The sequence below is a fragment of the Paenibacillus sp. LHD-117 genome (assembly GCF_030929555.1).
Lineage (GTDB): Bacteria > Bacillota > Bacilli > Paenibacillales > Paenibacillaceae > Pristimantibacillus.
In genome coordinates, this window is record NZ_JAVFVT010000036.1 from 1 (window position 1) to 57,671 (window position 57,671).

Genomic DNA, 57,671 nt, shown 5'->3' on the forward strand with positions numbered 1-57,671 from the left:
TACATCGATTTTTACAACACTCGGCGGATGCACAGGAATCTCGGAAAACGCTCTCCCGCCGCATTCATGGCCTGGGCCAAAACGAAGCTGCCCGCAGAATTGGAACCATACAACCGAGTCGTGTAGCCAAGAAAATGGACGAAAACTTGCGATATTTAAAGTAATACTGCAAGAAACCTTCTCTACATGGGCAAGTCTCCGGATTTAGGGGGTCTAACCGGTATTTGCAATTTCAAACACGCAGGGACTGTCCCCAAGTACGAAAAAGCCGTCGAGATGCACTCGGCAGCTTTACGTTCGCTTTGCACGACCGTACTTATTTTTTGAAAATACGAAGCGGTTTCCCGATCGGCAGAAACTCGCGTTCGAAATGCGTGTTGAGTACCGCCGCCGCCGAACCGTAGAAGCTGAGCAGCGCGATGCCGAGTTCCGCCACCGCCGCGACTTGATGCATGAAATCGGCCGCAATGCCGAACGAATCGAACGTCAGGCCGAGGAAAAGAAAATCGATCAGCACGAAGATCATGAACAATACTTTGTTCGTCTCCACCGCTCCGATGGTCATAAACAACGTAAAGATGAGGTAGCCTAGGAAAGCCATTCCAAGCTGATGTTTATCGACGCCTGCCGCCAGCGCTTCGCCGAACACGCCCTGCTGGATCATCCACGACATGGCGACCGCGAACCAGAAGAACGCATATCCGCCGAATGCCGTCGTGCCGAAAGTGTTGCCTTTCTTCGCGTCGTGGATGCAGGCGAATAATTGCGCGAACGCTCCGAGGAAGATCGCCCACGGGATAATAAACGAGGTGCCGTCCGTCCAGCCTAACTTCTGCGACGAGGCGACGAGGGTGACCATGGCGAGGCCGAACAATCCGAGCGCGCTCGGGTCAGCCGTCGCGATACTGACTTGCTGATGTTCCTGTTTCACTTGCAATCTTGTTCTCCTTCGATGTCGATCTAAGATGTATGAAAACACAACAGACTTCATAGTAGCACGCCGGAAGCCTCGAAGGAGAGGTCAATCGTGAAGGAATTGTGGCAACTTTGGCACTGCCGTTGTCCCTCCCTACCAGCGGATCCCCGAGATCGAGGCGAGCAGGTCGTCGCGGTCCGCTTCCGGCAGCGGCCATGAAGCGATCTCGGTCTTGAGTCGTTCAAGATTCGTGTACCCCTTGGCCAGCCCGTTCAGCCTTGCCGCGATCGTCGTGTCGGCCCACCCTTCGGGCCGCGACGGGAACAGGGACTCCAGCGTGGCCACGGCGTTCGGATACCGTTTTACATAATATTTTTGATGCCGCTCCTCCGCCGAATAAAACCCGGCATACGGTATAATTTCCGTATCCGGACGGCCAAGACCCATGTCACTGCGACGCCGCAATTCCGCATCGATCGCTACTTTCTGGCTATCGTCATGGTAGAAGAGCAGCGACTGGTATTGCCTGCCCTTATAGCCGTTCGTGTTGTAGGGATTATGGTTGTCCCAGAATGTTCGAAGGATATGCTCGTAGGTGAGAATCGTTTCATCGAACTCGACCTGCAGCGTCTCCGTATGATTTCCGAGCTCCCGGTAGGTCGGGTTCAAGCTGCTGCCGCCCGCATAACCTACACGCGTGCGAACGACACCCGGCAACGCCCCGAACCTCGCCTCCGGTCCCCAGAAGCAGCCCATCCCGAAGGTGGCGCTGCAGAATTGGGAATCCGACTGGAACGGCATTAACCCATCCACGCCTTCAGCTCCGGCAGCGTGCGTTTCGCGTCTTCGTATCCTTGCTCGTACAACGCGCCAAGCTTCTTCGGATCCCGCTCCATCCGGCCGACCGATAGCGTCTCTGTCGGACGAATGATGAAAGCCGCTCCTCTGCGCTCCTGTTCCGCTATGTAGGCGAGCGTTTCGTTGTAGACTTCATGCCTGCGCAGCATTGTCTCCACGAGCTTCGGATAGTTGCCGTACGCGCGGCGGACCATCCAGGCCATCCGGTTCGGCGATTTACGGTATGATTCGTTCCGCGTCAGGATGAGGATGTTGCGCGCGTTGCCGTCCTTCTCCGCTTTCCTAAGCGGGATCGGATCGGACAAGCCGCCGTCCAGCAGCTTCCGTCCCCCGAATTCAACGATCCGCGCGATAAATGGAAGCGAGCTCGATGCCCGTAGGAGCGTTAGCAGGTCGAAGCCGGGCTCCCCTCTTTCGTAATAGACGCTTTCCCCCGTCTCGCAGTCGGTCGTCCCGACCACGTACCGTTCCGCGCTCGCTTCGAATGCCCCATAATCGAACGGAACAAGCCGGTTCGGAATCTCGTCGAAAATAAAATCCATCCCGAACATCTCTCTCTTCTTCCAGAGGTTGCTCCAAGAGATATAGCGGGGATCGCTGACATAATCTACGTTTACGGTCAGGTTGCGGCCGGCCTGCCTGGACAAGTAGCTCGCCCCCATGCATGCGCCGGCCGACACGCCGATATTGTAAGGGAAATAAAGGTCGTGCTCCATCAAACATTCGAGCACGCCTGCCGTATAAACCGCCCGCATGCCCCCGCCTTCCAAAACTAATCCGATTGTTTCCGCCACCTTGCAACTCCTCCCGCCATCATCGATCTGATCCCTAGTATACACCTACGGCGCGCAAACGGAGAAACGCCAATCGGACTAAAAAGAGGAAGAACATCCCAAATCAGCGCGACAATTGTTCGATACATGAACTCTTTCGGCCGAATGGACACTTTTGAGTAATTTAGGTACGTTTCGCGGATCTGCAGCGCCCGGCGAGCGCATCAAAAAACCAGCCCCCCGATCAAAGGAGGCTGGTTTCAGCTGGTTACCGGCTGGTTTTCCGCTGGTTTTCGATTTGCGAGGAGCGAGCTATAGCTTGAGGCACCTTAAGCCGGATCGGCGTCCAGCGCCCGAAGCGCGGCGCGCACAGGGCTGCCGTCAGCTTCGACGAGCGGCAGCGGAAGCGCCGCCAGCTCGTAATCGCCGGGAGCGATGTGGTCCAGGACAAGCCCTTCCAGGATGTGAACCCCGTACTTCGCGAGCGCGTGATGCGCCGGCAGCTCCTTGCTGTCCAGCGGATCGACCGAAGGCAGATCCAGACCGATCAGCCGGATGCCAAGCTGCGATAAATATGCCGCAAGCCCGGGCTCCAAATGAGGAATGGCCGCCGGGAACGCGCTACGATCTTGCCAAGCATCCGTCCGGATCAAGAGTCGTCGGACTCCCGACAGGTTCATTCCAGCGATGTCGTCGATTCCGATCCGAGTCCGCCCCGGCAGATGCACGACGCGCGCATGGCCGATATACAAATCGAGGTCGAGGTCGATGACCCGTTTCCCCCGATCGTCAAAATGATACGGCGCGTCGATATGGGTGCCGGTGTGCGTACTCATGACGACTTGGCCGACGTTGACGGACCCGCTGTCCTCCATCTTCCAAGACAAGCTGAAGGCGAACGGCGTGTCGCCCGGCCAGACCGCAATGTTCTGATCCAGCGGCTGCGAGATATCGATCCATTTGCCCATAACGATTCACCTCCTCTCAAAAAAATAAATTGTATTACAGCTTCGTACGAAGACTCCACAGCTCCGGGAAGAAATGCTGATCCAGCGCCCGCTTCAAATACGTGACGCCCGACGAACCGCCCGTCCCCGTCTTGTGGCCGATGATCCGCTCGACGGTCGACATATGGTTGAAGCGCCAAAATTGCTGCTGGCTTCCGATATCGACCAGCTTCTCCGCCAGCTCGTATAGATCCCAATGCTCGTCGACGTTGCGATAGACGGTCACCCAAGCTTCTTCCACGCTGGCATTCGGTTGATAAGGCTGCGACCAATCGCGGTCCAGCGCTTCCGGGTCGACCTTGAGGCCTCGCGCCGACAGCGCGAGAATCGCCGAATCGTAGAGGCTCGGCTGATGCAGCGCTCCCAGCATGCGCCCATGCAGCTCTTGCTCGTGCTGGAACACGGAGAGCATTTGGGCGTTTTTGTTGCCCAGCATAAATTCGATCAGCCGGTTCTGATGCGACTGGAAGCCGGACGACTGGCCGAGCGACTCCCGGAAGCCCATATATTCGGCCGGCGTCAGCGTGGAGAGGACGCTCCAGGACTGAATTAATTGCTGCTGGATGCGCGACACGCGCGCGAGCATTTTGAACGACGGCTCCAGCTCGCCCTTCCGGATCGAGGCGTTCGCGGCCTCCAGCTCGTGCAGGATCAGCTTCATCCACAGCTCGCTGGCTTGATGAATAATGATAAACAACATTTCGTCGTGGTGTTCAGAGCAGCGATGCTGGCTGGACAACACCTTATCCAGATGAAGATAATCGCCGTACGACATCGCTTTGGAGAAATCGGTGCGAATCCCCTTTTCGAGCGTTTCGCTTTTGTTTGCTTCCTGTTCGTTCATGCTGCTTCGCCCCTCTCGCGGTTTCTTTCGTTCCTTAAGCTACGACCTCGCGTTCGTTCGAAAACCGCTCGTACTGCTTCTCGGCCATGATATCCTTCAAAATCCGCACGACTTCCCATACCTCCGCGTAGGTCGAATACAGAGCGACCGGCGCCAGCCGGATGATATTGGGCGCACGGAAGTCCGGGATGACCCCGTTTTGCTTCAACGCCTTGCAAATCCGCGCCGCCTCCGGATGCTCGAGGCTGACATGGCCTCCGCGACGGACATCGTCCCGGGGACTTCCGATGAAGAAGCCGAAGCCGTCCAGCTCGCTGTCGATTAACGCCATCAAATATTCGGTCAGGCCGAGCGACTTGCGGCGGATCGATTCGATGCCGGCTTCCGCGAACATCTCGAGCGAGCCGAGCAGCGGCGCCAGGCTGAGCACATGTGGCGTGCCGATCTGGAACGCGCCCGCCGACTCCGCCGGCTCCAGCGTATGCGCCATGTCGAACTGCTTCTCCTTCTTGGAGCCGAACCAGCCCGCGAGCCCCGGAAGCGTACCGAAATGGCTGCGGTTCACGTACAAACCGCCGACGCTGCCCGGCCCGCCGTTCAAATGTTTATAATTGCACCAATACGCGAAGTCTACGCCCCATTCACTGAAAGCATGAGGAACGGCGCCGACGGAATGGCAGCCGTCGAAGCCGATCGGGATGCCCTTGCGGCGCGCTTCCTCCGTCAGCCGCTTCATGTCGAGAATTTGCCCGCTCCGGTATAGCACGGTTGGCAAAACAATAAGCGCGACATCTTCGGTCATCGCTTCAATAATGTCGTCTTCCTCCAAGAAGCGGCCGTCACGGCTCTTCACGCGGATCAAATGCGTGTCGGGATCGCACCCGCGCGCGCGAAGCTGGCTTTGCAGCGCATATATATCCGAAGGAAACGTTAATTCGTCCGCCAATATTTTGGTACGAATGCCCTCGGGTTTATAAAAGCTCGATACAAGCTGATGCAGATTCACCGTCGTGGACCCCGTCGCGATCACTTCCTCCGGCGATGCCCCGACAAGCGGCGCAAGCATCTCTCCCACTTGCTCCGACATCGTAAACCATGGGTGGTTGCCCTGCATCCAGCCGTCGATGCCGTGTTCTCTCCAATCGGACAGCGTCTCCATGAGAGCGTGCTCTGCCCGCTTCGAGAGAAGCCCAAGCGAATTGCCGTCCATGTAGATCGAATCGGATTTGAGGTAAAACTCTGCCCGAAACCGGGAGAGCGAATCGGCTTGATCCATACGCTCGGCGTATTCTCGCGTCGATCGAAACGAACTTGCCTCCATATGCGAACCCCCGTTTTCTCGTCAGTAGTGTTGATGAGGAGATCATATCAATGAATATGACATGACGTCAATATTATTCGCCGCGGACAAAAGTGTAGATTTTTCATTGCCCGGTCGTGCCGATAATCGGTTAAAATGTAGGAAGCAGGAGGGGAAACGGAATGAGCAACGTCAAAACCGAAGACAAGCGGCACTTGCGCTCTGCCGCGACGCGGCGGAAGGTGCTGGAAGCGGCCAAGGCCGTCTTCCTCGAGGAAGGCTTCCAGAAGGCGACGATCGCCCAAATGATCAAAAAAGCGGAGGTCGGCTACGGTACCGCCTACGTTCATTTTCAGGGGAAAGAAGACTTGCTTCGCGTGTTAATGGAAGATGTCATGGAGCAATTCTACCAAATCGCGGCCATCTCCTTCACTCCGAAGACGAGAGAGGAGGCGGAGCGAACCATCCACTATCAAACCCTCTCCTTCCTAACTATGGCGGAAGCCGAGCGGAACATGATGCAAATCTTCGAGCAAGCCATCGGCGTTTCGCCCGTCATCTCGGACAAGTGGAAAACGATCCGCGAGAAGTTTATCGAGCGGATTTCGCTCGACATCGGTTATTCGCAGCGGCACGGCCTCGCCAGGACGGATGTCGACTGCGACATCATCGCGCGCAGCTGGTTTTTTACGAATGAAATGTATCTATGGGAAATCGTGAGGGACGAGCATAAGCGCCCTGTGGAAGAAATCGCGGCAACCATTACGGCGCTCTACACGAGAGGGCTGTATCTGTAGCACGGCAAGGCATTCTCTCCAGGAAGAAAGCGACGTGTTGGCATTGAACGAAGACGAACAATTGACCGTCCAAGACATTATGGACAGGCCCGCCTTCCGGCATGCTTATCTGGCGGCGGGCGCGCAGGGGCTGCGGCGTCAGGTGCGATGGGTCCATATCATCGAAGTGATCCAGTTCGAGGAGCTGCTGCAGGGCGGCGAGATGATCTTGACGACCGGAGCCGCGTTCAAGACGGATTCGGGGCTGTTCACCGCCTATATCGATCAGCTGGTCAAGCGGGGCGTCGCCTGCCTCTGCATCGAAATGGGTCATTACATTACCTCGGTCCCGGAAGCTTGGATCGACTTGGCGGAATCACATGGCCTGCCCTTGATCATCTTCCCGCAGGCGGTCCGGTTCATCGACATTACGCAGGACGTCCATGCGCAAATCATTAATCAGCATCATCATGCCCTTCAGCAATTAGAGCGGATCTCGCGCGAGTTCCACCGCATGACGTTAACGTCGCAAGGCGTAGGGCAGGTGCTTCAGCTGCTTCAGAACAGCACCGGCGCGCAAGTCGTCTATCTCCCGTCGGATAACGGGCAGCCCCACTTCGTTCCGCATGCCGCCGGCCCGAAGGCCGCGAGGTGGCTGGAGCTGCTGGAGGGACGGCCGCTTGACAGCTTGCAGGCCGGTCCCTCCCTCTTGGAGGCGGACGGCCAAACGGTCATCATTCAGCCCGTCGGAGCAATGGGCAAAACATGGGCGCATCTCGTGCTCGCCTTTCGGCGAAAGCCTCGGCAGCAGGACTATTTGATCCTCGACTCGGCCTCCCTGTCCATCGCTCAAGATCTGCTCCGCAGACGGTATATCGAGGAACGGAAGCTGTATTCCCAGACGCTGTGGGTCGACGACCTGCTCCATCTTCGGCTTCGGGACGAGGAACAGATTAAGGCGCTCGTCGGAACGGATTTCAAACGGTTTAACGAGCTGACCTACCGCGTCTGCCTGATCGAATTCGAGCATGAGCGCGGGAACGGCGGCGGGAATCGCGAAAGCTCCGAGACCGGCTTCGCCTCGGGCTTCGGCGAAGGCGACGAATCGTTCGGCATTCATCTGTCGCTGACGGTCCGCTCGGTGTTCGAGCAGCACGCGTTCCTCCCGCTCATCACTCTCCAGAATAACCGGCTGGTCGTGATCGCCTTCGACCAAAGCCCGTCCAAGCCGGCCAAGGAAAGGCTGCGGCGCGTGTTCGGGTCGCTGCGGGAGCTGAAGTCCGGCGAAGGCGGCAAGCCGCCCGTCATCGGCGTCGGACAACCGAATCGCGGCTTCAGGCAAGCGTACGCCAGCTATCAGGAAGCGATTCACGCGATTTCGCTCTCCTCGACACTGCGCGAAAGCTGCCTCTTCTTCGAAGAGCTCGGCGTGTTCCGGCTTCTGTTCCATATCGCGGACAAACAAATGCTGGAGTCGTTCGTCCGAAGCTGCCTCGGGCCGCTGATCGACCACGACCGGGCGAGGGGCAGCGAGCTGCTTCGCACGCTTAAGGTGTACCTCGACCATGATGGCTCCAAACAAATCGCGGCGCAGCGGCTGTTCATCGTCCGGCAATCGCTCTATTACCGGCTCGACCAGATCGAGGAGCTGCTGGGCGCCGACTATATGGAACCGGAGAAGAGACTCTCGCTTCAGGTGGCGATCCGAGCCTACCAGCTTTTGAACCCGGATCAGAAGCTGGTGTGAAAAAACATCGTCAACTTCCCTTACATTTTGTCTAGTGGATCGAAAAACGATTTATTTTACACTTGGAGACAAGAAAAATAAATCCTTTTTATGGGATTCAGAAGAGAGGGCGATTGGCATGATCATCGGCGTACCCAAAGAAATTAAAAACAACGAGTACCGCGTGGGCATGACACCGGGCTCCGTGCTTTCCTACGCGAAGGCCGGCCATGAGGTGCTGGTGGAAAGCGGCGCGGGCGCCGGCATCGGCTTCCCGGATGAGGCGTACGAGCAAGCGGGGGCCAGAATCGTGGCTTCGGCGGACGAAGCTTGGGCTGCGGAGATGGTCGTCAAGGTGAAGGAGCCGCTGCCGCGGGAATACGGCTATTTTCGCGAGGGGCTGATCTTGTACACTTACCTCCATCTGGCTCCCGAACCGGAATTGACGAAAGCGCTTGTTGATCGCAAAGTGACGGCCATCGCCTATGAGACGATCCAGCTCGACAACGGCAGCTTGCCGCTGCTGACGCCGATGAGCGAGGTAGCCGGCCGCATGTCCGTCCAGATCGGCGCGCATTTCCTGGAGAAGGCTCATGGCGGCAAAGGTATTCTGCTCAGCGGCGTGCCGGGCGTCGAGCCGGCCAAGGTTACGATTATCGGCGGCGGAATCGTAGGCACGAACGCGGCCAAGATGGCGCTCGGGCTAGGCGCGGAGGTCAGCATCGTCGACGTTAACCCGGATCGGCTTCGCCAGCTGGACGACATGTTCGGCGGACGCGTGAAGACGCTTATGTCCAGCCCGTACGCCATCGCCGAAGCCGTACGCCGGGCCGATCTCGTCGTCGGCGCTGTACTAATCCCTGGCGCACGCGCGCCTCGTCTCGTGACCGAGGAGATGGTGAAGACGATGAGCCCCGGCTCGGTCATCGTCGACGTCGCGATCGATCAGGGCGGCTCGATCGAGACGATCGACCGGATCACGACGCACGACGAGCCGACTTACGTGAAGCACGGCGTCGTTCACTATGCCGTCGCGAACATGCCTGGCGCCGTGGCTCGCACGTCCACGATCGCGCTTACGAATGTGACGACGCCTTACGGGCTGCAAATCGCCACTAAAGGCTACGTCCGCGCCGCGCTCGACAGCAAGGCGATCGCGCGCGGCGTCAACGTCGTCGCGGGCCGCGTCGCGTACAAAGCAGTCGCGGAATCGCATGGATACGAGTCGGCGAATATCGATACGCTGCTGCTTGGCGGAGCGCCCGCGCTTGAGGCCGCTCGCGGGTAAGCCGCTAGAAATTCAGCCCCTCCTCACTTCTTCAAATCGCTGGGAGCTGCGCCCCAATATTTGCGGAACACTTTGGCGAAATAACTGATGTCGTGATAACCTACGGCAGCAGCCGCATCGTATACCTTGGTGTCTCCGAGCAGCAGCTCCTTAGCCCGTTCCATCCTCCTTGTAAGCACATAACTCGAATACGATTCTCCCGTTTCTTTCTTGAACAGACGGCTCAAGTAAGAGGAATTCACGTACATCTGCTCCGCAAGGGTATGGAGGCTCAGGTCGCCCTCCAACATCCGGTCCACGGTCTCGACGATTTGTTTCACCAACTGATGGCTGGAGCTTTTTCTTTCGTTTTCCAGATAGGCGGCAATATGCACGATGACCCTTTTGGCCCACTCCACGATCTGATCTTTGGACACCAAAGTTCCGAGCGATAGAAAAAAAGCATAGTCATTTGACAATACCTTCTGCACGGGCCATCCCTGAGACTGGATAATGCGGGTGAACACGCCGCTCAAATAAAGCAGATGCTCATACACAAGCTCGGAAGAATCGGCATGCGCGTACGCCTTCTCCACATAACGATCGATCAAAGCGTTCGCTTTCGCCGCTTCTCCGGTATAAACGGCAATCTCCAGCTGCCTCTCGAAATCCGAATCGAGCAGGATGGACCGTTCGCTCTTCCTGACTTCCGGATAGGGAATCGCGATGCCGTTCCCGTAGATCGCCCGTTGCCGGAGCGCCTGGCAAGCCTGCTGATAGGATTGCGGCACTCCGGCGAGATCCCCCGCAGTTCCCATGCCGGCGCTTGCCGTAAGCTTCAAGCACTCCTTAACCACGTTAAGCAAACGCGTCAACCTTGCATTGATCCGCTTGGCCATGTCGCTGTCCGTCTCGTCTAGCCGACTCACGAACAACAAGACGGTCGAACCGTTCGCGTCGTTAAATACCCATCCATCCGCGGGCGGCATTACTTCCTTGGCTATACGCTCGAGCGAAAACTGCAGAAGCGGCATATCCCTCGCCGAGAACCGGGTTTCCGCCTCAGGCAGCGGATCGATCTCGCATACGGATACCGCGTAATTTAAACCATCCCGCAGCTCCAGCTCCAATTCGGCGGAATGCTTACGCAGCTCCCAATCCGCGTAACGGTTCGAAACCCAGCCGCGCAGGAAATCCTCCTGCAGCTGCGGCAGTCTAACGCGCCACATCCGCTGAAGCTCGATCAGATTATGTTTCTCCGACAGCTCCTTCCGGATTTCATCCGCAACCTCCAGAACGGTGCTTAGTACCTCCTCCTCCCCTGCAGGCTTAAGCAAATATCTCGTAACGCCCAGCCCGATCGCCCGCTGCGCATACCCGAAATCGTCATGCCCGCTCAAAATAATGATCCGAGTCCCAGGCTCGCGCTCCAGGACGGCTTCGGCCAAGGTGAGGCCGTCCATCTCCGGCATCTCGATATCGAGCAGCAGAATCTCAGGCATCCGCCGCTCCAGGATGGCCAGCGCGTCTTTGCCGTTCTCGGCGATCGCCACGACCTCGATCCCGTGCATCTCCCACGGAATATTGTTCGCGAGACTGTTCAATATGCGGATTTCATCTTCGACGATCATCAGATTCATGCGACACTTCCCCTTCCCATTCGCTCCGGCAACGATCGGCCGGCAGATCGATGCACGCGGTCGTGCCCGCGCCTTCTTCGCTGTCGATGGTGAACTCGGCGGTATCGCCGTAATACAGCCCGATTCTCGACTTCACGTTGCGCAATCCGAAAAATTCGCCGTTCCGCTCTGCGTCGGCGTGCGTCTCCCCGCCGCCGTAGCCAGCCAGCGCGGTACGAATGCGCTCCATTCTGTCCTCGCCGATCCCCTTGCCATTGTCCGATACGGTCAGGATCAGCCTATCCCCTTGAAGTTCCGCCGATATCCGCAGCTCGCCGTCCCGCTTCTTCTTCTCCAGCCCATGTAGAATGGCGTTCTCGACCAGCGGCTGCAGGATCAGCTTGAGAATATACAGCCCGCCGCTGTCCGGGTCGGCATCGTACCGAACGGTGAACTGCCCGACGAACCGAAGCTGCTGCACGCGGATATAGTAGCCGAGATGGGAGAACGTTTCCTCGACCGTGAACGCTTCCCGTCCTTTGCTCAAGCTGAGCCGGAAAAACTTCGAGAGGTTCAGCACCATCTCGCTTATTTCTTCGGCATCGTAATTTTTGGCCGACCAATAGATGGAATCGAGCGTGTTGTACAGGAAGTGGGGATTGATCTGCGACTGCAGAAACTTCAGCTCCGTCTTCGTCAGCCGAAGCTGCTGCTCGTAGATGTCCCGAATCAAGTGCCGCTGCTGCTCCACCGTCTGGTTGAACGCGTCGGTCAAATAACCGAGCTCGTCCTGCCGGTTGTTGGCGAGCTTCGTATCCAATTTCCCCAGGCGCAGCTGCCTCATCCCGGACACCAGCGAAGAGATCGGCGACGCAATGCCGCTGTAGACGAGCCAGGAAATCCATACCGCAAGAAGACAGCTGATTAAAATGATCCAATACGAAAATATTTCGAGCGGCTTCGATTTCTTATAGATTTCGCGTTCCGGCTGCTCGAGGATCAGCGTCCAGCCAGTGGAAGGCGAATCGACGCGCACCACCATGTTCCTTTGCTCCGATCCCGGCGCCTCCCTTACCGTCAGGCTCTGTTCGGACAAATTTGTCATATCCATCCTCCGGTCGGCCGGCGCGTTTGTCACGATCAATCTTCCGGCATTGTCGAGCAGGTAAACATGCGAACCGGCGCTGGGCACAAGGCTCATCAAATAACCGAGCAGCTTGCTCTTCGGCACGGACAGCATCAGGACGTTATTCCCCTTCTCCCGGCTGTACAGATCCATCCGTTGCATGAGCACGATCTGGGATTCGTTGTAGACGGGATCGGCCCAGCCCATTAGCGATTCTTCATGGCGGTCCGGGAGATACAGGATATACGAGCCGCTTGCCCGCACAACGTCGCGGTACCACTGCTCCTCGGCCGCCTGGGGCCTATGGAGCGAGCCGATGCTGCTCGACAGCAGCCTCCCTGTGTTGCCGTGATAGATGGCCACGGAAGACAAGCTCGGATTCACCGCTGCGATATTCGAAATTTCCTCCATTACTTGGGAGAAATCGATCAATGTTTCCGTCGACAGGGTTTCCCCATCGTCATGATTCAGCAGTGAAGTCAGACTGCGATCCGTCGAAAGCAGCGTCGACAAGCTTTTGACCCCGCCTATCGTCAGGTCCACATATTCAAGCGCCGAGCCCATCGCGCTCATCGTCCGTTCGCCGAGCTCCTGCTCAAGAATCCGCTGCGAGCGGTCGTTGGCGAACAGGCTGAAAGAGATGAGCGGCAGCAGAATCATGATGAAATAACAGGTCAACCTGAACTGGATGGACTGCTTGAACAAGTCCCGAAAATCGCCGAGCCGCTTCATCTCCATACCTCCACAAGTTGCCGAATAATGCGATTATAACCCGCTGTGCGCATGGCGGATAGCGGAAATGGCGCTCACTTGGGGAGCGCCATCTTTTTGGTCCTATTGCTAGTTACTTGTTCTCCGCGTACCAGGCGTTGACTTCCTCGGTAATTACGTCTCCGCCCTTCTTCTTCCATTCTTCCACGAACTTGTCGAACGCTTCGATCGGCTGCTTGCCTACGATGATCTCCGTAAAATATTCCGTCTCGAGCTTGTTCAGATCCGCGGAGTGCTTGCCCATGCCCGTCGTCGGCACGCCGAAGTATTGGTCGCGGATAGCCACTTCGGCAATGCGGTCGATATTGTCGTTCAGCTTGAACTCCACGCCCAGCGAATCCAGGCGGGCACGTTCTTCCTCCGCGCCGTATGGACGGATCGACTCGCCCAGCGTCTGGCGGTAGATGTGCTCGTTATGCTTTTCGAAGTCCGTCACGATTTTGCCGTTCTCCGTCTTCCATACCTCGTTCTCGAAGCCGAGCAGCAGCGTCTTGTAGCCTTCTCCGTTCATGAAGTTCAGCATGCGGACGACGGCGTCGGCGTTCTTGCTCGTCACCGGCACGACGTTGTAGCCGGCGATGTAGCCGTAGCCCGTAGTGCCTTGCTTGCCTTGCGGTCCCGTCGGGAAGTCCAGCGCGATCCATTCCGCCTTCGGATCGTTCTTCTGGCTCGTCAGGATCGGTCCGCGGGTATCGTACCAGAAGGCCGAGAACAGACCGACTTGGCCGCTGGCGATCTTCTCGCTGAAGTTCGCTTCTTTATTAAGCATCCACTCCGGATCGATCAAGCCGTCCTTGTGCAATCCAGCGATGAACGCAAGCGCGTCCTTCATTTCCGGCAGCGTGCTCGAGTTGACGAGCTTGCCGTCGCGCTCCGTCCACATGCCCTTCTGGATGCCGTGCGCTCCGAGGAGCGGAGCCATTCTTGCGAGATTTTCCGCCAGAATGAAGCCGTACGTGTCGTCCTTGTTATCGCCGTCCGGATCGTCTTCCTTGAACGCTCGCATCACTTCGCGGTACTCCTCGAGCGTCTTCGGCGGCTGCAGGCCGAGATTGTCCAGCCAATCCTTGCGCACGTACATCAGCTCGTTGCCCGGGACCGCGTTCATGGACGGAATCGCGTAGATTTTGCCGTCGATCGTAACCGTCTTCCAAGCGTCCTCCGGAATGTTCTTCAGCAGGTCCTGACCGTATTTCTCGAGCGCCTCGTTGAGCGGCTGAAGCGCTTTCTGTTTCACGTAGCTTTCGAACCAGCTGGCGTCCCACGTGTAGAGGGAATCCGGCAGTTCGCCCGATGCCATGATCACGTTGAGCGCATCCTGATAGCCGTCCGCGGGCGGTATTTGCAGCGTAATATCCAGGTTCGTGTTCTCCCGGATGTAATCGATATACGGATTGTTGTTTTCGTCCATGCCGTCCGGGAACTTGCGTCCGCCGTTGTTGAAGACGACCTTGATCGATTTTTTCTCCAGCTCTGCGGTTGCATTGTTGCCGGAAGCTTCGTTCGACGCCTTAGGCGAAGCGGCAGGATCCGCCTCGCTCCCCCCTCCGTTGCCGTTCGAAGAACAAGCTGTCAATCCCGCCATTGCAGCAATAAGCGCGAGCGATACGGTTTGTTTCCATTTTGCCATTCTGATTGATCCCCTCTCGATATCGTAGATAGAGTCGATAAAGTCGATTTACCCTTTGACCGAACCAAGCATAATGCCTTTGACAAAATATTTCTGAAGAAACGGATACACGATCAGAATCGGAATCGTGCTGGCGATCAGCGCGGCAGCCTTCAGCGATTCCAGCGCGAGCAGCGTACTGTCCATGTTCGCCGAATAACCCGAATTGTTGTCGATACCCGACTGGTTGAACATGATCAGCTCCCGCAGGTACACCTGCAGCGGGAACAGCTTGCGGTCCGTCACGTACAGCACCGTGTCGAAGAACGAGTTCCAGTGGCCGACCGCGTGGAACAGCGTGATCGTTGCGATCGCCGGCATCGAGAGCGGAATGACGATCCGGAACAGGATGCCGAGATTGGAGCCTCCGTCGATTTTGGCCGATTCCTCCAGCTCCGCCGGAACGCTCTGGAAGAAGTTGCGGATGATGATGACGTTAAACGCGCTGATGGCTCCCGGGATAATGTACGCCCAGAACGTGTTAAGCAGCCCAGTCTCCTTGACGATCAGGAAGGTTGGAATCATGCCGCCGCCGAACATCATGCTGAATACGATCAGGAACATGATGACGGACCTGCCTTTAATATAAGGTTTGGCAATCGGATAAGCGAGCAAGCAGGTCAACACGACGTTGACGGCTGTGCCGGCAACCGTGCGCAGGAAGCTGATCTGGAACGATCGCAGAAATTCCTGCTCGCTGAGGACGCGGGTGTAGGCTTCAATCGAGAAGTCGACCGGCCACAGGGATACCTTCCCGGACGTGATGGCTTGGTGACTGCTGAACGACTGCGCCAGGACATGGACGAACGGCGCCAGCGCCAGCAGGGCGAATGCCCCCAGGAACACATAGTTGATGGCCGATCCGATTTGTTCTCCTCTGGTTAATTTCATGGCTTCGCCTCCTTGTCTACCAAATTCCCTCTTGACCGAGCTTCTTGGCCCCTCTGTTGGCCAGCACGACGAGGATCAGGCCGATCACCGCCTTAAACAATCCGACCGCCGTCGTAAAGCTGAATTTCGCCTGCTGGATGCCTTCCCGGTACACGTACGTCTCGATGACGTCGGCGACGTCGTACACCAGCGAATTGTACAGGACGAAAATTTGTTCGAAACCGACGTCCAGCACATGTCCCAGCCGCAGCAGGAACAGAATGACGATGACGCCCATCATCGAAGGCAGCGTAATGTGCAGGATCTGCTTCCATTTGCCCGCCCCGTCCATAATTGCCGCCTCGTAGAGCTGCGGATCGATGCCCGCGATGGCCGCGAGGTAGATGATGGCGCCCCAGCCGACTTCCTTCCAGATGTCGCTGGCTACGATCACGGTCCGGAACCAATCCTCGCTGGTGAGGAAGAAGATCGGCTCGATGCCGAACAGGACGAGCACCTTGTTTACGATGCCCGAGGACGGCGACAGTACGTTGATCAGAATGCCGCCCACGATGATCCACGACAGGAAGTGAGGCAAATACACCAGCGTCTGGATCGACCGTTTGTACATCATGTGCCGGATTTCGTTCAGCATGATTGCGAGAATGATAGGCCCCGGGAAACCCCAGATCAGCTTGTAGATGCTGATGAGCAGCGTGTTGCGGAAGATCGTGTAGAAATCGTCGTCCGCGAACATGTCCCGGAAGTGCTGGAATCCGACCCACTCGCTCTCCCAGATGCCCGCGAACATGCTGTAATCTTGGAATGCGATGACGACCCCCCACATGGGCAAATACTTGTAGACGAGAAAATACAAAATTCCGGGCAGCATGATTAAATACAAATCCCAATACGAACGAATGGAGCGAAACCGTTTGTTCGTCGGCTTCGCGGTCGATCCATTCAGCTCCTTTATGTCGGCAACGTCGATCGCAGCCATGTCTACCAATCCTCCCTTGCTTTTTCGCGCGATTCTCATGCCTGTTCCGGATAAATTAATTGTAAGAGAATCGACCTGTTTCGGTTAGACGATAGCGATGACCATTATCCGTAAATTGATGACTCTTGAGGGAATCGAATGGGTAGAGCGTTTCCGGAAAATAAGGTACGATGGTACTATCCATCATTGAGGGGAGCAAGTGGCTTGAAAAAAATCATAGCCAAAATTATTCTATTAGCGCTTTTGGTTACAACGCTAGGGGGCGGCGGGGCGGCCTATGCCGATACCGATCACGAACCTCCGGTTCTGGCGTGGGAGGAGGAAAATACGCAATGGTCGGGCCGGGCCGTTACATACACGGGGGGCAAATACTTCATGCTTCCGGGGGAATGGTCCCCGGAAATCTTTGCCGTCTCCGATGACGGGAAGAGCTGGACGCAGCTATATTCCACCTTTTCCTTGCTGGCGGGCGGACATTCCCTCGAAATGAAGGATGTCGTATGGACAGGCGAGTCTTTCCTTGCCGTAGGCCTAAGCAGGCAGCATCAGTTTCAGTACAAATTATTTGAATCACCGGACGGGATCTATTGGTCGGTCCGTGATCTGAACATCCCGGAGCTGGCAGGCAAGGGCTATATCGTTGACAAAATAAAACGGATCCACGACAAGCTTGCTCTTATGATCCGATACACGACGCGCGAAAACAATCAAGCTGTAGAGTTGAACAGCGCCGTCGCGATTTCGGACGCCACCGACGGAAGCAACTGGACGACTGGATCGAACCATTTCGTCAATCGGCAGTTGTTCGATATCGCTTACGGCAACGGCATGTATGTGATCGGCGGCTACGCAACGGCTAATAATGATCAGGGCTTCGCACAGGAAGGCGCCGTCATCTATACGTCCAAGGATCTCCAGACATGGACGCTCTCCTATCGCAATCCCGCCGCGGATACATCCATCCGTTATTTGAACTGGAACGGCCGGCAATTTCTTACCGCTGTCGCGCTTAATGAACGGGAGGGGCGAATCCTGCTGTCCGAAGACGCAACGGGTTGGGAGGAACATGCCATAACGAAATATTCGTTGCCCGCCCCAAAGCTGATGGCGTGGAACGGCGACTATTATTTGGGCTACGCCGATGGAGGCATTGTGGTCACTTCTAGGGATGGAGCAGAATGGGATTGGCTGGAGGATTCTTTGCCTTTGACTACTCCGTCCTATTTGATTCGGGACGAGAAGCAGTTTATTATCGGTTCCGGCAATGTCTTCTACCGGGCTACGGAACAATCCGGGTATATCGACAAGACGGAGCCAGCTTACGCAAGCAAAGCGGAGGCGCTGCACACCCTTCGGCTATTCAATGGCAGCGACAAGGGCTTGGAGCTCGATCGCGCTCCATCAAGAGCAGAGGCGGCCGCCATGTTGGTTCGCCTGCTGGGCCAGGAATCCGAAGCTTATGATCAGATCTTCAGTCACCCTTTCAATGATGTTCCTTTCTGGGCCGATGTTTATGTCGGATATTTATATCACCACGGATTGACAAAAGGCATGGGAGGGGATAAATTCGGCTCCGATCAGTTGATGAATGCCGAAGCGTATGCGACGTTTATTTTAAGGGCGCTCGGCTATAGCGATACCAGCGGCGACTTCGACTGGAAGCATGCCATTGGGTTCGCGACCGAACAGTCCATCTTTGCGCCGGGCGATTACGCCGAACTTTCGGCAAAGCCGTTTCTGAGAGAGCACATGGCTAATATGTCTTTTGATTCGCTGGGCGCAACCTTGAAAGGAGAACAAAGGACGCTGCTGGAAAAGCTGATTGCAGAAAATGCGGTGGAACGCGAAGCGGCCGAAGCGCTCGAATTGCTTTAAAAGCCTAACGGCCACCGCCATTTAAATAAATGCATGGCCCTGTTAGCTGCACTTGCCGGATTACAATAAAAGCTGCCGATGATTTCATCGGCAGCCCCCACACCTCGTCTCGCCGTCGTCTCCCAAACGGTTCCATCCCCGTATTGAATTTCGAAGTCGGCAACCTGCTTCCCCAAGCAATAATTTGCGCACCTGACTTTATGAACACGCACTTTAAGGCATCAAAGTAAGGATCGTTTTGCCTTGATAAAATGAACCTCTAAGCCGCACATGCTCGAACGGAAGCAGCGGATTTGCGATTCTCCGCAGCATCAGCTCCGCAGCCCGCTCCCCCGCTTCCCGGACGAGCAGCCGAGGCCGCGACATCCCGGGATAACGGGGATGCTCTTCATGCTCCAAGCCGACCAGCGAGAAGCTTCTGGGAATGTCCAGCTTCAGGAAGCCGGCGGCGACATACACCCATTCGGACATGTCCGGAATCGCGCTGACCACGGCGGTATAATGCTCGGAGCTCAGCTTCCCGCTCAGCTTCTCCATCCATGCGGCCCGATCGGCCGAACCGCTTGTCACGTGCTCCTCGGGATCGGCCAATCCGTGCAGCCCAAGTCTCTCCGATGCGGCGGAGAACGCTTTCCATCTCAAACGGAATCCCCTGAGCGGCTCGATATCGCCGACGTACAAGATTCGCCGGTGGCCGGCGCGATACAGCTCCTCCATCGACTGGTGAATCGCGTATTCCACGTCCCAAATGACGCTGTCCACCTCGGCCAAATCAGGCGGATAATTGACGAGCACTTTGGGAATCGGCAGCTCCAGCAGCACGGTCTCCATCCACTCCGGGATGGCCGCGGTCAGAAATAAACCATCGGCAAAAAACAATCCGTTTTTGTCCAGCCAATCTTCAAGTCCCGCCCGTCCGGAAATCACGGAAGGAACGAGCAGCGGATAGAGCGAATGCCCGAGCTCGTTCAAGCGAATCTGCACGCCCTCCAGCTGCATCCGGTGAAACGCGGAATCGCCAACGATCAGCATCGCGAACCGCCGGGGTTTCGCGTTCGCCCAAGGAATTCGTTCCGCCATAATTCCGGCTTCCTGATCCTTGGTCCGGTATCCGAGCTCGCGCGCACGGTCGACCACCGTCTTGCGCGTCGCCTCCGACATGCCGGGCAATCCCCTCAGCGCCTTGGATACCGTATGGATTGTCAAGCCCAGCCCGTCGGCTATCGTTTGCAGCGTAACCTGTTTCTTCCTAGGCATTGCCTGCCGCCCCTCCTCACAAATGAACTCGCGTTATAATTGTAACAAAAATGAAACTATAAAGAAGGTTTCAATTTCCCTACAATTGGAGCAAGTATCATTAAGCTCAAGGATGGGAGATGACAAACTTGTCAAACCGCGAAATTACGCTTAATCGAACCGTTCCCGTATACGATACGGCCGACGTAGTCGTGATCGGAGGAGGACCCGCCGGTACGGCGGCGGCCATCTGCTCCGCGCGCTGCGGACGAAAGACGATATTGCTGGAGCATTCCGGTCAACTCGGGGGGATGGGCACGCTCGGCAATGTGAGCGTCTTCATGGGGATAGGCAACGTAACGGGCATTTATAGGGAGATTATATCGGAGTTTCTTCCCGCGGCTCTGCCGGATTCGCATCACGAGTCGATTTGGCCGCAATATTCGCCTTTCGAGCTTCGGCATTATTTGAACGGCAAGCTGGAGAAGGAAGGCGTCGAGGTGTATTACCACGTCAGCTTCGTTTCTTCCATCGTGGAGGATAACCGGGTTGTCGGCGTCGTGGCCAACACGCGGGAAGGGCTCCGCGCATTCGCGGGCCGCGTCGTGATCGACTGCACGGGAGACGCGAGAGTCGCCCAGGATGCCGGCGTGCCTACCAAGGCCGGCCGCGACGAAGACGGGCTGACGCAGCCTATGACGCTTATGTTCATGATGCAGGATACAGGTAAGCCGGTCCGCCAAAAGCTGCCTGACGATTGCTATAAATACGAATCGATCCCCGATCTTCCGCAAGGCCGCCATCTGTTCTGGGGAGGCATGGGCGACGGCACGTTGCTCGTCAACATGACTCGCGTCAAGGGTAACGGGGCCAAGATTAGGGATATTAACTACGCCGAGAAGGAATCACTCCGGCAAGCGTTATCAGTCGCCAATTACTTGCAGCGGACGAACCATCCGAACCATATCCTGTCCCACGTCCCCGGCCAGGTCGGCGTTAGGGAAACGAACCAGATCGAGGGACGGTATACGCTGACGGAAGACGACTTGACGAGCAGCCGGCGGTTCGAGGATGTCGTAGCGCAAACCAACTACGAAATCGACATCCATAATCCCACCGGCGGAGCGAATACGGACGAACGCAAGCTGGACGGCTACGACATTCCATACCGTTGCATGTTACCCGTAAACATCGAGGGATTGATCGTCGCTGGACGCAGCATATCCGCCACCCACGTCGCGATGTCCTCGATGCGCGTGCAAGCGACCTGTTACGCGCTCGGCCAGGCAGCCGGCGTCGCGGCCGCCATTGCCATCGAGACGGGCGCTTCCGTCGCAGATGTATCCATTCCTACGTTGCATCAGCGGCTTTCCGAGCAAGGCGTCGTATTCGCCAAGCAGCATGCCCGCTGAAGAACTTGCATTTTTTTCGGAGCCAGCGTAAATAGCAGAAAAAAGACATTCACCCCGTATTTGCGGTGGATGTCTTCTTTTTTGTTCGATTTGCGATTCGAATAGAATCCGGCAATTAGGAAAGGAATGAATGGAACACACCATTTATAAGGAGCGAGCGTATCCATGACGAACATTCCACCCTTGCCAACGTATCCGGAGTCACTTTGGATGCAAGCGATCGAAGGACTTCCTTCCTATTCTAAACTGCAGCATGATATTGAGGCAGACGTCGCCATTGTAGGCGGTGGCATCTCCGGCATTACAACAGCGTACAAACTAACGCAAGCAGGAGTTAAAGTCGCGCTGCTTGAAGCCGGTAAGCTGCTGCATGGAACGACGGGCCATACAACCGCCAAAATAACCGCCCAGCACCATCTAATCTACGATGAGCTGATCAAGCAGGAAGGCAAAGAGAAAGCGGCGCTTTATTTTAAAGCGAATCAAGATGCTCGCAAGTTTATGGAGTCATTGATCGAACAGCAGGCCATCGAATGCGGCTTGCAAGCACAGGACGCGTACGTATTTACAAATTCGGACGAGTATGTGCAGAAGCTGCAGAACGAAATGTCCGCATACGAGTCATTAGGCATTCACGGCGCATATCTGGACCGAATTCCGCTTAACGTCCCGGCGAAAGCCGCGGTCCGAATGGATGGGCAAGCCCAGTTCCATCCGCTTCAGTACATGGCCGCTCTAGTGAAGATGACGGCCGAAGCCGGCTGCCATCTGTATGAGCAGACGACCGCCGTCGACATTCAAGAGGGTCCACAACCCAAAGTCGTGACAGCTGACGGCCATTCCGTTACATGTAAACACATCGTCGTCTGCTCACATTTTCCATTCTATGACGGCCATGGCTTCTTCTTCGCCCGCATGCACGCGGAGCGCTCTTACGCGCTTGGCATCAAGACCGATCAGACGTATCCCGGCGGCATGTATATTAGCGCGGAAGAGCCGACACGCTCCATCCGCAGCGCAGCGTCCTCGGACAGAACGCCACTGCTGATCGTCGGCGGGCAAAACCACAAAACCGGACAAGGCATCTGTACGATTAATCATTACGAAGCGCTGCAAGCGTATGCCTCACAGCATTTCAATGCATCGGATATCGCTTACCGTTGGTCGGCGCAAGATTTGGTCACCGGGGACAAGATCCCGTATATCGGCCGCATTACCGCCTCCTCCCCCAATATCTATATCGCGACCGGCTTCAAAAAGTGGGGAATGACAAGCGGAACGGCGGCCGCTATGCTGATTAGCGATCTCATTCAAGAGAAAAACAATGAATACGAGGAATTGTTTGCGCCTTCCCGTTCGTTATCGTTAAAGACGCTCAAAAATTTGGTCGTCGACAACTTCGACGTAGCCAAACATCTTGTCGGCGGCAAGCTGGAGATGGTTCGCCGGAAACCCGAAGATTTGGCTCCGGACGAAGGCTCGGCCGTCACCGTGCATGGCCGCCGAGCCGGAGCGTACAGGGACAAGGAAGGCAAGCTGTACGTCGTCGATACGACATGCACCCATATGGGCTGCGAGGTGGAATGGAACGACGGCGAACGGACATGGGATTGCCCTTGCCACGGCTCCCGATTCTCGATGACAGGCGAGGTGATGGAAGGTCCGGCGGAGAAGCCTTTAAAATCGATTTCGTTACCCTAATCGCTTGATGCGAATGAGCGCCCGCAGCTCCCTCCGATGCGCATACGCGAGCAGCAAGAAATTGACGAGTCCGAACGCCGCCAGCGGAAGAGCGTCCGAGCCCCCGAAGACGAGGACGCACACCGTCAGCAGCAGCATGCCGAGCACGACCTGGAAGCCATCCGCCCTTGGAGTAGACGGTTTGCCGCTACGAATAAGCCGGCCTCCGAGCAGCAGCAACGCCAAGATGACGGCGTAGGCAAGCGTCGCGGCGAACCCCGTCAGCGCGCTCCAAACCCCGAACGTGACGGCGATCGCCTTGCCTCCCTTCCCGCGCAGGAACGGCGAGAACATATGGCCGAGCAGCGCGGCGGCGGACGGCAGCACAAGCCCGTACCCGGCCGCTTGGCCCGAATGGACGAGCAGCAGCACCGGTACGTATCCTTTAAGGGAGTCGAACGCGATGCCGGCGAGCCCGTAACCGAAACCGGCCGCCTTCCACAAGTTGAGCGCGCCGGGATTGCCGTCTCCGTGCTCCCTTACGTTTTTGTTGGCGAACAAGCCGATCCAGTACGAGAACATGAGAGAACCGCATAGGAAGCAGAAGGCCGTCCACGCGGCGTAGGTCAGGATCGTCACGGCTCCTTCCCTCCTACTTTCACCTTCCTGCCCTTCCAGGCAACCCGCCCGAAAAAGACGACTTGGAAGATCGAATAAAGCATGATGAACAGGAAGAACGCGGTGCTGAGCGGATGCAGGGCGGGAAGCCATCGACCGAACCGTCCCGCATAGCGACCGTAATAATAGATTTGAACCGTGTAGATTAGATACGCGATCGCGAGCGGCAGTGCCCAGTCCGTCCCGATGAAGAAGGGCGCCGACTCCGACGCGATTAACCCAATTAACCATACCGCGACGGGCAACGTCGTCTTCGTGCTAAGCTTGCCTGTGCTTAGCACGGCTCCTTTGCTGAAGCCCTCCACCTCGCTCCGGATGCCTCCGGGGTACATGCGGAACGATACCATGCCAAAGCCGATGTAGTTGCGGACGGGAATGCCGGCTTCCCTGAACCTCGCGCCGAGATTGAGGTCGTCCAGCAGCTCTCCTTTCACGCTCTCGTGTCCGCCCGCCTTTTCGTAATCCTCCCGAGTCGCCACGATGCATGCACCGTACAAGCCCTGAGCCGGATTCGTCCGTTCCATGGGCGAGGTGAACGCGTATAATCCCAGCAAATTCGGAATGAGCGCCAGTTTCTCGTAAAATCGTTCCGCATGATGGTAGGGTACGACGGAGATAACGCCCTCCGACCTCTCCCTTGCCGCGAGCAGCGAGGGCAGCGCATCCGGGGCGAGCCGGACATCCGCGTCGAGGAAGACGAGCAAGTCTCCAGTGGCCGCCGCATACCCGTTCGCCACGGCCCAATTTTTGCCTGTCCAGCCCAGCGGAAGCGGCGGGCTCGCGATGACACGGACGCCGAAGCTCTCGGCGATCGCCCGCGTACGGTCTTCGGAATGGTCGTCCACGACGATGATGTCCATCCCGTCGATGGACTGGACTTGCAGGGAGCCGAGCAGGTACGGCAGGTTGCTCTCCTCGTTCCTGGCCGGGATGATGACGGATAGCCTCCCGGCCGTGGAGAAGCGTTCGCGGCTGACGGCCACCGTATTTCTGCGGAACAACAGAAACCCCGCTGCGCAAGCGACTGCGAGCGGCACAAGGATCAGCATCTCCATGGCCATTGCCCCCTACGAACATCGGATTAGCGGCTATAACCCATTTATATGGCGTTTCCCTACCTTTATATGAATGCCTGAGAGAAAACCTCGCCACACACTTTTATCGCACACCTCGCAACCTTTCCGGTTGGCACGCCGCACATTGCTGCATTTGTGCACTCTGATCGCACACTACATTTTCTTTCCGCGGTGGGCACGACGGAAATTGCTGCATTTGCGCATGAATATGTGTTAACAAATGTGCGTCCTGGAGACAAACCTGCTAATCTGCATCATTTCTCCGTTACCCAGAGCCAGGCGGGCTCAAATCCCCCTAAAATGATGCACTCAATGCATTATTTCGACCAAGCAGCCCTCAAAAAGAAAAAATTGATGCACGAAATGCATCAATTTTTGTATTCGATATTGGTTCATCTTCAGCTCCTCGTTCATGCCGTTTGCATTGCGCATTTCGCTATCGCTTGTGCTATGCTAGACTCGAACCGTTTAAGAGAAGGAGTGGGCTTATGACAACCCTCGGAACCAAAGAAAATCCATGGAAGCTGAAAACGCCGCCGCAAACCTCCGAATACGAAATGTACAAAGACGAGAAGGACGGCAACCCCATTATCGTTTGCACGGTCGGCAAAACGGTGCTTCATTACGACTATCGCTGCGTCGAAGATCTGCATGCCATGCTGAAGCGGCATGGCGATTGGATGGAGCTCGGCAGCGCCGACGAACAGAAGCCAGCCAAGGAGGGCACCGTTGAAGCCTGGGGGCGCTCGCCCGAGAACCCGGTCGGCGGCTGGTACGGACTCAAGAAAGGTTTCCGCGGCCGCTTCGGCATGTATGTCCCCCCGCTGCTTGAGGCACTGGGACTTGCAGAGGTCGAGCACAACCCGAGAAACAACCGAATGCGGGCGCTATAATAATAAGAAATACAGAGGCATTTGAACCCGGAGACGGGCATGCTCCAAAAAAATCGAAGGCCGGCAACGCTCGTTAGCGTCGCCGGCCTTCTTAAATGCCGCGAACTTTATATGGCGTTAATGAACGCCAATAGCCGGTACAGGAAAATCGCGGTTTCGGCTCTTGTGGCCTGGCCGCTTGGCTTGATCGAACCGCCGTTGCCTCGGATCAGCCCTGCCTCCACCATGCCCGCGACCGTTTCCGCCGCATAGCCGGACACGCTGCCAGCATCCTTGAATGCTTCGAGCGACGCGGGATCGCCCCCAATCTCACCAGCATCCACCGCCGCGATCGCCCTGGCCGCCATAACCATCATCTCTTGCCTGCTCACCTTGTCTTCGGGCGCGAAACGCTCTTCGTCCTTGCCGGTCACGATGCCCAATTGCTTCGCGATCGCGACCGCCTCGGCGTAATAACGATGCGGGTCGACATCCGGGAACATGTCTTCGGATTCGGACGTCCCCCGCAAGTCCAGCGCGCGAACGAGCATCAGGATGAAGTCCGCCCGGCTTACGCTCTCGGACGGGCTAAACGCCGTCGTCGAGGTTCCGTTCACGATCCCAAGCTCCGCCAGCTTCGCTACCGCTTCCTGCGCCCAAACATGCTGGTTCAAGTCGGCGAAATCGGGTGCCGGGATGTTGCGATATACCGCGAATAAGCCCGTTTGGTTCGTCTGGAACCGGATATGTTTGCCCGATTCGAAGTAGGCAGCGGACGGAACATCCGTCGCTTCACCGTCCGCGATGGACAAAACGCCGATTTCCTCGGGCAACTCTTGGCTTGCGAGCGAGTATGGAACGGTCACGACGATTGCCGCCTTCTCGTTTTTCCACTCGTACGTTTTGCCGTCCGTCTCCATGGATAGCTCCAGCACCGGCCTGCCGGCTACGCGGCCTCTTACGTCCGGCTTCAGCGAGCGGCCGTCCCGTTCCCGGACGTTCACGCGCAGCTGCTTGCCGGTCTGGGACGTCTTCGGCAGCATGTCACCGGCGAGCAAGACCGTCGCCGAAGGGAGCTGCGCTTCGATCGTTAGGTTCGGATAATCGGAGAGGAATGCGGACGGAAAATCCAACGCGTAAAGCTCGGCATCGCCCGTGCCTTTCAGCACGATCGTGGCCCGCAGCTTGCCGTCCTTATCCGGCTTCGCCGCCGCGATCGCCTTCCGCAAGTCCTGCTCGCCGACCGTACCGACGGCCGTTTTGCCGCCTTGCTCCGGCTTCGCGCTGATCTCCGCTTTGACCGAGCCGTCCGCTTGCGGCTTGAACAGGTCGACGCTCGGCGTGACGGGATCGCCTCCACCGCCGCCGGGAGCAGGCTTTTTGTATTCGAACGTTACCTTCATCGGTTCATTCATGTCGTCCGTCGACACATACGCTTCGTAGATGCCTTCGGTATTGCCGGTCAGCGTGAATTCGAACCGGAAGCTCCCCGCTTCCGTACTAGCCGTATCGGCTTCATGGTGCAGCTTCCCTTTCGGATCCATCACCTTCAAACTCACGTTCGCAAGGTCGCCGTTCATGATCAATCCGTCCACGGTTACTTTCTTGGATGCCGCGTCGATCGACGCTCTCACCCCGTCTATGCGTTTTTCTTCCGGCTCGCCTTCCAATTGAAAGACGCCGAATTCATAGAAGGAATAACCGTAAAACGTCTCCCTCTTCACGCCTTCGAACTTGACGTATCTGGCGCTGATCGGCTCGAACCGAACCGTCTCCTTGCCGTCCTTCGCCGTAATGAGCGCGTCCTGCCCCATCACGTTCGTCCACGTTTGTTTATCGCCCGAGACGAGCAGCTTGTAGGTTTTGGCGCGCGCGTACTCCCAATCGATCCGGACCGTGTCCAGCTCTTTCGATTCCCCAAGATCGACCTGGAACCACGTGTTGTCGTACAGCTCGCTTGCCCATCTCGTGGACGGGAAGCCGTCGACCGCTTTCGCCGGCATCAGGTTCGGGCTGCCCGCTTCCACCGTCGAAGCTTCCGCTGTTTTATCCGTCGCCAAGTTGCCAATTAAATAGTAGACGCTTTCCTTCAGCGCGTTATAAGCGCCGTCCGTTAGGACGCCTTGCTGCTTGAATAAGTCCAGCTTGGCATTAAATCCTTTCGTGTATGCCTCGGCTTTCGTCTCATCGATCCCCTTGTAACGCTTCATCAGCTCCAAATAGTTGTTCAGGGAGCGAACCGCGGCGGCATCCGTGATCGCACCGTCGGCTCCGAATCGGTCGACGGCCGCTTTCATGGTCGACGCGTTTGCTTCGGCCTCGATGACGTATGTCGTTTTGCGGGACTTGCCCGCCGCTACCGTAACGACCAACTCGTGTTTGCCCGGCTTCCCCGCCAGATCGATCTCGGTGCCCTCCGTGTACGGCTTTCCGTTAAAGGCGGCCGTTACTTTGGTGAGCCCGCTGCCGTCGTCGTTAGGAATGTCCCAAGTGAACTGAACCTTCTCCGTTTCCGGGATGGACGCGCCCCCTTGAAGGAGCTCTCCGTTCATTCTCACTTCGGCTTCCGGCGGCAAAGCGTTGTTTACGACGTACGTGCCTTTCGCGAACTGATACAGCCAATCGTACAGAACCCTTGTCGCGGGATCCGCGCTCACCGCCGTATCGTACACGGCATTATTGCCTTGATAGTACGCCTTGAAGCCCGATTGCATCAATCCGGTCTGAGCGCCGCTGTTCAAGTAATCGATGTACCGCTCCCGGAATACGGCGTCGGTCATCATCCGGTCGTCGAATTCGAGCTCGAGGCTCATCCCATACCGCTTCGCGATGTTGGCGGCGTCTTCGAGGCGGTCAACATCCATCGGCTCGAAAAAGTAATTCGGCTGGAACGAGACGGCATCGATGCCGACATCTTTCCACATATGGGCCTTATACGCCAAGAAATGCGGGATCCAGAAAAACTTGAGCCCTTCGTTATGCACTTTCACGCTCGTCGACTTCAGTAGATCCGGCCCTTTTGGTCCCGTGCTGATCTGTTCCTCCAGCCAGTACAAGCCGACCAGCTCGAGGTGGGAGTAGCCCGCTGCCGTCCAACGCTGCTGTACCAGATCCAGCCACCACTGGACGACCTTTTCCCTATTTGACAGCGCTTGCAATTCACCGACAGAGGATGCGCTGAAGTTTTCCGATACGCCGTCGCCGTCCACGTCGCCGAAGTCGGTCATATATTCGCCCGGATCCGGGATCATGAGCACGACCTTCAGCTTCTCGTCAGGCTTGGCGAGCTTGGCCCCGACCTCCTTGTTCGCTTCGTTCAGCTGGTACATGTCGCCCGTCGCGGCGAACGTTTTGTTGAGATACCATTCCCAATCGCTCTTATTGGCGCCGCCATTGTAGCCGCGTCCTGCCGACGAGGTCAGTCCGAGGTACAGAATACCATCGAACAGCCGGTCGACCGGCACGCCATCCTTATTCACGTAACTGATATTGGGAATGATCCGCTCCTTCGTCCAATCCCCCTTGCCGTTCGGGTAATGGCCGTTATACAGAAGGCCGAGGTTATGGATGCCCGCCGTCGCTTCGCCCGGCGCCAATAGAGCCGGCTGCTCGGCTGGAACCGCCACGGCGCCCGCGACCTGACCGTCCGCGCCGATGATTTCGATCTCGTCGATGAACGTCCACGCTCTCGTATGCATGGAGAACGTCACTTTCACGTATCGCGCATAAGCCATGTCCGCGTCCAGGTTGCCGCTTTTGATGCCGTCCGCGCTGCCGTTCCATTCGTATACCTCTTCTCTCGGAGGCCCGTCCCCCCATAGCAGCTGAGTCGACTTGTGGGTTAGCGTTCCCCAGTTCACCTTGTCGTCGGAGGCGTACATCGATACCGTAAGCGGCACGAGCATCGAATTCGTCGGCCAATCCTGCATGAACCGCGCCTTGATGGCGGAGATCGACTTGCGCTCGCCCAGGTCGAAAACGACCTCGCGCGTCATCTTCTTCACATGCCCGACCCACGCCGGATCGGACATATTCAGCGCCCCATGCACGCCGTCCGTCAGCTTCCGCGCGCCGTCGGGATAAGCGGCCTCCGGCGCCTCCGACCATTCGTAGTCCAGTCCGAGCGCAAGGTTCCGGAGCTGCGGGCCATCCGCTTCCGCTTGGATTTCCGGCTGCGCCGCCTCCTGACCCTGCGTCTCCGCATAGGCGGACGGCGCAAGCGCCAGCAGCATGGCCGCCGAGACGGCGAGCGCCATCCATTTTTTCGTACGTTTCATCATGTTCTGCTCCCTTTCCATGTTAGAGTCGTAGAACGAGAACAATCGCGTCGTCCATACAGTAACAATAAGAAACTTGCCCCGCCGATCAAAGAGATAAGTTCCGACTTTGCATATACATTTGTTTACTTGGCTTAGCCGAGGCGGCGAAAGGGCGCAGCGCCGGGCCCGCTTCGCGGTTCGGCAGTTGCCGGTGATAGGTATGCGGTTCCGGCGCAGGCGTTTCTCGCAATCCTGCCAAAAAAACCTCACGGGGAGCATCGGCTCGCCTCGTGAGGCTTAAGTATGGCAAAAAGTCTAGCGAACCTCCGCTCCCTGCTCCCGCAGATCGGCAATGCGGACGGCAAGGCCGTCGTTCAAGCGGGAATGTTCGGCCGCGAAGGCAATCAAGTGGCTTTGCAGCGAAGCCGTGGCGGACGTGAGTCCCTGAGCCGGGTTGCGGTCAAAGCCGCGGACGCCCTGCAGGAACGCGCTCACCATCCGTTCGTCGCCGCCTCCATGCCCGTCGCCTTCGACGTTGCAGCGGATCTCGACGCGCTCGCCAGTCGCATGGCGGAACAGCGTGAACGAGCCCTTGTCCATGTCTCCTAAAATTTCGCCGCCCGTGCCCATGATCTGCACGCGGCGCGTCCCGCTCTCGGTATGCCCCGTCATGATGAACGACGCGCTCGCACCGTTCGCGAACGCCATGTTAACCACTTGATGGTCCACGACGTTGTTGTCGCAGCGATAGACGCAGCGCCCGAACGGACCTTCCTTCAGCGCCTTGAGGATACCCTCCTGGCTTAGGTCGTCCGTCATGTACCGCGCCCACTCGCGGCTCGGCTGCTGCAGGTACTGCTTCAGCGCCGAGAACGCGCAGTCCCGCTCCACCGCGCAGCCGTCGATGCATCGCTCGGCCGAACCGTCCGGCGCGTTCTCCGCCCGGAAGTGCAGCAAAGAGCCAAACGAGCTGACGCCGGTGCAAGGCTGCTGCATGAGCCAAGAAATCAAGTCCAAGTCGTGGCAGGACTTCGCCAGAATCATCGGGCTCGTCTCCTCCGACTTGCGCCAATTGCCCCGCACGTAGCTATGCGTCATATGGCGGTAGCCGACGTTTTCGGTGAGCTGGATCGTCCCCACGGTGCCGAGCTCGCCGTCGTCGATGCACTTCTTGATGCCGGACCAGAACGGCGAATACCGCAGCACATGCGTCACGGCGAGCAGGCGCCCGAATTGGTGCGAAGCCTCCTCCAATCGGATGCATTCCTCCATGGAAGGGGACATCGGCTTCTCCAGCATAACGTGGTAGCCAAGCTCCATCGCCTTCATGGCCGGCTCGTAATGCATCCGGTCGAGCGTGCAAATGATCATGACGTCGGCGATGAGGCCTTGGTCGAACGCGCGCTCCCAGCTATCGTAAGCATGCTCCGGCCCGATTCCGTGAAGATCGGCGAACCTGCTTCTTCGTTCGTCGTCCGGCTCGGCTACCGCAACGATCTTTAGTTCATTCGGAAATTTCTCCGCGTAGGGTCCGTAAATATATCTTCCTCTGCTGCCTGCGCCCAACATGACGGCTGTTAATGGTTTCAACGTTTCTCCTCCTCGTAGCGCCTTCTATCGCCCTTTCATTGTAGAAGCGAAAGCAAGCCGGGAGAAAGAGACCGTTCCTTACATTTCGTATACATTTATTGACCTTTCGCTTGCGGCTGGCTGCGCGCCGAACGGAATTCGAGCGGCGTCGAATCGTTCTGCTTCTTGAAGAACCGAATGAACGCCAGCGCCGAGTTGTAACCTAGCGCAGCCGCGATCTCGTTTACTTTCATCGACGTGTTCAGCAGCATGTCCTGAGCCGTCACGTTGCGGAAGTCATTGACGTATTTGGACAAGCCGATGCCCGTGCTCTGCTTGTAGAGCCGCGACAGATACGACGGGTTCAGCCCTACGTAATCGGCCAGCGCGTTCAAGGAAATATCGGTCGCGATATGCTCCTCGATGTAGCGATGCACCTTATTGACGACCTCCGTCGGAAGCAGCGTGCCGTTCAGCGTATTCCATTCGAAAAAACAATCGGCCAACTGGCGGTAATAATGAACCAGCTCCGGCCATGGCAGCGCGTCGCCCCGCCCGAACAGCGGTTCGAGGTCCATCTGCGTATTGGCATGCTCGCAAGCATCCCGGTTGCGATGGAGGTGGAACAGGAATACCGCGGAGATCGAATGGTACAATTCGATTTTCCTCTCGTTCGGCATCCCCGGCTCGTTCCAGATCGCCGTCAGTTCGGCATACAGCTTGTAAAAGGGCTCCCGATGGTTGTTCTCCAGGCAGCCCGCCAGCAGCTGAACCCGGGCGTGGTAGAAGCCGTCCCGGTGTCCGGCAGTCTTGGCGGCTTCCTCCACCTCCGCGGATTGGTCCCGATCGATCAGGATCACCTCGTGAAACAAACCGTGCCCCTGTGCCAAATCGTATTTGACGGAATGGAACCGGTCCGATAAGTTCTCCCACTCCGCGGGCTGGCTCCCAAACGCAAAAGAAACCGAAAGGCCAAGCAGCTGCTTGCAGGTAGCCTGCACCGTTTCCAATATGCCGCCTGTATATCGGACAGCTCTTACAGCATCCATGATGCCGGCTTCGGCCGAGCCGTCGTCGTCCCGGGCTTGCGGCTGAACGAGCCAGACGATCTTCGACAGCTCGAACACGACGGAGTGGCAGCGCACCCCCATGGACAAATATTCGTCGCCGACATTCTGAAGCGCGTAGGCCAGCAGCGCCTTGTCCGGCGCGGAGAACATCTCCTTCCAGGCGTCGATCCGCCCGATGAGCACGTGAACCGGCAAGCGCGGATCGAGCGGAATATCCATCTCGCGGAACAATCGTTCCAGCTCGCTTCGCGATGCCGTTTTGCCTTGCAGCAGCCCTAACATATACTCCTTCTGAAGCGAGGGCAGCGCGCGTCTCATGCTGGTCTGCGCTTTCCTGACGATCTGAGCTTGGTCCCGCTCTTCGTCTAGTTTCCCGATGGCCCGTTCCACGGCCTCGATGATCTTGTCGTCGCTCTCGACCTTCAGGATATAGTCGAATCCGCCATGCGTCACCGCGTCCCTCGCATACTGGAAGTCGTTATACCCCGTCAGGAAAATCACCTTGCAGGACGGCCATTGCGCCTTGATCTCGCGCAGCAGCCCGATGCCTTCGATACCGGGCATCTTAATGTCGGAGAGCACGATATCGACGCGGTGCCGGGACAAAAGCTCGAGCGCCTCTTCCCCCGAATAGGCCTTCATGGCCTCAAGCTCCAAACGCTCCGTTCCCTGGAACAGCTCCAGCAGACCGTCCACGATTATCGGCAGGTCATCGACGATGAGCAGTCTATACATGCGGATTCCCCCTCAGCTCGCGCTCAATTTTATTCTCACTTGCAAGCCGCCCAGCTCGGAACGGTCTACCGAGATCCCGTAGTCCTCCCCGCAGCGCAGCTGGATTCGACGGTGTACGTTCAGAAGGCCCGTCGTTTCCTCGATCCTGTTCGCGGAGTAGCGCAGCTTCTTCCGGATGAGCTCGATCTCCTCGTCCGTGATGCGGTCGCCGTTATCCTCGACGTAGAAGGAAAACGCGCCGTCCTTCAGATCGCTATGCACCCATAGCTCGCCTGAGCCTAACATTTGGCCGAAGGCGTGTTTGTACGCGTTCTCGATGACGGGCTGAAGGATCAGCCTCGGAACGGGCATGTCGTGGTTATCGCAGTCGAAGGCTACCTGTATCCGCTCCCCGTAACAAATCGACTGCATCTCGACGTACGTGCGGGAATGCTCCGTCTCCAGCGCGAGCGGGATATCGTCTTCGTCGTTGCGCGTAATGAACTGGAAGTACTGACCGATATGGAGGCAGAACCGGTAGGCTTTCTCCTGTTGATTCCCCGACTTGATCAGTCTGCACAATACGAAAAAGCAATTATAGAGAAAATGGGGATTGATCTGCGACTGCAGCCGTTTCAGCTCCGAACGCTGGTTGCGGATTTGTCCCTCGTAATTTTCTTCGATCAACGTTTTCAAATGTCGCACCGTATCGTTGAAGGCTTCGTACAAGTAGCCGAATTCGTCGGCCCCGCGGTCGATCGCGATCGTCTCCAGCCGGTTCTGCTGAACCCTTCGGAAGGAATGAACAAGCTTCATGAGCGGACGGTAAATGAACATCCGCAGGAAATATGTGAAGTACAACACGATGACGACCGCGAGCGCGCATGCCCACCAGAACAAGGTCTGGTACACCTGCAGCGAGCCTAGAACCGACCCTTCGGGCACGTAGGTAATCGCATATGCGTTCCAAATGTCGGAATGCGTATAGACGGCCATATAGGATTCGCCTTTAAAGGTGACGGTTTCGCTGCCTTCCTTGGCACCCGAGCCTCTCTTCGACGCTGCGAGTGCTTTCATATGCCGCAGCAATTCGGCGTCCGCGCCGCTCTCGATGCTCCAATTCCGCTCCAGATTGAGCAGTACGCTGCTCCCGCCCCGCGTGCCTCCGATCTGCGATAGCGTTTTCCTGATTTCGGAAATCGACAGCTCCACCGACACGATATATAACGGATGTTTGGTCGTGCTGTTCGGGTACTGCATGGATATGAACAGCCGGTCACGCCAAGCGATGAACGGCTCCGCGTACAGCTTCTCGCTTTGTCTCATCGCCGCGTATTCATCCTCTTCGAGGAAGGTTTCGAAGCTATTGCTCAGCACCGTCCGCTCGATGACCGGAATAAAAGCTTTTGTCTCCCGGATGAACGGACTCGAATTCCTCATGAGGTCTAGCCTTTTTTGAATATCCAAAATTTTGCTGGATTTCTCATAGGAGCTCATGTCATTGCCCGTCGTCGCGATCTCCATCAAATCCTGATCCATGACGTAGTTGGGCAAATAGCGGCCGATGCGGTCCGCTTCCTTGTCGAGCGAATCCATGTAATACTCCGTCGTACCCAGCACCGAACCCGAAATTTCGCCGCGAATGCGCCCGGAGCCCTGCTCGATAATCATCCACGTAATCGCCAAGAGCGGCAATAAGGCCGCCAGAAAGGCGACCATTATTTTCGGAAATATGGAGGAGTTGGTAAGGAATAGTCCACTCTTCATCGTTCGTCCCCCCATGCGCCGGCTTCTATTCCTTCACGCTTCCCATAACGATGCCTTTGATGAAAAACCGCTGCAGGAACGGGTACACGATCAGGATCGGGAAGGCCGCCACGAAAATTTGGGCCGCCCTGCTCGTGCGGTCGGACAGCTTCATCATCAGCTCGACGTTTTCCGCTTTAATAAACCGGAAATCCAGCTTAATAATAACGGTCTGCAAGAAGGTTTGCAGCGGATAATTTTCAGTATGATTCATGTACAGCATCCCGTCAAACCAGCTGTTCCAGTGTCCGACCATCGTGAAGAGTCCCGTCGTCGCCAGCGCCGGAAGCGAAAGCGGCACGTAAATTTTCCACAGGGTAAGGAAATGCCCCGCGCCGTCGATCCGCGCCGACTCCTCCAGCTCCTTCGGCAGGCTCCGGTAGAAGTTCAGCAGCAGGATAACGTTGAACACCGGAATCGCGGTAGGAAGAATAAGCGCGCCCATCGTATCGATCAAGCCGAGCGACTTTACGGTCAAGTAGGAAGGGATCAGCCCTCCGCTGAACAGGATCGTGAATACGAACAACCAGGCGTAGAACGTCCGAAGACGCAGCTGGCGCGGATCCTTGGACAAGGGATAAGCCGTGATGATCATCAGCAGCATGCTGAGGGATGTGCCGAACACGACGCGCTGGACCGACACCCAGAATGCGCGCAAATATTCCGGCTTCCCGAAAACATTCTCGTAAGCGGCAGTCGTGAATTCGACGGGCCATAGCGCCACCTTGCCCGCGGCCGCCGCGGCGCCGGAGCTGAACGAGATGGCCAGGATGTGAATAATCGGCATAAGGCATAACAAAGAAATGAGCAGCAGGAATGCATAGTTGCAGCCTTCGAACAGCTTTCTGCCCCATGATCTGTTTATGGTCATGGTAGTTCTCCCTTCTGCATCGCTTAGAAGATGCGGTAATTCGCCAGCCTGTAGGCCAAGACATAAGATAACGATATGAAAATAAACGATACGACCGATTTCAACAGGCCTACGGCCGTGGCAAACCCGAACTGTGCTTGCTGCACGCCCATGCGATACACGAACGTATCGATAATATCCGCGCTTTCATAAACCGGGGGACTATAAAGATTAAAAATTTGCTCGAAGCCGGCGTTCAGCACGTTGCCGATATTCAGCGTCAGCATGAGCACGATAATGGGCATCATTCCGGGCAGCGTAACATGGAAAGTCTGCTTCAGCCTGCCCGCTCCGTCGATCTCCGCAGCCTCGTACAGCGAAGGGTTAATGCCGGTCAGCGCCGCCAAGTAGACGATCGTTCCGAAACCGAACTCCTTCCAGACATCGGAGATGACCATCGCGTAAGGAAACCATTCATTGCTTCCCAAGAAGAAAATCGGCTTCACGCCAAAAAATCCAAGCAGTTGGTTGAATACGCCGGATGTCGGCGACAGAATGTCCACCAATATCCCGCTAAGCAGCACCCAAGACATAAAATGCGGCAAATAGACAAGCGTCTGGAACGTTCGTTTGACCCATTCCCTCCGCAGCTCGTTCAGCAAGATCGCGATCGAGATCGGGACGAAGAGGCCCGCTACGATTTTCATCAAGGCAATGAATACCGTATTGTAGAAGATGCGCCCGATATCGGGATAGTCCAGCAGCAGCCGGAAATTTTTCCAGCCGATGAATGGCGAACCGAACAAACCTTTGTTCGGCACGTACTTCTGAAACGCCATGATGATGCCGGCCATCGGAACGTAGCTGAAAATCAATACTAATAGGATGGCCGGAATCAGCATCATATGCAGGGGCCACTCTCTCTTCCATAGTCTTGCAAGTCCGTTCAAGCCGTTCACCTCGCTGTTTCTATCCTAGAAAAAATAGGGGGGAGGGAATCACCCCATCCCCCGATATCGTTAGCTGCTCGCTTATTTATGGGTTGCGTACCATTCATTGACTTCCTTCGTGATTTCGTCGCCGCCCAGCTTCTTCCATTCTTCTACGAAGGCATCGAATTCATCTACCGAAACTTGGTTCATGATGATCTTGAAGTAGACCTCGTCGCGTTTCTTAAGCAGGATTTCCTGGCGTTCCGCCATGGTCGCCGTCGGCGCGCCGTAAAATTTATTTTGCAGGTATTGTTTGTTTTCCTGAATAGTCGGAACGAGCGAAAACGCGCCTTTCGGACCGGAGATCAGGTACTCCCACCACATGCTGGTATCGCCGTCGACGTATTTCATCGCGCGCTCGTACCGCGTTTTGTGGTCTTTGGTTTGCAGGATGCTCGGATCCTTGGCTTCAATCGCCTTAGGCAGGATTTCGCCGTTGTTGTCCTTTTGTTTGCCTACGCGGAGCGGGCTAAGCAGCCAGTAGTTGTTGCCCTTCTCTTTGCGGTCTTTGCCGTATTCATAGACTTTCTGCTCTTCGGTCGGATGATTGTCGACCGCGATCCATTGGTTAACCAATTTGATGACGCCTTCCGGATGCTCTGCTTTTTTGGAGATTACGTAATATTCGTCCACGCCAAGCCCGATTTGGTTTAATGTCGGATTGCTGTCCACGGACGGAATCGGGAATACGCCCCACTCCTGAACGACTTTACCGTCTTTCACGGCGCCTTTGACGAGTTGAGCAGGCACCCAAGATGCGCCGAATACGATACCCGTGCTGTTGTCGTAAAGCATTTCGGCAGCTTTCTCCGTATCTTTAACGGCGAACTCCGGGTCGATCAATCCTTTTTTGAACATCTCTTGAAGGGCGGCAAGCGCAACCTTCACCTGCGGCTGAATGTCGCTGTTGACGAGGCCGCCGTTGCCATCCTCGATCCACATGTTCTCGTAGGCATGGTAGCCGTTCAGGAACGCGCGAAGACCGGTTACGCCCGTTTCGATGCTGAACGGGTTTTTGCTAACGGAAAGTCCGGATGGCGTCGCGGAGCCGCCGGGATTTTTGGTATTGAACGCCTCGGCGATCGTCATGAGATCCGCCATCGTTTTCGGTTCCGGCAAGTTCAGCTCCTTGAGCCAGTCTGTGCGCACGTACATATACTGATATTGGTACGGATTGTACGAGCTCGGAATGCCCATCAGCTTACCGTCGAACGTGGCCGTCTTGAGCTGCATGCCGCCGTCCATCGTCAGGAACTGCTTCGTTTCGTCGGTTGCGTTTTGGTCGTACACTTCCGTAATATCCATAATCATATCCGCTTCGGTCAGCTCTTTGAGCTGCGTCGCGTTAACCAGCATGAAGTCGGGAAGATCGTTGGACGCGATCGTAATTTTTACCTTTTCTTTAAACTGGGCGACATCCGCCGCGATCCACTTATTCGTAATTTTCACGCCGATGTCTTTCTCGTACGCATCGTAAACGGAGTTTTTCTCGAAGCTTTCGCCCTCGTCGAACTTCAAGTACTGGTCGCTGATCGAGACCGTCGACACTTCGACGACTTCGTTCCCGCTTTCCGGCGCGGCGGTGGCGGCCGCTTTCGCGGATTCGCTCGGCTTAGCTTCGGGATCATTCGTCGACTGTTTGCTGCACGCGCTCAGTGCCAGGCAGAAAATTACGGCGATGATCATAAACATCTTCTTTTTCTTCGTCATACTACCCCTCCATTTGGACTCGATATGGATGATCCGCCGCTTGATTCGCGGCTTTTTCGTTCCTAGTTCTAGTATAGGAATGCGGGATAAGGCCAGCCATATACTAGTCTTTACTTTCGTATACACCTCTTGACAACGGGAGGCGCGACGCGGTGTAAGCCCTTACATTTACTTGACGCCCCCACGAATTCGTCGCTAACATGTTGAACAAAACCTATCATATTTATCGGAGGGATTCCATGTCTCGCTATAGTAACTTGTTCCCCAAAAGAGGATTGATCGTCTCCTGCCAAGCGCTGGAGCACGAGCCGCTGCACGGCGGTGACGCCATGGACAAGATGGCCCGGGCAGCGGTTGAAGCCGGCGCGATCGCCATCCGCACGAACGGCGTCGAGGATATTAAGGCCATAAAAGAAGCGGTCGGCGTCCCCATCATCGGACTGGTGAAACGGGAAATCCCCGGCTCGGACGTCTTTATTACGCCGACTTTAGATGAAGTGAAGGCAATCATAGCGGCCGGAGCAGACGTCGTCGCGCTGGACGTCACGGACCGGGAAGGCCGGCTGGAGATGGCGCAGCCGCTCATCGACTACGCGCATCGCCACGGCGTCGCCGTCATGGCCGACGTCTCCACGTACGAGGAAGGGCTGGCCGCGGAACGGCTCGGCGCCGATTTCGTCGGGACGACGTTATCCGGTTATACGCCGTACAGCAAGCGGCAGGAAGAACCCGATCTGGAACTCGTCCGCCGGCTGAGCGAGTCGCTTCGGATTCCGGTCGTCGCGGAAGGCCGCATCTGGACGCCGGAACAAGCCGCGTCGGCCATGCGTGCGGGCGCTACCTGCGTCGTCGTCGGCGGCGCGATTACGCGGCCGCAGCTTATCGCGGCCCGTTACGTGCGAGCGCTGGACGCGTTCGAAGCCGAATCGCCTTATGCGATCGGCGTCGATATCGGCGGGACGAAGATCAACGCGGGAATCGTATCTTTGGCGGGCGAAGTGGTGTTGACGCACAGCCTGAGTACGTCGGGGGGCAAGACGGACACGGCCGGCCGCGTGATGGAGGCGATCGATGGTTTATTGTCGGTGGCGAAAGCCCGTTATCCGGACATTCGCTGCAAGGGCATCGGCGTCGGCACGGCGGGCCAGGTCGATTGGCGCGAAGGCAGCATTCGCCACGCCTCTGAGCTCATTGCCGGCTACACCGGGACGAAGCTGAAGGCGCTGCTCGAGGAGCGGTATCGCCTGCCGGTGCGGGTGGACAACGACGTCAACGCGCTCGCGCTGACCGAGCTCAGGCTCGGTGCCGGCATAGGCGTCGGCCATTTCGTCTGCATCGCGCTCGGCACCGGCGTAGGCGGCGCGGTCGTAACGGACGGCCGATTGCTTCGCGGCGCTTGGGGCGGGGCCGGAGAGCTCGGCCATCTATCGGTCGACTTCCGGGGCGAGCCCTGCGTCTGCGGAGCCAGAGGATGCCTGGAGCAATACGCCTCCGGCACGGGAATCGCGCGGCGGATGCGGGAGCGGCTAGCCGCGGCTGGCCGGTCTTCCGAGCAGCCGGATTCGCGCGAGGTCATCGCGTTATGGCAGGCGGGCGAACCGCTGGCATCGGCAATCATGGACGAAGCGATTTCCGCGCTGGGGGCGGCAATCGCTTCGCTCATCCATACGTTTAACCCCGAGTTGATCGTGGTCGGAGGCGGCGTGGCGGATGCCGGACCGCCCCTGCTGGGCAGGCTGCGCGAAGAAGCGCTCCGCCGCGCGATGCCTTCGCTCTCGAACGGCGTCCGGATCGAGGCCGCCTACCGGGGCAGCTGGAGCGGCATGATCGGCGCGGCGCTGCAGCTGTGGGAGTAAGCCGGGCGGACGTGCCCGTTGATATCCCCCATCGTTCCAGGATAACGGCCGGGCGCGTGGGCGAGTGAACCGACGGGGCCAAGCGTGCGGGGCAGGACGGCGGAAGGCGCCAAGCGCGCTGTTTAAGGACAGTGGATCGCAGATTAGCATTCGCGGATCACGAATGCTGTATCGCGTACAGCAATTCCGCTTCGATACCCTGCAATTTCAAGTAATTCCTGTATAGCATACAGGATTTCGAACGGCTTTCTAAGCTTAGGTTGAGCATGTGAAGCAAATTGCTGTACCCAATGCAGGATTCATAGATGTCCGGTCGTCTTGCGTCAGAATTCCTGTACGAACTACAGGAATTTATCCATCGTTTTCGCAGCTGCTGTCGCATCGACAAGTAAGTTGATTGGTTAGCAAAAAAAGAACGGTCTCCAAGATCGGATTCGACCTTGGAGACCGTTTTTTCGCGCAGCCATCTTCATTCGGCATGTCTCGCGCGGCAATATTGTTTTCCGCAATCGGATGATTAGATAAACCTCAAGCCCCGCCGTCGTCCGACTCGATGCCAAAATAAGTCTTAAGCGCTTCCGCATCCTCCGCCTTGGATGCCGGCGTGAACGCGTGGACGCCATCGGGGCGGAACAGGCGGAATTCCTCGTTCCACACCGTGTTGCGCCCCTCCTTCGTATGGATCGCAACGATCAGGTTGTTTTTGAACACCGAGTCCGGGGCATGCTCGCACCAATAGGACGCCATCAGGTAGTCCTTCGCGAGCTGCGGCTCCTCGGTGAACGAGAAGAGGCGGGACCAGCCCTCCTTCTTCTGCTCCATCAGCATCCAGCCGAATTCGGGATCGCGATCGAACCGATAAAGCTCGTCCCCTTGGCGCTGCTCCAGTCCTTCCAGTAGAAGGAGCGGCCTTCGCGGCACGATGCCGCCGACGCCCACATCGCACAAATAGAGCTTGCCTTCCGCTTCGACCCGGAGCACGTGATGCCTGCGCTTCGGCGGCGTATCCGTCTCGTCCCGCCAGAACCGGGCGAAATAATCCGTTACGCCGTACCCGAGCTCCCTCAGAAGCCAGCCGAACAAGGCATTAAGCTCGAAGCAATAACCGCCGCGGCGGCGCTCCACGATTTTCCGGTAGATCGGTTCGACTTGCAGCGACAGAGGCAAGCCGTGGATAATGTCCAAATTTTCATAAGGCACGCTCTGCAAATGAAGCTCCTGAAGCTTGCCGAGCGTCTCGGCGCTTCCGTCCGGTTCGCCGTTAAACCCTATTCTCCGCAAATAAGCCTGTACGTTCATCCCTTACCGCATCCCCCTCGTCAGCCATGTTTCAACCCATCAACATTAACGGCGTTAACTTCCTCCGCAACCTCTCTACTCCGCCCAATTCCCCTTGCGGAACACCGGCTCGATCGTGCCGTCCGGCAGCTCGCCGTCGATGTCGAGCTCCGCGCAGCCGATCATGAAATCCACATGCGTCAAGCTTACATTCGCGCCCCGCTTCAGCAGCTCTTCGCCCGTAAGCTTCGTGCCGCCTTCCAGGTTGACGGGATACGCGCTGCCGAGCGCGAAATGGCAGGACGCGTTCTCGTCGATCCCCGTGTTATAAAACACGCGGTTCAAGTTCGAAATCGGGGAATCATGCGGAACAAGCGCCATCTCCCCGAGATAGGAAGCGCCATCGTCGGTTTCGAACAGCGACGTCAGATGCTCGCGGCCGGACTCGGCGTCATACGCCGTAACTTTCCCATCCTTGAACGTGAAAGTAATGCCTTCGACGAGCCTTCCGTTCAGATTCAGCGGCTTCGTGCTTCGCACCGTTCCGTTCACGCCCGCGCGATGCGGCATCGTGTACACCTCTTCGGTCGGCATGTTCGCCACGAAATAAACGCCTTTTTCGTTCTCGCCGCCGCCCCCGCGCCAAATATGCCCTTCCGGCAGCTCCACGCGCAAGTCCGTGCCCGGCGCTCGGTAATGGAAGCTCTTATAGCGCTTCTCGTTCAGCCGGTTCTGCCATGTTTTCAGATGCTGGATATGCTCCCGCCAAGCGGCAACCGGATCCGCCGCGTCCACGCGTACCATTTTGAAAATGGCCTCCCACATCGCATCGATGCGCTGCTCCTCCGGGAGATCTGCGAACACCTTGTCCGCCCAAGCGCGGGTCGGCGCCTTGATGAGCGACCAGCTGATGCGGCTATTGCGGGTATAAACCGAATATTCCTTCCGCGCCACGGCCGCCGCCTTAACCGCTTCCGACACTTTCGCGGAATCGATGCCGCTGAACAGCTCCGGATTCGGCACTTTGATATGCAGAATGGCCCCGCCCTCCTCGGCGAAACGCACCATGCAGTCGACCTGCCACTGCGGATAATAGCCGAAGGAATCGTCCGGCGCCTTCTCGTACCGGATCCGCGTCACTTCTTCGTCATCCCATTCGACGATGACGTACTTCGCCCCCGCCTCGTAAGCCTTCGCCACGATCAGGCGAGTCAACTCCGCCGTCTCGATCGGCGCATGCACGATCAGCACCTGCCCGGCCTGGATATTCACGCCGACCTTCACGACCAGCTCCGCGTATTTATTCAACATGATTTTGAAGTTGTCGTTCATTCGTCATGCCCCTCTCGTGACTTTCTCACCACAATAGAATTTATAAGTTTTCGAGCCATCGAAAACCGAAATTCCATTTGGCGATAAAACCTACCTCTAAACGCGGTCGCCTATCATTGAAAGGCCTCGATAGAGGTTTTCTCACAATCCTTTTATTTGTTGCAGTTCGTCAAGCAGCGCTGACCGCCCCGGATAAGCTTGTTGAAGCTCTTCCACAATCTTCTTCGCATGCTCCATCCCGCCAGCCTTGATGAGGCGGCCAATGATGCCGCATACTTTCCTATACGCTTTCCGATTCGTCGAATTCGCGCATTCCGCTCGAATGAATTGCTCAAACAGAAGGAAAACTTCCTCTTTATGGTTGTCGAGCAGATAAACATAATAGTCAACGATCGATCTCTTATCCATCCTCACATACTTTAAGATTCGATCCGTCAGCTTGTCCTGAAGGATGATCTTCTTGTACAGGTCTTCCACTTTCCAGCTTCGTTCCGAATTGACTTCCAGCTTGTCGAGAATCGTCACGTGTATCTGCAGCCACTCTTCATTCGCGTGCAGCGCCTTATACTTTTCGTAATACTCGTATTCGCCTTTAAGTATGAATTCCTCGACCAGTGATCGGTGCAGCTCCGGTGGTCCGATTGCCTCATAGATTTCGCAGCGGATTTTTTTCCACTGATTCACGAGTCCCGGCAGCCCTTTCCGCGAATCCTGCCGCTCTCCTTCTTCGGCAAGCTCCAATGCCCGCTCGTACCGCCCTTGCGTCATCGCGGTTTCGATTGCCAATTCACGAATGGCGCCAATCTCCAAATTCCCTTCGATAAACGATATTGCTTGGTCCTCCCCGTCAAACCTCTCGATAACCATATATCGAAGCTCTGCCGCTTTATCGAAAAAGTACGAGCTTCTGTAGCGCTCCCCGCGCTCTCGTTCTTCCATGGAAGACAATAGCGTCGTCCAACGCTCTTTTTCCTCCCGGCTGTTGATACATAATGCAGCGCTTTCTAACAAAGAAAGCTGCCATTCGTTCCAGCCCTCCAAGTTCGGATGAATCACTTCTTTCAGAATGATCTGGAACAAAGCCGACCTTGTCTTGTCATTGAACTGTTCCGCTTGATCTGAGACTTGGTGAACGAGGTCCAAACATTCCGTGATGATACCGCCGACAACGCCATCGGAATCATCGCAGGTTTGCAGCAGGTCGCCCATTTCGTGCAACACGCAAAATACGATTTCAGTCGCCGTGAGATGGCTTCCCTTCTCTAATGCTTCTACCGCGGCTTCCATCACTTGCTCGGCTCCCCCTACGGCATCATGCACGTTCCTGTACGGAACAAAACCATGCCGATCGGCATTCCGCTTAATGGATGCCCGGATCGTTTTCTGATACTGTTTCATCGCATCGCGACTGCCCGGTTCTACGAACAACAAGGAGAGCGCTTGCTTCACTTCCGAATATTCCTCCGACAATCGGACAAGCAATTCGATTAATGCTCCCTTATCAAGCGTGTCAAGATGATCGGATAAACTCTTCTTGCCTTTCTCGATATTATTATTTTTCATTTCGGCATTCCCTTCGTTTTCCTCATTCATACGCTTGATTCTATCATAGCCAGAAGTCTTGTTCAGGAGCAATAGCGGTTGCTCGTGAAGCTAGTAGTTCGATTCAGAATTACCATTACTACTCTACATTTGCCATACAGCAATGATCTGCAACTCGATGGCAACCGTTTGAGATGGCTAACGGCGGCCACAGTCGTTATTCGAATAAAATCGTTTGTTTACAAATTCTAACGGAGCTGGAGGCCGCTATTGGCCATCAAACAGTGCCATTTCCCTAGAAATCCGTCCAATAAGCGCGCGTAGCTCCGTTAGATTTTAGAATGAGGCATGAAAGGCAAAATAGCAGCTGTGTGCTCCGTTAGCCATCTTTTCAGTTCGGCATACCGTTTGAAGGATCGCCGAAGTCGCGATGGTTACGGAATTTTAGGATCGTTCTACTAATAAACGATCCTGAAATGCGGCTACAACAAAAAGCACCCAGCCTATTATTGGTCAAGCCCCAATTTTGTAGACATTGAAAAAAGCCCTAAGCTGAAAGCTGGCGTCGGTACTCTACCGGCGTCAGCTTGTTTAATTTTCTTTGAATCCTTTCGTGGTTATAAAAATGTATAAATTCCTCTATTCTCCGTTGTGCCTCTTCCAACGAGCGGATATTATAAGGGTAGAGCGCTTCCGCTTTGAGATGCGAGAAGAAGCTCTCCATCGCGGCGTTGTCTAAACAATTGCCGCGTCTGGACATGCTGATTTGGGCGCCAACCGTAGGCAGCATGTCGTGGTATGCATGGGACGTGTACTGGAAGCCTTGATCGCTGTGAACGATCAATCCGGCTATTTGTCCAGTCGCGTCCTTTTGCGCTTCAAATGCGTCTTTAAACGTCTTTAGAACCAGCTCATTGTCATTGCGATTGCTAATGTGGTATGCGACGATTTCGGAGCTGCACAGATCCTTGATAGCCGACAGATATAGCCGTTCATCCTCTACACGATACTGAGTCACATCGGTAACCCACTTCTGATTCGGCTTGTCCGCAGTGAAGTCACGCTTCAGCAAATTATCTGCGACGCGGCCGTCTGCTTCTGCTACTTGATAGGAGTTGCGATAGTTGCGCTTCCTTCGGATAACAGCCTTCAAGCCAAGTTGTTGCATGAGACGCAGTACTCGCTTGTGATTCACCTTTTCACCATATTGACGTTCAAGCTCATCCTCTATTCTTCGATATCCGTATGTTCCGTTTCTCTGCTCATATATGGATTTGATTCGCTCTTTCGTTTCATGGTCCTTGTCGTTAGCTAGCCGATTTAAATAGCAGTAATATCCGCTTCTAGATACGCCTAAGAGGCTGCAAAGCTCCGTAATGGGATACTGTTCCGCGGCTAACTGAATGATGCGGTACTTGCCTTGTGCACCTCCTGTTCCATATTTTCAAACACTTTTTTAAGGCTTCGTTCTCCCGTTTGAGCTGCTTCACATGTCGGTCCTGGTCTATATACTGTTCCCGACGTCCTCGTTGATCCAACAGTCCAAACTCACCAAGTTCCCTGTACCTACGCATCCACTTTTTAACTCTATCCTTATCTTGAATCCCTAAATATTCGGTGATTTGTCTGTATGTCCATTTCTCCTCAATATGTAAGCGAATCGCCTCCTTCTTGTCTTCCTCTGTATATGACTTAAACTTCTGTCCTTTATTCGCCATAAAAAATACACCCCCTAGAATTCATCGGAATAACCAGGGGTTTTTCCAATGTCTATTCTAAGGGGTGCACCTCATATCGGCAAGGTGCTTTATCAATAAACGAAACGCTCGAAATGACATCTATTCCAGCTTCTCTCTTTAATCTTTGTAAGGATCAAACTCGTCCGCTCCGGCCATGCAGACGCCGATCGGCTTCAGCACGTGAAGCACGTCGATCGTTTCCATGTGGGCGTCCAGCACCTCCCGCAGCTTGCGGTATACGAACGGACTTTCGTCGGTTCCGGCTCCGCGAAGCTCGACGCCGAAATCGTTGACGGCGTTAACCATCTGTTCCATCGATATCTGACCGCCGGAGCGGGTGCGCGTCTTCCAAGTTCATTTTGCCGGCGGCTTGCGTGCGGCTCATTACGCGGCCAGCCCCGTGAACGGTGCTGTAGAACGATTCGCGGTTCTCGTCCGAGTCCTTCCCGCTTACGACGACCGAGATGTCCCCCATGCTGCCTCCGATAAAACCGAGCTGTCCCGGCAACGACGGCGTCGCGCCTTTGCGTACGACAATCGTATCCTTGCCTCCATGATTCTCCCGCCAAGCGTAGTTATGATGGTTGTGCACCTCGAAATCCGCTTCGGTACCGAGTAAGGAAAGAACTTGCTTGATGACGTAATCCCTGCCCGCGTACGCGTAACGTCCAGCCAGCCTCATGGCGCGGAAATACATATCGCCGAGCTCGCTGTCCAGGTCCAGCAGGACCGGCGGCTGATCCATCTTCTCCCCGGGAGCTTTTCCGAAAAACTCGCGCCCGGCTGCTAGATTGATGAATCCGCTTGCCGTTTTGTGGCCGAATCCGCGGCTGCCGAAATGGTTCCCGACCCAGAGCCGCCCGGTCGCCTCTTCCTCGAACAAATCCACGTAATGGTTACCGCTGCCGACCGTGCCCAATTGGCCCTGGGCCAGCGCCTTCAATTTATCGTGCTCCTGCCGGCCGACGGCGGCGTACACATCCCAATCCGGGTCGTCGAACAGCTCATGATCCACCTTCTCGCTATTGACGCGCCCTACCCCGAACGAAACTTTGCGGGCTATTCCATCCATAATGCCAGCCAGCTTAGGCTTCACGTCCGCCGCGAACAGCTTCGTCCGAACCGCCTTGTTGCCGCAGCCGATGTCGTAACCGACGCCAGAAGGAGAGATTTGCCCGTCATAAACGACAACTCCGCCGATCGGTTGGCTATACCCTTTATGATGATCGGCCATCAGAAGCGCTTGAACGACGTTCCCGTGTTCGGCGCAGGTTTTCGCTTGAGACAATGCGCCCGGATCGGGATTGCCCCACACGCGGACGCCTTCTATGATTTGATAAGCCATATAAATCATTCACTCCTTTTACAACTCTTCTTCTACGTTTATTGTCGTCGATTCCGGTGGCTTCAAACAGGGCGAAAGTATGGCAAAAAGAAAAAAGAGATCCTGCAAGCCCAAAAGAAAACTTTCAGGGAATACCCTTAACTGAAGCGACGCACTAACTGAACAACCTTCCTTACATACTCCTCGTACATATCCGGATCCTCGTCGAATATTTCCCGGTAGACGGTAATCACTTGCCAGCCTAGATAAGCGAGTTGTCCCTCGCATTGCTGAAATTTATAATAATCTTCGTATTTGCATCTTTGCTCCACGATTTCGTCACCGGCGAACAGAAGTACAACCCTTTGCTCGATGTCGTACAATGGCAGTGAATAGGGTACGCGTGCGCCTAACTTTGGGTATCCTGCTCTCAACATGCCGAATTGGTAATTGACGATCGGTCCCCAGAACTCTTGGAGAAACCGTGACACATCCGCGCCGTGTTTCCTTGCCTCTCTGCGACTCAGCCGTTCTTCCATCCAGCGAGTAACATTGGGATGAGGAGATCTCGGCTCTCTTGCCGGCTTGTTCTCATTGCTTATTTCAGTCACAAAATCATACAACAATGCGTCATGGTCGCATCGGACCAACTGTCCAGACTGATCCATAATGATCGAACCCTTGCTCATGATGTTGCGGTAATAAAAACGGTTATCCTTGTTTCCAAAAAACTCAATATACGCCATGATTCTGTCGACTTCATCCGGATTGTTTCTCCGCAGGTAGTCGCTTAGCGGCGCAAAAGCCTGCTTGATCCACTTCTCCGTAACCTTCTTCGGTCTTTTCACTTCAGGATACATTGTCATATTCCCATCTCCCTATTCAAAATAAAAAGCACCATGCCCATAACAGGCACGGTGCTTCCGTGAAAATAATTATACAAGCCGCAAATACATATCGAGCGTTTGGTCCAACGTCCTTGTCACAAGCGAGAGAAACGCATTTCGGTCTCCCGTGGTGTGAGCCAAATCCAATGTCGTATAATATTCGCTGCGATCTTCGACCGATGGATCAATCAGAATCCATTATAACATTGTCATCGTGAGAAAGACATCTGACGATTGGTCTGTTTTTCTTTTACCTCCCGGCTTAGTTGTTTAGGCTTTGTTTAGATTTTGTTTGAGCGAAATTTAGAATAGTCTGCTACCATATACGTAACAAACAGGAAAGGATGGGTAAACGATGCTGCGATGGATCGGAGCGATGCTCCTGATGTCCCTTATCGTCTCCGGCTGCCAGAGCAATCCTGGATCGGCGCCTGACGGCGACGGGAAGCGGCAGGCTGCCCAAACGGTGAATGATATGCGAACGGGGAATGTAAACGAAGCGTTATGGAAGGCGGCGGAGCAAGGGGATTCAAAAGCCATCCTTGAATCGCTGAACGCGGGAGCCGAAATAAACGCCACCGATGATCGGGAGCGGACTGCCGCGATGATTGCCGTACATGCGAATCGGATCGAGGTTTTCAAGGTCTTGGTCGACCAAGGAGCCGACATCAATATCCGGGATAACCGTTCCGACAACCCGCTTCTCTATGCGGGAGCGGAAGGCCTGCTGCCGTTCGTGCAAGCCGCCGTGGCCGCGGGGGCGGACACGAAGCTGACGAACCGGTTCGGCGGGACGGCGCTTATCCCTGCCGCCGATCGCGGGCATGTGGAGATCGTGAAGGAGCTGCTGACCACGTCCGACGTCGATATTAACCATGTGAACAATCTGGGCTGGACCGCTCTCCTCGAAGCCGTCATTCTAGGCGACGGAGGCAGCAGACATCAAGCCATTGTCGATCTGCTGATCGAGCACGGCGCCGACGTGAACCTGGCGGATTCGGACAGCGTTACCCCACTGCAGCATGCCAAGAAGCGCGGCTTCGAAGAGATGATTCGGTCGCTGGAGCAAGCGGGCGCGAAATAAACGAAAGCGGTTCGGGAACGCGAGGGCGTGCGGAGAGGTGCTCGTGGCGGGGGATGGCTTCGGTCTGTCGTCAGAGTCGGGATTGCTTTGTCGCCGCAGGCTGCGGATTGCAGGGAAGGCTTGTCTTGCTCGCAAGGCTGCCGCAAGGCACATGCCTCGCCCCGTTCCTTTAGTTCACGGTAATTTTCGTATATCCGCGATAAGGCGTCTTCGTGAATCGATTGGAGACGGACGACGCCACGATCGCTTCCGGCTTGACCCTGGCGGCCATGCCCATCGCCTCGATTCTTCCGACCATATCCGCCACGTAGGCCGAAGTCTGGTTGCGCTTCGCGTCGGTGCCCGCATCGATGTCGACGAACATTTTGAGCTCCGCGCCTTGATATACATGCGGCATCAGAATATCCTCAAGCTGTGAGCGTTTGGCTTGGTCGAAGTAGGTGGCGATCTCCTGGCTGAACGTCGTCTCGAGCGAGAGTTTCTCTTGGATGGAATAGATTTCGCGGGGAAGAATAACCTGCCGGTAGCAGAACCACGCGCCGCGCCCCGGCCGGATGATGACGATCGACGTGATGAACTTCGTATGTCCGGCATGCACCTGCGCGTCCGTGCCAATGACGAGCTGATAAGCTGCACGGGCATCGCTCCGCATAAAGTTTTGAATCCGAACGAACACTTCGTCCAGCGCCATATCCCTATCGGACAAGTTCCGAAACACCGATTCGTGAAGCAACGTGTATTGTCTTCTTTTCATAAGGATCACCCTCGAAGCAAGATCGGCTTCTTCCTTTCTGCTTACTCCTGAATCGGCTATCCATGGTACTCTTCTCCTTCATCATACGCTCGCCCCTTACCCCTTTGGTTGTACGATAGCCTTCCCATTCCAATAAGATATGTACTTCGTTGGGACAGAAAAAAGACCGCGGCCTCCGAGATCTCATCTGATCGTGCTGCTCGCGGATCGCAGAGATTGTAAGGATTGTTGCAGTTTGTACAGTAATTTCGCAACGAAATCCTTCGATGCTGCGTCATTCCTGTATTTCGCGCATGATTTCCAACGATTTATTGATCACGAAGGGAAATAACCGGAAAATTGCTGCAGCAAATACAGGATTTGCGGATACATAGCCATTTCGCGATCGAAATGCTGTACTAAATGCAGGAACGTAAGCTTTTTTTCTCCCAGCGGGCAAAAAAGAGCCGCCGGCACCTGCCCGGACGGCCCGATTCATCCTTCCCCGGATGGTTGATCCGGGGTTTGAGGTAACTTGCCATGGGAGCGCAGCCTTCCCTTCAGCAAAGTACCAAGCGTGAGTAGCAGCAACGGCAGCCCGACGGCGATCGGAAGCGCGATGAATGGCCAAACTTGCTCCAGGTACTCGATCGCGCGAAAATGGTCCTCGACGATCCAATAAGCGAACGCGCCCATCGCGAGACCTACGGGAACGATTGTCGGCTTATGGCTGCCGATTCCGAAGATCTTGGCCATGCTAACCGAGCAGCCGTAAAGGCTGAACATGATCTCGAACAAAATGGGCAGAGAATACAACGCGATCATCACCATCTCGTACCGCTGCAAGAAATGGCCAATGTGGGCGTTGTGGGCCAGCTTCATGCAGGACAGGGTATATTGGCTCGTCACCTCCGCCGACAGGACGGCCGCTTCCAGAATGGACCAAATGATGATAAGAAGACCGCTTAACAAGATGCCGAGCGCCCCGACCTTGCCGCCTGAGCGCGGATGGTCCTTGACGAGCGGCATGACGAGCGCAGCGAGCATCGTGGCGAGCGCCCAGTCCGCGTCGAAGTGGATGCTCGCCCCAAGCGCGCGAGGGAAACCGTCCTCCAGCACCGGAAGCAAATTCAAGATGTCGAATTCGTCGGTAGAGCCGATCACGATCATCACGTTCAGCAGGAAGATAAAAAACAGCCCCGCGAGCGCAATGCGCGCCATGACCTCCAGCCCGTAGTAGCAGCCGATCGCTCCTACGATAAGCGAAGCGAAGATGATCAGAGAAATGGGCATTTCGGGCAAAAAATATTCGTGGATATGGTACACGAACGTGATCATAATGGGTCCGAATCCCGCGAAAAACAGAACGAACACGAGCAGCGCGACCAGCTTGCCGAACCACCGGCCCAGCATCAGCTCCGCCGCCTCCATGAAGTCGCGGCCCGGCGTTCTGCGCACGACCAGGTAGGTTACGTACATCATAGCGACGCCTTGCAGCGTTCCGACCAGCATAACGATCCACATGTCCTGTCCGACGATGCGCGCGACGACGCCTTGCGTCACTCCGATGGCCTTCACGTAAATGAGATTGACGATCATCGCGATGAACATGCCGTTCGAAACCTGGATCCTCCATGGTTGCTTAGCCGTCCCCGTCATCGTATCCCCGCCCCCACCGCTTTGACGACCCCGCTTTTGATTCGAACCTCCGCTTCAACGCCGATCTCCGCCTCCGGGAAAACCTGGCTCCAGCGAGGGCCGAGCGTGCGCCATTCGGACGGGTACCGATTGCGGAACACATCGCCGAACTTTAGGAAGTCGGTGCCGAACTCCTCCTGAGCTTTGCCGATCACGACTTCGATTCTCTCCTTCATCTGCTTCTCCATTCTACTCTCGATTTCGCCGCGTATATCCGCCAGCGGCACGCCGCAGCCGCTCTCGACGATGTCCGCTTTCGTCTTCAGCCGCACCTGGAAGCTTGGATTCCCGTTCGCATAGGAAGCCGATACTTGAAAGCGGGCCTCCTTGAATTCCAGCGCAACCTTCTGCGCCGATTCGTTCGGACAGGCCACCACCTCGATGCCGCTCTTCAGCTTCTCCAGGAAAAACATGACGATGCGCGTATCCTTGTTCGACAACCAACCGACCATCTTCTCGCCGTTGAACACAGCCGAGCCTGCAAGCTCCACCTGTCGGATGGAGCCGTGCTCGCCCGGCTTCTTGTTCGAGATCCCTCTCGGCATGAGCTGGATGCGTGCGAGTACCGGCTGGGCGGAGTCGCTCTGGAACGCCTCTTCCAAATTCATCATGTTGCTCGCCAGCGTCTGCCCGGCGACGTCGTTGCCTTCGAACAGCCGGTTGAGAGCCTCGCCGGGCACGACCTCGAGTCCCGTGATCGTGGAGACGACCTCCGCCGGGGAATCGGGCGTCACCGCCACCCATGTGTTCATGCGCAGCTCATGATTGCGTGTGAAAAAATCGATCATGTCCCTGATGCCCCGTCGCGCGTATTGTTCGTCCATGACGATTACGAAATTATGGGCCCAGTAGACGCGGCGGGACGAGAATCGGCCCAGATTGCGAATCGCGTCGAAGATGCTTTTGCCTTCGGCGCTGACGGAGTAGATCGGCTCCCCTGTCCCTCCGGCCGGCGCGCCGGTCTGGCCTCTGGCATCCGCAGGACGAATAATCTGTACGGACAGCTTCACGTTGCCGGGCCGGCTGCCTTCTTGCAATCCGACCGCGGTCACGATCGCCAGCTCGTTGATTTGCCGCAGGCCCATGCAGGAAGACAGGAGAGGGACGACGAGAAGCAGAACAATCGCCGAGAGCATCGGCCGTTTCATGCGCCCCCCTCCTTCGGCTTCGCGGGCATCTGCATCTCGCCCATTCTCTGCTTGTCCTTTGCGGTTTCCGGCCGCTCGTCCATCATCCAGATCGGTACCCTTAGCACCATGTCGCGCTGGTCGGAGGGTCGGTACGGGCTTGCCGGCGTCAAATACGATACGCCAAATGAGCGAAGCGAGAGGGCGTGCAGCAGGATGATGAAGAACATCGTCGTGAAACCGAGCAGACCGAGCATGCCCGAAGCGAGGAGCAGCGGGAATCGGAGCAGCCGAATGGCCAGAGAGGACGAATAGCTTGGAGTCGCGAACGACGAGATGCCTGTCACCGCCACGATAATGACCATGAACGGGGATATCAGACCCGCTTGCACCGCCGCCTGTCCGATAATGAGCGAGCCGACGATGCTGACCGCCTGACCGATCGGCTTCGGCATGCGAAGGCCCGCTTCCCGCATAAGCTCGAAGGCGAATTCCATGATCAGCGCTTCCAGCAGAACGGGGAACGGCACGACCTCCCGGCCGGAAGCAATGGTGAGCGCGAGCGACGTCGGAATCATCTCGTGATGGAAGGACACGAGCATGACATAGATCGACGGCAGCAGCAGGCTGATCAAAAACGCCACATAACGCACGAGGCGAAAAAAAGTGCCCACCCAGAAGCGATGATAATAATCGTCGGGCGCCTGGAAGTATTGCCAGAAGAATGTCGGCACGATCAGCACGAAAGGCGTCGTGTCGATAAAGATCGCCACGCGTCCCTCCAGCAGGGCCGAGGCTACCCTGTCCGGCCGCTCGGTGCTTTGCACCAGATCGAAGGGCGAGAGCGGCGAATCTTCGATAAGCTCCTCGATGTTGCCGCTCTCCAGTATGGCGTCGATCTTGATCCTCTGCAGGCGCCGCCTCACTTCGGCGACAAGCTCCTCCTTGGCTATATCCGCGATGTAAGCGACATTGACATCCGTTCGCGACCGTTCGCCGACAACCATTCCTTCGAAGCGAAGCATCGGGTCCTTGAGCCGTCTGCGTACCATGGCGGTATTGCTGCGGATGCATTCCGTGAAACCGTCTCGCGGCCCGCGCACGTTGTTCTCCGACGATGGCTCCTCGATGGCCCGTTCCTTGGGGGCGCGGGTGCAGACCAGCAGCGCCTCCTCGGCCTCTTCGAACATGACAAGCGTATCGCCCGCGACAATGCCCGAGATGCCTTCTCCCAGCATCTCGCATGTAGAGATGGAAGGACTGACCAGCTTCCGCTTGCCGATCTCCTTCGGCGACAGACGGTTGCCATCCGCGCCTTCATTCCCGCGCGGCTCCAGCAGCCCTTCCAGCAATCCTTCCACGATTGAAACGTCCGTGAGACCCTCCAAGCTAATGAACGCGCCGCGAGAAGATGGTTGCCCGTTCCCGCCAAGCTCGAACTCCCGCACCGAAATGTCGACGCTATGCCCCAAGATGCGGATAATCTCTTTCACGTTGGCGTCCAAGTCAGGCTTGAACCGCTCCTTCAGTCTCTCGCCAAGCTTCTCTTGCGCGGCATTCATCCAGGATGCCTCCTCCCTGTAGAAATGGTATAAACAGGATGACAAGGGCTACACTAACCAACGAGCGCAAGCTGAACACTTCAGAGGAAGGGGCCGCCCGAATGGATTTCTATCACTCTTGGTTTTATATGCATGTGCTGAATACCAAATGGCTGTTGTGGACGATCGTGGCGTCGGTGCTCGCCGCGCATCTGCTGCTGCCCATTATCATCTGGTACACGACGGCCGGGAAGAACTGGATAAGGAAGTTTCGAAATTATCGCAGGCAGCGGCAAGGCACGTAACTTCGCAAAGTTAGAAATTGGATACAAAGTCTGGTCATAGTGTCCCGTAAGCGCATCTAATTTATTCCTTTTGACGCGGATGCCGCTTCCAGGCGCCTCCTCTGCCGCGCGTATATTCCATTTCCATTTGGTGAAGACAGATAAGGCAGCGTACAAGCGAAAGGAATGCGATCATGGTTGCTCACGAGGCGTTATCGGCAAGCTTGGAACAGAATATCGCACATATCCGGACGAAGCTCGGGAACAGCAGCGACTTGGTGTCGAGGAAAATCCGCATCGGCAAGGAACGGCCGCTTCATGCCGCCATTTTCTATACCGACGGCTTGACCGATGCGAAAGCCGTTCAGAACTTCATCATGGAATCGCTGATGCTCGATGTACGCAGCGCTGACTTCGACGACATGCAGCGCGCCGGCCACAATATCATCCATGCTTTGCAGGAGCGGATTCTGACCGCCGGCGATATCATCGAGGTGACCGAATACGCCGCGCTGTTCAAATGCCTGTTATCCGGAGGCGTCATTCTGCTGCTCGACAATTACGCGACCGGCATCTCGATCGGAAGCATGCGCGATTGGAAGGAACGCGGCGTCACCGAGTCTTCGACGGAGACGGTTATTCGCGGGCCCAAGGAAAGCTTCACGGAAAACCTGCGGATCAATACCTCCTTGCTGCGCCGGAAGATCAGGGATCCGAACCTATGGCTCGAAACCAAACAAATCGGCAAGGTCACGCAGACCGACGTGGCCGTTATGTATATCAAAGGAATCGCGAGCGAGAAGGTGCTGAAAGAGGTTCATCTGCGCCTCGGCCGCATCGATATCGACGGCATTCTGGAGAGCGGTTACGTCGAGGAATTAATCGAGGACGAGGCCTATACGCCGTTCCCGACCATCTACCACTCCGAACGTCCGGATGTCATCGCCGCCGAGCTGCTGGAGGGCAAGATCGCCATTATGATCGACGGGACGCCGATGGTCATGATCGTGCCGGCCTTATTCATTTCGTTCATGCACGCGGCGGAGGATTATTACCAACGATCCATTATCGCCTCGCTTATCCGGATGCTTCGCTTCATTTGCATCGTCATCGCGCTGCTCGGGCCATCCCTGTACATCGCCGTTACGACCTTCCATCAGGAGATGCTGCCCACCCAACTGCTGATCGGCCTAGCCGCCCAGCGGGAGGGCGTTCCGTTCCCCGCGTTCATCGAGGCGTTTATTATGGAGGTTACGTTCGAAATATTGCGGGAAGCCGGCCTCCGGATGCCGAAGGCGATCGCCCAGACCGTCTCGATCGTCGGCACCCTGGTCATCGGCACCGCGGCCGTCGAAGCCGGCATCATCTCCGCCGCCATGGTCATCGTCGTATCGGTCACGGCCATCTCCAGCTTCGTATTGCCGGCCTTCGACCTCTCGCTGTCGTTCCGGATGCTTCGGTTCCCGCTCATGATGCTTGCCGCCTCCTTCGGGCTGTTCGGCATCATCGTGGGCATCATCGCGATCGTTCTACACATGTGCAGCCTGCGCTCCTTCGGCGTGCCCTACATGAGCCCTATCGCTCCCTTCAATCTCGAAGGAAACAAGGATACGGTCGTGCGGCTGCCTTGGTGGACCATGCTGACCCGTCCCCGGCTGATCGCCAAAACCAATCGCGTTCGCGGACGTAATCAGGCACCGCACCCGCCGAAGAACAAATCGAAAGGTTGACCGCGCATGCAGAGCAAGAGCTTGATCGCCCTACTCATACTTTCGATGCTGTTCGTCTCCGGCTGCTGGAATCGCCGGGAGCTGAACGAGCTCGCGATCGCGGTCGGCATCGCCATCGACAAAGCCGGCGACCGGTACAAGGTGTCCGTCCAGGTCGTCGAGCCGAACGAGATCGCGGGCAAGAAGGGCGGAGCCGTCTCGCCGGTCACGATGTACCAAAGCACGGGGCGCAGCATCTTCGAGGCGGGACGGCGAATGACGACGGTCAGCCCGCGCAAAATCTACTACTCCCATCTGCGGATGCTCGTCATCGGCGAAGAGGTAGCGCGCGACGGCATCGGCAACGTGCTGGATTTCCTCTCGAGGGATCACGAGCTTCGGACCGATTATTTTATCGCCGTAGCCAAACATACGACCGCGGAGAACACGCTCAAAATATTAACCCCGATCGAACGGATTCCGGCCGTCAAGCTGTATTCGACGCTGGAATCGTCCGAGAAGGCTTGGGCCCCGACGACGACCGTCACTTTGGACGAGCTCTTGACTACGCTAGTCAGCTCTGGGAGGCAAGCCGTGCTAACCGGTCTGCAAGTAATAGGGGATCAAAAGACGGGAGAAAAGAGGCAAAACTTGCAGACGGTGAAGGGAAACACGAAATTGCGATATTCCGGCATCGCCGTCTTCAAGGCCGACAAGCTGATCGGTTGGCTGAGCGAAGAGGAGAGCAAAGCCTATGCGTATATCAACAATACGCTCGACAGTACGTCGGGAGTCGTTCAATGTCCGGACGGCGGCGGGATCGCCACCGGTGAAATCATTCGGTCCGACACGAAAGTGAAGGGCAAAATGATCGATCAGACTCCGCATATCTACATCGACGTGCGGTCGGAATTGAACGTCGCCGAAGTGCAGTGCTCGATCGACCTGACTCGCACGGATACAATCGCCAAGCTCGAGCAGCTTACGAACGCGAAGGTGAAAACATTCATCGAACGAACGATCAAGACGGTTCAAACCAAGTACAAGGTCGATATTTTCGGTTTCGGCGAGGTGATCCGGCGCGAGGATCCGATGGCTTGGCGAACGCTAAAGCACGATTGGGACAAGACGTTCCGGAAGGTTCAGGTGCACGTGACGGTGGAGAACAAAATACGCCGGCTCGGAACCGTCAACAATTCCTTCATTGAAGAAATGA

At 56.3% G+C, this 57,671-nt stretch carries 43 protein-coding genes and 1 pseudogene (1 of these 44 running past the window's edge); 12 read left to right on the forward strand and 32 right to left on the reverse strand.

Going from position 1 to position 57,671, the window contains the following annotated elements:
• Positions 1 to 316 precede the first annotated feature (316 nt).
• From RB620_RS23465 to kynU, 6 genes are all read right to left on the reverse strand, one after another.
• Positions 317 to 931, reverse strand: coding sequence for an acetate uptake transporter (locus RB620_RS23465; RefSeq protein ID WP_308098639.1), 615 nt, complete (start codon positions 929 to 931; stop codon positions 317 to 319).
• A gap of 138 nt (positions 932 to 1,069) precedes the next feature.
• Positions 1,070 to 1,717 carry a peptide-methionine (S)-S-oxide reductase MsrA gene (msrA, locus tag RB620_RS23470; RefSeq protein WP_374121453.1) on the reverse strand — a complete coding sequence of 216 codons (648 nt, stop codon included), beginning with the start codon at positions 1,715 to 1,717 and terminating at the stop codon, positions 1,070 to 1,072.
• Positions 1,717 to 2,568 carry a patatin-like phospholipase family protein gene (locus RB620_RS23475; RefSeq protein ID WP_308098642.1) on the reverse strand — a complete coding sequence of 284 codons (852 nt, stop codon included), beginning with the start codon at positions 2,566 to 2,568 and terminating at the stop codon, positions 1,717 to 1,719. The genes msrA and RB620_RS23475 overlap by 1 nt, the downstream gene beginning before the upstream one ends.
• Before the next feature lie 308 nt (positions 2,569 to 2,876).
• Positions 2,877 to 3,515, reverse strand: a complete 639-nt coding sequence (gene kynB, locus RB620_RS23480) for an arylformamidase (RefSeq protein WP_308098644.1) — start codon at positions 3,513 to 3,515, stop codon at positions 2,877 to 2,879.
• 34 nt (positions 3,516 to 3,549) lie between these two features.
• A complete protein-coding gene (kynA, locus tag RB620_RS23485) occupies positions 3,550 to 4,398 on the reverse strand; it encodes a tryptophan 2,3-dioxygenase (protein WP_308098646.1) in 849 nt (282 codons plus the stop codon).
• Between the two features lie 34 nt (positions 4,399 to 4,432).
• Entirely contained in the window at positions 4,433 to 5,719 is a 1,287-nt protein-coding gene (kynU, locus tag RB620_RS23490) for a kynureninase (RefSeq protein ID WP_308098648.1), read from the reverse strand.
• A 161-nt stretch (positions 5,720 to 5,880) separates the two neighbouring features.
• On the opposite strand from kynU, the gene RB620_RS23495 reads away from it, so the two are divergent.
• The 3 genes from RB620_RS23495 to ald all read left to right on the forward strand — a co-directional run bounded on the left by RB620_RS23495 (position 5,881) and on the right by ald (position 9,488).
• Positions 5,881 to 6,495: a TetR/AcrR family transcriptional regulator gene (locus RB620_RS23495; protein ID WP_308098650.1), complete on the forward strand. Its 615-nt coding sequence runs from the start codon at positions 5,881 to 5,883 to the stop codon at positions 6,493 to 6,495.
• A 34-nt stretch (positions 6,496 to 6,529) separates the two neighbouring features.
• Entirely contained in the window at positions 6,530 to 8,221 is a 1,692-nt protein-coding gene (locus RB620_RS23500; protein WP_308098652.1) for a PucR family transcriptional regulator, read from the forward strand.
• 118 nt (positions 8,222 to 8,339) lie between these two features.
• The gene (gene ald / locus RB620_RS23505) at positions 8,340 to 9,488 is read left to right on the forward strand and encodes an alanine dehydrogenase (protein ID WP_308098654.1); all 1,149 of its coding nucleotides are present in this window, start codon (positions 8,340 to 8,342) and stop codon (positions 9,486 to 9,488) included.
• Between the two features lie 23 nt (positions 9,489 to 9,511).
• Here the strand turns inward: ald and RB620_RS23510 are convergent, their stop codons facing one another.
• From RB620_RS23510 to RB620_RS23530, 5 genes are all read right to left on the reverse strand, one after another.
• A complete protein-coding gene (locus tag RB620_RS23510) occupies positions 9,512 to 11,107 on the reverse strand; it encodes a response regulator (protein WP_308098656.1) in 1,596 nt (531 codons plus the stop codon).
• Positions 11,082 to 12,944 carry a sensor histidine kinase gene (locus tag RB620_RS23515; RefSeq protein ID WP_308098658.1) on the reverse strand — a complete coding sequence of 621 codons (1,863 nt, stop codon included), beginning with the start codon at positions 12,942 to 12,944 and terminating at the stop codon, positions 11,082 to 11,084. The genes RB620_RS23510 and RB620_RS23515 overlap by 26 nt, the downstream gene beginning before the upstream one ends.
• A 112-nt stretch (positions 12,945 to 13,056) precedes the next feature.
• Complete coding sequence (locus RB620_RS23520; protein ID WP_308098660.1) at positions 13,057 to 14,613, reverse strand: extracellular solute-binding protein; 1,557 nt, start codon at positions 14,611 to 14,613, stop codon at positions 13,057 to 13,059.
• Positions 14,614 to 14,661: 48 nt separating this feature from the next.
• Entirely contained in the window at positions 14,662 to 15,543 is an 882-nt protein-coding gene (locus RB620_RS23525) for a carbohydrate ABC transporter permease (protein WP_308098662.1), read from the reverse strand.
• 16 nt (positions 15,544 to 15,559) lie between these two features.
• Positions 15,560 to 16,414 (reverse strand): ABC transporter permease, encoded by an 855-nt coding sequence (locus RB620_RS23530; RefSeq protein WP_308098756.1) that lies wholly within the window; start codon positions 16,412 to 16,414, stop codon positions 15,560 to 15,562.
• Between the two features lie 312 nt (positions 16,415 to 16,726).
• Between RB620_RS23530 and RB620_RS23535 the strand changes: the two genes are divergently transcribed.
• The gene (locus RB620_RS23535) at positions 16,727 to 18,397 is read left to right on the forward strand and encodes a hypothetical protein (RefSeq protein ID WP_308098664.1); all 1,671 of its coding nucleotides are present in this window, start codon (positions 16,727 to 16,729) and stop codon (positions 18,395 to 18,397) included.
• A gap of 213 nt (positions 18,398 to 18,610) precedes the next feature.
• Here the strand turns inward: RB620_RS23535 and RB620_RS23540 are convergent, their stop codons facing one another.
• The gene (locus RB620_RS23540; RefSeq protein ID WP_308098666.1) at positions 18,611 to 19,654 is read right to left on the reverse strand and encodes a LacI family DNA-binding transcriptional regulator; all 1,044 of its coding nucleotides are present in this window, start codon (positions 19,652 to 19,654) and stop codon (positions 18,611 to 18,613) included.
• A 128-nt stretch (positions 19,655 to 19,782) separates the two neighbouring features.
• Between RB620_RS23540 and RB620_RS23545 the strand changes: the two genes are divergently transcribed.
• Together RB620_RS23545 and RB620_RS23550 are read left to right on the forward strand one after the other, a co-directional pair.
• Entirely contained in the window at positions 19,783 to 21,045 is a 1,263-nt protein-coding gene (locus RB620_RS23545) for an FAD-dependent oxidoreductase (RefSeq protein WP_308098668.1), read from the forward strand.
• Between the two features lie 165 nt (positions 21,046 to 21,210).
• Entirely contained in the window at positions 21,211 to 22,746 is a 1,536-nt protein-coding gene (locus RB620_RS23550; protein ID WP_308098670.1) for an FAD-dependent oxidoreductase, read from the forward strand.
• Here the strand turns inward: RB620_RS23550 and RB620_RS23555 are convergent.
• Positions 22,738 to 23,364, reverse strand: a complete 627-nt coding sequence (locus RB620_RS23555) for a glycerol-3-phosphate acyltransferase (RefSeq protein WP_308098673.1) — start codon at positions 23,362 to 23,364, stop codon at positions 22,738 to 22,740. The two genes, RB620_RS23550 and RB620_RS23555, sit on opposite strands and share 9 nt — an antisense overlap.
• Positions 23,361 to 24,458, reverse strand: a complete 1,098-nt coding sequence (locus tag RB620_RS23560) for a glycosyltransferase (protein ID WP_308098675.1) — start codon at positions 24,456 to 24,458, stop codon at positions 23,361 to 23,363. Before RB620_RS23560 ends, RB620_RS23555 begins: the two co-directional genes overlap by 4 nt.
• 509 nt (positions 24,459 to 24,967) lie before the next feature.
• On the opposite strand from RB620_RS23560, the gene RB620_RS23565 reads away from it, so the two are divergent.
• Positions 24,968 to 25,372, forward strand: a complete 405-nt coding sequence (locus RB620_RS23565; protein ID WP_308098677.1) for a DUF6855 family protein — start codon at positions 24,968 to 24,970, stop codon at positions 25,370 to 25,372.
• A 107-nt stretch (positions 25,373 to 25,479) separates the two neighbouring features.
• Here RB620_RS23565 and RB620_RS23570 read toward each other — a convergent pair whose 3' ends face one another.
• From RB620_RS23570 to RB620_RS23600, 7 genes are all read right to left on the reverse strand, one after another.
• Positions 25,480 to 29,631: a DUF4855 domain-containing protein gene (locus RB620_RS23570; RefSeq protein ID WP_308098678.1), complete on the reverse strand. Its 4,152-nt coding sequence runs from the start codon at positions 29,629 to 29,631 to the stop codon at positions 25,480 to 25,482.
• Between the two features lie 294 nt (positions 29,632 to 29,925).
• Positions 29,926 to 31,200, reverse strand: a complete 1,275-nt coding sequence (locus tag RB620_RS23575; RefSeq protein ID WP_308098680.1) for a Gfo/Idh/MocA family protein — start codon at positions 31,198 to 31,200, stop codon at positions 29,926 to 29,928.
• Between the two features lie 95 nt (positions 31,201 to 31,295).
• Entirely contained in the window at positions 31,296 to 32,984 is a 1,689-nt protein-coding gene (locus tag RB620_RS23580; RefSeq protein ID WP_308098682.1) for a response regulator, read from the reverse strand.
• A gap of 12 nt (positions 32,985 to 32,996) precedes the next feature.
• The gene (locus RB620_RS23585) at positions 32,997 to 34,730 is read right to left on the reverse strand and encodes a histidine kinase (protein ID WP_308098684.1); all 1,734 of its coding nucleotides are present in this window, start codon (positions 34,728 to 34,730) and stop codon (positions 32,997 to 32,999) included.
• Between the two features lie 25 nt (positions 34,731 to 34,755).
• The gene (locus tag RB620_RS23590) at positions 34,756 to 35,640 is read right to left on the reverse strand and encodes a carbohydrate ABC transporter permease (protein ID WP_308098686.1); all 885 of its coding nucleotides are present in this window, start codon (positions 35,638 to 35,640) and stop codon (positions 34,756 to 34,758) included.
• Between the two features lie 23 nt (positions 35,641 to 35,663).
• A complete protein-coding gene (locus tag RB620_RS23595) occupies positions 35,664 to 36,524 on the reverse strand; it encodes an ABC transporter permease (RefSeq protein ID WP_308098757.1) in 861 nt (286 codons plus the stop codon).
• A gap of 126 nt (positions 36,525 to 36,650) precedes the next feature.
• Entirely contained in the window at positions 36,651 to 38,321 is a 1,671-nt protein-coding gene (locus RB620_RS23600; RefSeq protein WP_308098688.1) for an extracellular solute-binding protein, read from the reverse strand.
• 239 nt (positions 38,322 to 38,560) lie between these two features.
• Here RB620_RS23600 and RB620_RS23605 point away from each other — a divergent pair, with 239 nt between their 5' ends.
• The gene (locus tag RB620_RS23605; RefSeq protein WP_308098691.1) at positions 38,561 to 40,177 is read left to right on the forward strand and encodes a putative N-acetylmannosamine-6-phosphate 2-epimerase; all 1,617 of its coding nucleotides are present in this window, start codon (positions 38,561 to 38,563) and stop codon (positions 40,175 to 40,177) included.
• Positions 40,178 to 40,705: 528 nt separating this feature from the next.
• Here the strand turns inward: RB620_RS23605 and RB620_RS23610 are convergent.
• The 7 genes and pseudogenes from RB620_RS23610 to RB620_RS23640 all read right to left on the reverse strand — a co-directional run bounded on the left by RB620_RS23610 (position 40,706) and on the right by RB620_RS23640 (position 48,258).
• The gene (locus RB620_RS23610; RefSeq protein WP_308098693.1) at positions 40,706 to 41,476 is read right to left on the reverse strand and encodes an arylamine N-acetyltransferase family protein; all 771 of its coding nucleotides are present in this window, start codon (positions 41,474 to 41,476) and stop codon (positions 40,706 to 40,708) included.
• A 75-nt stretch (positions 41,477 to 41,551) separates the two neighbouring features.
• Positions 41,552 to 42,787, reverse strand: coding sequence for an aminopeptidase (locus RB620_RS23615; protein WP_308098695.1), 1,236 nt, complete (start codon positions 42,785 to 42,787; stop codon positions 41,552 to 41,554).
• 141 nt (positions 42,788 to 42,928) lie between these two features.
• Entirely contained in the window at positions 42,929 to 44,350 is a 1,422-nt protein-coding gene (locus RB620_RS23620) for a hypothetical protein (protein WP_308098696.1), read from the reverse strand.
• A 526-nt stretch (positions 44,351 to 44,876) separates the two neighbouring features.
• Entirely contained in the window at positions 44,877 to 45,737 is an 861-nt protein-coding gene (locus RB620_RS23625; RefSeq protein ID WP_308098758.1) for an IS3 family transposase, read from the reverse strand.
• Entirely contained in the window at positions 45,673 to 46,047 is a 375-nt protein-coding gene (locus tag RB620_RS23630) for a helix-turn-helix domain-containing protein (RefSeq protein ID WP_308098697.1), read from the reverse strand. Before RB620_RS23630 ends, RB620_RS23625 begins: the two co-directional genes overlap by 65 nt.
• Before the next feature lie 138 nt (positions 46,048 to 46,185).
• Positions 46,186 to 47,413, reverse strand: a pseudogene (locus RB620_RS23635) (RtcB family protein).
• A 137-nt stretch (positions 47,414 to 47,550) separates the two neighbouring features.
• Positions 47,551 to 48,258, reverse strand: coding sequence for a hypothetical protein (locus RB620_RS23640; protein ID WP_308098699.1), 708 nt, complete (start codon positions 48,256 to 48,258; stop codon positions 47,551 to 47,553).
• A 376-nt stretch (positions 48,259 to 48,634) separates the two neighbouring features.
• Here RB620_RS23640 and RB620_RS23645 point away from each other — a divergent pair, with 376 nt between their 5' ends.
• Entirely contained in the window at positions 48,635 to 49,363 is a 729-nt protein-coding gene (locus RB620_RS23645) for an ankyrin repeat domain-containing protein (RefSeq protein ID WP_308098701.1), read from the forward strand.
• 169 nt (positions 49,364 to 49,532) lie between these two features.
• Here the strand turns inward: RB620_RS23645 and RB620_RS23650 are convergent, their stop codons facing one another.
• The 4 genes from RB620_RS23650 to RB620_RS23665 all read right to left on the reverse strand — a co-directional run bounded on the left by RB620_RS23650 (position 49,533) and on the right by RB620_RS23665 (position 54,483).
• Positions 49,533 to 50,117, reverse strand: a complete 585-nt coding sequence (locus RB620_RS23650) for a ribonuclease H-like YkuK family protein (protein WP_308098702.1) — start codon at positions 50,115 to 50,117, stop codon at positions 49,533 to 49,535.
• Between the two features lie 474 nt (positions 50,118 to 50,591).
• On the reverse strand, positions 50,592 to 51,755 hold the full coding sequence (locus tag RB620_RS23655; RefSeq protein WP_308098703.1) for a GerAB/ArcD/ProY family transporter: 1,164 nt from the start codon (positions 51,753 to 51,755) through the stop codon (positions 50,592 to 50,594).
• Entirely contained in the window at positions 51,752 to 52,942 is a 1,191-nt protein-coding gene (locus RB620_RS23660; protein ID WP_308098704.1) for a Ger(x)C family spore germination protein, read from the reverse strand. The genes RB620_RS23655 and RB620_RS23660 overlap by 4 nt, the downstream gene beginning before the upstream one ends.
• A complete protein-coding gene (locus RB620_RS23665) occupies positions 52,939 to 54,483 on the reverse strand; it encodes a spore germination protein (RefSeq protein WP_308098706.1) in 1,545 nt (514 codons plus the stop codon). Before RB620_RS23665 ends, RB620_RS23660 begins: the two co-directional genes overlap by 4 nt.
• Positions 54,484 to 54,584: 101 nt before the next feature.
• On the opposite strand from RB620_RS23665, the gene RB620_RS23670 reads away from it, so the two are divergent.
• The 3 genes from RB620_RS23670 to RB620_RS23680 form a co-directional block, all read left to right on the forward strand.
• Positions 54,585 to 54,767, forward strand: a complete 183-nt coding sequence (locus tag RB620_RS23670) for a hypothetical protein (RefSeq protein ID WP_308098708.1) — start codon at positions 54,585 to 54,587, stop codon at positions 54,765 to 54,767.
• A 173-nt stretch (positions 54,768 to 54,940) separates the two neighbouring features.
• A complete protein-coding gene (locus RB620_RS23675; RefSeq protein ID WP_308098710.1) occupies positions 54,941 to 56,476 on the forward strand; it encodes a spore germination protein in 1,536 nt (511 codons plus the stop codon).
• Positions 56,477 to 56,482: 6 nt separating this feature from the next.
• Positions 56,483 to 57,671, forward strand: the 5' portion of a protein-coding gene (locus RB620_RS23680) for a Ger(x)C family spore germination protein (protein ID WP_308098712.1). 23 nt of this gene lie beyond the right edge of the window; only the first 1,189 of its 1,212 coding nucleotides appear in the window; the start codon lies at positions 56,483 to 56,485; its stop codon lies beyond the right edge, outside the window.

Excerpts from the sequence above, each read along its gene's own strand:
- RB620_RS23620 (WP_308098696.1), bottom strand. The coding sequence starts at position 44,350 with ATGAAAAATAATAATATCGAGAAAGGCAAGAAGAGTTTATCCGATCAT.
- msrA (WP_374121453.1), bottom strand. The coding sequence starts at position 1,717 with ATGCCGTTCCAGTCGGATTCCCAATTCTGCAGCGCCACCTTCGGGATG.
- RB620_RS23640 (WP_308098699.1), bottom strand. The coding sequence starts at position 48,258 with ATGACAATGTATCCTGAAGTGAAAAGACCGAAGAAGGTTACGGAGAAG.
- RB620_RS23540 (WP_308098666.1), bottom strand. The coding sequence starts at position 19,654 with ATGCCTAGGAAGAAACAGGTTACGCTGCAAACGATAGCCGACGGGCTG.
- kynA (WP_308098646.1), bottom strand. The coding sequence starts at position 4,398 with ATGAACGAACAGGAAGCAAACAAAAGCGAAACGCTCGAAAAGGGGATT.
- RB620_RS23605 (WP_308098691.1), top strand. The coding sequence starts at position 38,561 with ATGTCTCGCTATAGTAACTTGTTCCCCAAAAGAGGATTGATCGTCTCC.
- RB620_RS23580 (WP_308098682.1), bottom strand. The coding sequence starts at position 32,984 with ATGTATAGACTGCTCATCGTCGATGACCTGCCGATAATCGTGGACGGT.
- RB620_RS23670 (WP_308098708.1), top strand. The coding sequence starts at position 54,585 with ATGGATTTCTATCACTCTTGGTTTTATATGCATGTGCTGAATACCAAA.
- RB620_RS23600 (WP_308098688.1), bottom strand. The coding sequence starts at position 38,321 with ATGACGAAGAAAAAGAAGATGTTTATGATCATCGCCGTAATTTTCTGC.
- RB620_RS23660 (WP_308098704.1), bottom strand. The coding sequence starts at position 52,942 with ATGAAACGGCCGATGCTCTCGGCGATTGTTCTGCTTCTCGTCGTCCCT.
- RB620_RS23530 (WP_308098756.1), bottom strand. The coding sequence starts at position 16,414 with ATGCTGCCCGGAATTTTGTATTTTCTCGTCTACAAGTATTTGCCCATG.
- RB620_RS23495 (WP_308098650.1), top strand. The coding sequence starts at position 5,881 with ATGAGCAACGTCAAAACCGAAGACAAGCGGCACTTGCGCTCTGCCGCG.
- RB620_RS23610 (WP_308098693.1), bottom strand. The coding sequence starts at position 41,476 with ATGAACGTACAGGCTTATTTGCGGAGAATAGGGTTTAACGGCGAACCG.
- kynB (WP_308098644.1), bottom strand. The coding sequence starts at position 3,515 with ATGGGCAAATGGATCGATATCTCGCAGCCGCTGGATCAGAACATTGCG.
- RB620_RS23510 (WP_308098656.1), bottom strand. The coding sequence starts at position 11,107 with ATGAATCTGATGATCGTCGAAGATGAAATCCGCATATTGAACAGTCTC.
- RB620_RS23520 (WP_308098660.1), bottom strand. The coding sequence starts at position 14,613 with ATGGCAAAATGGAAACAAACCGTATCGCTCGCGCTTATTGCTGCAATG.
- RB620_RS23675 (WP_308098710.1), top strand. The coding sequence starts at position 54,941 with ATGGTTGCTCACGAGGCGTTATCGGCAAGCTTGGAACAGAATATCGCA.
- RB620_RS23615 (WP_308098695.1), bottom strand. The coding sequence starts at position 42,787 with ATGAACGACAACTTCAAAATCATGTTGAATAAATACGCGGAGCTGGTC.
- RB620_RS23550 (WP_308098670.1), top strand. The coding sequence starts at position 21,211 with ATGACGAACATTCCACCCTTGCCAACGTATCCGGAGTCACTTTGGATG.
- RB620_RS23665 (WP_308098706.1), bottom strand. The coding sequence starts at position 54,483 with ATGAATGCCGCGCAAGAGAAGCTTGGCGAGAGACTGAAGGAGCGGTTC.
- RB620_RS23515 (WP_308098658.1), bottom strand. The coding sequence starts at position 12,944 with ATGAAGCGGCTCGGCGATTTTCGGGACTTGTTCAAGCAGTCCATCCAG.
- RB620_RS23655 (WP_308098703.1), bottom strand. The coding sequence starts at position 51,755 with ATGACGGGGACGGCTAAGCAACCATGGAGGATCCAGGTTTCGAACGGC.
- RB620_RS23590 (WP_308098686.1), bottom strand. The coding sequence starts at position 35,640 with ATGACCATAAACAGATCATGGGGCAGAAAGCTGTTCGAAGGCTGCAAC.
- RB620_RS23650 (WP_308098702.1), bottom strand. The coding sequence starts at position 50,117 with ATGAAAAGAAGACAATACACGTTGCTTCACGAATCGGTGTTTCGGAAC.
- RB620_RS23595 (WP_308098757.1), bottom strand. The coding sequence starts at position 36,524 with ATGATGCTGATTCCGGCCATCCTATTAGTATTGATTTTCAGCTACGTT.
- RB620_RS23565 (WP_308098677.1), top strand. The coding sequence starts at position 24,968 with ATGACAACCCTCGGAACCAAAGAAAATCCATGGAAGCTGAAAACGCCG.
- ald (WP_308098654.1), top strand. The coding sequence starts at position 8,340 with ATGATCATCGGCGTACCCAAAGAAATTAAAAACAACGAGTACCGCGTG.
- kynU (WP_308098648.1), bottom strand. The coding sequence starts at position 5,719 with ATGGAGGCAAGTTCGTTTCGATCGACGCGAGAATACGCCGAGCGTATG.
- RB620_RS23585 (WP_308098684.1), bottom strand. The coding sequence starts at position 34,730 with ATGAAGAGTGGACTATTCCTTACCAACTCCTCCATATTTCCGAAAATA.
- RB620_RS23645 (WP_308098701.1), top strand. The coding sequence starts at position 48,635 with ATGCTGCGATGGATCGGAGCGATGCTCCTGATGTCCCTTATCGTCTCC.
- RB620_RS23570 (WP_308098678.1), bottom strand. The coding sequence starts at position 29,631 with ATGATGAAACGTACGAAAAAATGGATGGCGCTCGCCGTCTCGGCGGCC.
- RB620_RS23525 (WP_308098662.1), bottom strand. The coding sequence starts at position 15,543 with ATGAAATTAACCAGAGGAGAACAAATCGGATCGGCCATCAACTATGTG.
- RB620_RS23560 (WP_308098675.1), bottom strand. The coding sequence starts at position 24,458 with ATGGAGATGCTGATCCTTGTGCCGCTCGCAGTCGCTTGCGCAGCGGGG.
- RB620_RS23630 (WP_308098697.1), bottom strand. The coding sequence starts at position 46,047 with ATGGCGAATAAAGGACAGAAGTTTAAGTCATATACAGAGGAAGACAAG.